Source organism: Variovorax paradoxus B4, assembly GCF_000463015.1.
GTDB lineage: Bacteria > Pseudomonadota > Gammaproteobacteria > Burkholderiales > Burkholderiaceae_C > Variovorax > Variovorax paradoxus_E.
In genome coordinates this window covers 1-56,624 of record NC_022234.1, presented here as the reverse complement: position 1 = coordinate 56,624, position 56,624 = coordinate 1, and the positions used below count along the sequence as shown (strand labels likewise).

51 protein-coding genes (1 of these 51 running past the window's edge) are annotated in these 56,624 nt (G+C 67.4%); 26 read left to right on the top strand and 25 right to left on the bottom strand.

Translation table 11 applies throughout. The features are described from left to right. Positions 1–2,104 carry the 3' portion of a YccS family putative transporter gene (gene yccS, locus VAPA_RS27330; protein ID WP_021003446.1) on the top strand. Its footprint begins 113 nt before the window's first position, so only the last 2,104 of its 2,217 coding nucleotides appear in the window; the start codon falls outside the window, past its left edge; its stop codon occupies positions 2,102–2,104. A gap of 12 nt (positions 2,105–2,116) precedes the next feature. Here the strand turns inward: yccS and VAPA_RS27325 are convergent, their stop codons facing one another. The 5 genes from VAPA_RS27325 to VAPA_RS27305 form a co-directional block, all read right to left on the bottom strand. Next, positions 2,117–2,794 (bottom strand): GntR family transcriptional regulator, encoded by a 678-nt coding sequence (locus VAPA_RS27325; protein ID WP_021003445.1) that lies wholly within the window; start codon positions 2,792–2,794, stop codon positions 2,117–2,119. A 61-nt stretch (positions 2,795–2,855) separates the two neighbouring features. Further along, complete coding sequence (locus VAPA_RS27320; RefSeq protein WP_021003444.1) at positions 2,856–3,827, bottom strand: Bug family tripartite tricarboxylate transporter substrate binding protein; 972 nt, start codon at positions 3,825–3,827, stop codon at positions 2,856–2,858. 40 nt (positions 3,828–3,867) lie between these two features. Continuing rightward, positions 3,868–4,857 (bottom strand): zinc-binding dehydrogenase, encoded by a 990-nt coding sequence (locus VAPA_RS27315; RefSeq protein ID WP_021003443.1) that lies wholly within the window; start codon positions 4,855–4,857, stop codon positions 3,868–3,870. Between the two features lie 19 nt (positions 4,858–4,876). After that, on the bottom strand, positions 4,877–5,695 hold the full coding sequence (locus VAPA_RS27310; RefSeq protein ID WP_021003442.1) for an enoyl-CoA hydratase: 819 nt from the start codon (positions 5,693–5,695) through the stop codon (positions 4,877–4,879). Beyond that, on the bottom strand, positions 5,695–6,885 hold the full coding sequence (locus tag VAPA_RS27305) for a CaiB/BaiF CoA transferase family protein (RefSeq protein WP_021003441.1): 1,191 nt from the start codon (positions 6,883–6,885) through the stop codon (positions 5,695–5,697). The genes VAPA_RS27310 and VAPA_RS27305 overlap by 1 nt, the downstream gene beginning before the upstream one ends. 133 nt (positions 6,886–7,018) lie before the next feature. On the opposite strand from VAPA_RS27305, the gene VAPA_RS27300 reads away from it, so the two are divergent. Genes VAPA_RS27300 through VAPA_RS27290 form a run of 3 tightly spaced genes read left to right on the top strand, consistent with a single transcriptional unit; the run spans position 7,019 to position 10,150 of the window. Beyond that, on the top strand, positions 7,019–7,708 hold the full coding sequence (locus tag VAPA_RS27300; RefSeq protein ID WP_021003440.1) for a GntR family transcriptional regulator: 690 nt from the start codon (positions 7,019–7,021) through the stop codon (positions 7,706–7,708). Positions 7,709–7,761: 53 nt separating this feature from the next. Next, the gene (locus VAPA_RS27295; RefSeq protein WP_021003439.1) at positions 7,762–8,733 is read left to right on the top strand and encodes a Bug family tripartite tricarboxylate transporter substrate binding protein; all 972 of its coding nucleotides are present in this window, start codon (positions 7,762–7,764) and stop codon (positions 8,731–8,733) included. A 46-nt stretch (positions 8,734–8,779) separates the two neighbouring features. Next, complete coding sequence (locus tag VAPA_RS27290; RefSeq protein WP_021003438.1) at positions 8,780–10,150, top strand: MmgE/PrpD family protein; 1,371 nt, start codon at positions 8,780–8,782, stop codon at positions 10,148–10,150. A gap of 59 nt (positions 10,151–10,209) precedes the next feature. Here VAPA_RS27290 and ltrA read toward each other — a convergent pair whose 3' ends face one another. After that, positions 10,210–11,718, bottom strand: a complete 1,509-nt coding sequence (gene ltrA / locus VAPA_RS27285) for a group II intron reverse transcriptase/maturase (RefSeq protein ID WP_051255411.1) — start codon at positions 11,716–11,718, stop codon at positions 10,210–10,212. Between the two features lie 402 nt (positions 11,719–12,120). On the opposite strand from ltrA, the gene VAPA_RS27280 reads away from it, so the two are divergent. Further along, complete coding sequence (locus VAPA_RS27280; RefSeq protein ID WP_021003437.1) at positions 12,121–12,960, top strand: ABC transporter substrate-binding protein; 840 nt, start codon at positions 12,121–12,123, stop codon at positions 12,958–12,960. A 9-nt stretch (positions 12,961–12,969) separates the two neighbouring features. Here VAPA_RS27280 and VAPA_RS27275 read toward each other — a convergent pair whose 3' ends face one another. Next, complete coding sequence (locus tag VAPA_RS27275; RefSeq protein WP_230559081.1) at positions 12,970–13,827, bottom strand: amidohydrolase family protein; 858 nt, start codon at positions 13,825–13,827, stop codon at positions 12,970–12,972. 265 nt (positions 13,828–14,092) lie between these two features. On the opposite strand from VAPA_RS27275, the gene VAPA_RS27270 reads away from it, so the two are divergent. The 7 genes from VAPA_RS27270 to VAPA_RS27240 all read left to right on the top strand — a co-directional run bounded on the left by VAPA_RS27270 (position 14,093) and on the right by VAPA_RS27240 (position 22,115). Continuing rightward, positions 14,093–14,743, top strand: a complete 651-nt coding sequence (locus VAPA_RS27270) for an aspartyl/asparaginyl beta-hydroxylase domain-containing protein (protein WP_021003435.1) — start codon at positions 14,093–14,095, stop codon at positions 14,741–14,743. A gap of 42 nt (positions 14,744–14,785) precedes the next feature. Further along, positions 14,786–16,534, top strand: coding sequence for a hypothetical protein (locus VAPA_RS27265; RefSeq protein ID WP_021003434.1), 1,749 nt, complete (start codon positions 14,786–14,788; stop codon positions 16,532–16,534). 62 nt (positions 16,535–16,596) lie between these two features. Continuing rightward, the gene (locus tag VAPA_RS27260; RefSeq protein WP_021003433.1) at positions 16,597–17,685 is read left to right on the top strand and encodes a putative peptidase, MA superfamily; all 1,089 of its coding nucleotides are present in this window, start codon (positions 16,597–16,599) and stop codon (positions 17,683–17,685) included. A 48-nt stretch (positions 17,686–17,733) separates the two neighbouring features. Continuing rightward, complete coding sequence (locus VAPA_RS27255; protein ID WP_021003432.1) at positions 17,734–18,105, top strand: HAD family hydrolase; 372 nt, start codon at positions 17,734–17,736, stop codon at positions 18,103–18,105. Continuing rightward, positions 18,102–19,661: a phosphotransferase gene (locus VAPA_RS27250; protein ID WP_021003431.1), complete on the top strand. Its 1,560-nt coding sequence runs from the start codon at positions 18,102–18,104 to the stop codon at positions 19,659–19,661. Before VAPA_RS27255 ends, VAPA_RS27250 begins: the two co-directional genes overlap by 4 nt. 3 nt (positions 19,662–19,664) lie before the next feature. After that, positions 19,665–20,381, top strand: coding sequence for a glycosyltransferase family 2 protein (locus VAPA_RS27245; protein ID WP_021003430.1), 717 nt, complete (start codon positions 19,665–19,667; stop codon positions 20,379–20,381). A gap of 33 nt (positions 20,382–20,414) precedes the next feature. After that, a complete protein-coding gene (locus VAPA_RS27240; protein ID WP_021003429.1) occupies positions 20,415–22,115 on the top strand; it encodes a hypothetical protein in 1,701 nt (566 codons plus the stop codon). 8 nt (positions 22,116–22,123) lie between these two features. Here VAPA_RS27240 and VAPA_RS27235 read toward each other — a convergent pair whose 3' ends face one another. From VAPA_RS27235 to VAPA_RS27195, 9 genes are all read right to left on the bottom strand, one after another. Next, complete coding sequence (locus VAPA_RS27235; RefSeq protein ID WP_021003428.1) at positions 22,124–23,698, bottom strand: amidase; 1,575 nt, start codon at positions 23,696–23,698, stop codon at positions 22,124–22,126. Between the two features lie 55 nt (positions 23,699–23,753). After that, entirely contained in the window at positions 23,754–24,446 is a 693-nt protein-coding gene (urtE, locus tag VAPA_RS27230; protein WP_021003427.1) for an urea ABC transporter ATP-binding subunit UrtE, read from the bottom strand. Then, positions 24,440–25,198, bottom strand: a complete 759-nt coding sequence (gene urtD / locus VAPA_RS27225; protein ID WP_021003426.1) for an urea ABC transporter ATP-binding protein UrtD — start codon at positions 25,196–25,198, stop codon at positions 24,440–24,442. The genes urtE and urtD overlap by 7 nt, the downstream gene beginning before the upstream one ends. Then, positions 25,195–26,319, bottom strand: a complete 1,125-nt coding sequence (gene urtC / locus VAPA_RS27220; RefSeq protein WP_021003425.1) for an urea ABC transporter permease subunit UrtC — start codon at positions 26,317–26,319, stop codon at positions 25,195–25,197. Before urtC ends, urtD begins: the two co-directional genes overlap by 4 nt. A gap of 3 nt (positions 26,320–26,322) precedes the next feature. Beyond that, entirely contained in the window at positions 26,323–27,216 is an 894-nt protein-coding gene (gene urtB, locus VAPA_RS27215; protein ID WP_021003424.1) for an urea ABC transporter permease subunit UrtB, read from the bottom strand. A gap of 71 nt (positions 27,217–27,287) precedes the next feature. Further along, the gene (locus VAPA_RS27210) at positions 27,288–28,535 is read right to left on the bottom strand and encodes a transporter substrate-binding domain-containing protein (RefSeq protein ID WP_021003423.1); all 1,248 of its coding nucleotides are present in this window, start codon (positions 28,533–28,535) and stop codon (positions 27,288–27,290) included. Between the two features lie 266 nt (positions 28,536–28,801). After that, positions 28,802–29,401, bottom strand: coding sequence for an ANTAR domain-containing response regulator (locus VAPA_RS27205; protein WP_021003422.1), 600 nt, complete (start codon positions 29,399–29,401; stop codon positions 28,802–28,804). Between the two features lie 11 nt (positions 29,402–29,412). Next, a complete protein-coding gene (locus tag VAPA_RS27200; protein ID WP_021003421.1) occupies positions 29,413–30,558 on the bottom strand; it encodes a transporter substrate-binding domain-containing protein in 1,146 nt (381 codons plus the stop codon). A 205-nt stretch (positions 30,559–30,763) separates the two neighbouring features. Continuing rightward, positions 30,764–31,717, bottom strand: coding sequence for a GlxA family transcriptional regulator (locus VAPA_RS27195; protein ID WP_021003420.1), 954 nt, complete (start codon positions 31,715–31,717; stop codon positions 30,764–30,766). Between the two features lie 108 nt (positions 31,718–31,825). Here VAPA_RS27195 and VAPA_RS27190 point away from each other — a divergent pair, with 108 nt between their 5' ends. Further along, positions 31,826–32,824 carry an SLAC1 anion channel family protein gene (locus tag VAPA_RS27190; RefSeq protein WP_021003419.1) on the top strand — a complete coding sequence of 333 codons (999 nt, stop codon included), beginning with the start codon at positions 31,826–31,828 and terminating at the stop codon, positions 32,822–32,824. A gap of 48 nt (positions 32,825–32,872) precedes the next feature. Here VAPA_RS27190 and VAPA_RS27185 read toward each other — a convergent pair whose 3' ends face one another. Together VAPA_RS27185 and VAPA_RS27180 are read right to left on the bottom strand one after the other, a co-directional pair. Then, on the bottom strand, positions 32,873–33,796 hold the full coding sequence (locus VAPA_RS27185) for a protein NO VEIN domain-containing protein (RefSeq protein ID WP_021003418.1): 924 nt from the start codon (positions 33,794–33,796) through the stop codon (positions 32,873–32,875). A gap of 74 nt (positions 33,797–33,870) precedes the next feature. Continuing rightward, entirely contained in the window at positions 33,871–34,797 is a 927-nt protein-coding gene (locus tag VAPA_RS27180; RefSeq protein WP_021003417.1) for a LysR family transcriptional regulator, read from the bottom strand. 110 nt (positions 34,798–34,907) lie between these two features. Here VAPA_RS27180 and VAPA_RS27175 point away from each other — a divergent pair, with 110 nt between their 5' ends. From VAPA_RS27175 to VAPA_RS27155, 5 genes are read left to right on the top strand one after another with little or no spacing between them, the layout of a single operon-like run. Next, on the top strand, positions 34,908–35,876 hold the full coding sequence (locus VAPA_RS27175) for a Bug family tripartite tricarboxylate transporter substrate binding protein (RefSeq protein ID WP_041946755.1): 969 nt from the start codon (positions 34,908–34,910) through the stop codon (positions 35,874–35,876). 7 nt (positions 35,877–35,883) lie between these two features. Beyond that, positions 35,884–38,010 (top strand): acetate--CoA ligase family protein, encoded by a 2,127-nt coding sequence (locus VAPA_RS27170; protein WP_021003415.1) that lies wholly within the window; start codon positions 35,884–35,886, stop codon positions 38,008–38,010. After that, positions 37,997–38,791, top strand: a complete 795-nt coding sequence (locus tag VAPA_RS27165; RefSeq protein ID WP_021003414.1) for an enoyl-CoA hydratase/isomerase family protein — start codon at positions 37,997–37,999, stop codon at positions 38,789–38,791. Before VAPA_RS27170 ends, VAPA_RS27165 begins: the two co-directional genes overlap by 14 nt. A gap of 5 nt (positions 38,792–38,796) precedes the next feature. After that, positions 38,797–40,236: an aldehyde dehydrogenase family protein gene (locus VAPA_RS27160; RefSeq protein ID WP_021003413.1), complete on the top strand. Its 1,440-nt coding sequence runs from the start codon at positions 38,797–38,799 to the stop codon at positions 40,234–40,236. Positions 40,237–40,246: 10 nt separating this feature from the next. Next, complete coding sequence (locus VAPA_RS27155; protein WP_021003412.1) at positions 40,247–41,059, top strand: enoyl-CoA hydratase; 813 nt, start codon at positions 40,247–40,249, stop codon at positions 41,057–41,059. A 38-nt stretch (positions 41,060–41,097) separates the two neighbouring features. Here the strand turns inward: VAPA_RS27155 and VAPA_RS27150 are convergent, their stop codons facing one another. The 3 genes from VAPA_RS27150 to VAPA_RS27140 form a co-directional block, all read right to left on the bottom strand. Continuing rightward, the gene (locus tag VAPA_RS27150; protein WP_230559080.1) at positions 41,098–41,313 is read right to left on the bottom strand and encodes a hypothetical protein; all 216 of its coding nucleotides are present in this window, start codon (positions 41,311–41,313) and stop codon (positions 41,098–41,100) included. Positions 41,314–41,676: 363 nt separating this feature from the next. Then, positions 41,677–42,381, bottom strand: coding sequence for a B3/B4 domain-containing protein (locus VAPA_RS27145; protein ID WP_021003410.1), 705 nt, complete (start codon positions 42,379–42,381; stop codon positions 41,677–41,679). Positions 42,382–42,420: 39 nt separating this feature from the next. After that, a complete protein-coding gene (locus tag VAPA_RS27140; protein ID WP_021003409.1) occupies positions 42,421–43,275 on the bottom strand; it encodes an AraC family transcriptional regulator in 855 nt (284 codons plus the stop codon). 223 nt (positions 43,276–43,498) lie between these two features. Here VAPA_RS27140 and VAPA_RS27135 point away from each other — a divergent pair, with 223 nt between their 5' ends. Together VAPA_RS27135 and VAPA_RS27130 are read left to right on the top strand one after the other, a co-directional pair. Further along, positions 43,499–43,702, top strand: coding sequence for a type II toxin-antitoxin system VapB family antitoxin (locus VAPA_RS27135; RefSeq protein ID WP_041946638.1), 204 nt, complete (start codon positions 43,499–43,501; stop codon positions 43,700–43,702). Continuing rightward, positions 43,699–44,079, top strand: coding sequence for a type II toxin-antitoxin system VapC family toxin (locus VAPA_RS27130; RefSeq protein ID WP_021003408.1), 381 nt, complete (start codon positions 43,699–43,701; stop codon positions 44,077–44,079). Before VAPA_RS27135 ends, VAPA_RS27130 begins: the two co-directional genes overlap by 4 nt. A gap of 157 nt (positions 44,080–44,236) precedes the next feature. Here the strand turns inward: VAPA_RS27130 and VAPA_RS27125 are convergent, their stop codons facing one another. Then, positions 44,237–47,839 carry an indolepyruvate ferredoxin oxidoreductase family protein gene (locus tag VAPA_RS27125; protein WP_021003407.1) on the bottom strand — a complete coding sequence of 1,201 codons (3,603 nt, stop codon included), beginning with the start codon at positions 47,837–47,839 and terminating at the stop codon, positions 44,237–44,239. Between the two features lie 92 nt (positions 47,840–47,931). Between VAPA_RS27125 and VAPA_RS27120 the strand changes: the two genes are divergently transcribed. The 5 genes from VAPA_RS27120 to VAPA_RS27105 all read left to right on the top strand — a co-directional run bounded on the left by VAPA_RS27120 (position 47,932) and on the right by VAPA_RS27105 (position 52,891). After that, positions 47,932–48,450 (top strand): Lrp/AsnC family transcriptional regulator, encoded by a 519-nt coding sequence (locus VAPA_RS27120; protein ID WP_021003406.1) that lies wholly within the window; start codon positions 47,932–47,934, stop codon positions 48,448–48,450. A 7-nt stretch (positions 48,451–48,457) separates the two neighbouring features. Further along, positions 48,458–48,646 (top strand): hypothetical protein, encoded by a 189-nt coding sequence (locus tag VAPA_RS34595; protein ID WP_155248127.1) that lies wholly within the window; start codon positions 48,458–48,460, stop codon positions 48,644–48,646. Positions 48,647–48,994: 348 nt separating this feature from the next. Then, positions 48,995–51,193 (top strand): aminodeoxychorismate synthase component I, encoded by a 2,199-nt coding sequence (gene pabB / locus VAPA_RS27115; protein ID WP_021003405.1) that lies wholly within the window; start codon positions 48,995–48,997, stop codon positions 51,191–51,193. Next, entirely contained in the window at positions 51,186–52,049 is an 864-nt protein-coding gene (locus VAPA_RS27110) for a DMT family transporter (RefSeq protein WP_021003404.1), read from the top strand. The genes pabB and VAPA_RS27110 overlap by 8 nt, the downstream gene beginning before the upstream one ends. Before the next feature lie 185 nt (positions 52,050–52,234). Continuing rightward, positions 52,235–52,891 carry an acyl-homoserine-lactone synthase gene (locus tag VAPA_RS27105; protein WP_021003403.1) on the top strand — a complete coding sequence of 219 codons (657 nt, stop codon included), beginning with the start codon at positions 52,235–52,237 and terminating at the stop codon, positions 52,889–52,891. Here VAPA_RS27105 and VAPA_RS27100 read toward each other — a convergent pair. Continuing rightward, positions 52,868–53,575 (bottom strand): autoinducer binding domain-containing protein, encoded by a 708-nt coding sequence (locus tag VAPA_RS27100; protein ID WP_021003402.1) that lies wholly within the window; start codon positions 53,573–53,575, stop codon positions 52,868–52,870. The genes VAPA_RS27105 and VAPA_RS27100 overlap by 24 nt on opposite strands. 309 nt (positions 53,576–53,884) lie before the next feature. Between VAPA_RS27100 and VAPA_RS27095 the strand changes: the two genes are divergently transcribed. Then, the gene (locus VAPA_RS27095; protein ID WP_021003401.1) at positions 53,885–54,856 is read left to right on the top strand and encodes a helix-turn-helix domain-containing protein; all 972 of its coding nucleotides are present in this window, start codon (positions 53,885–53,887) and stop codon (positions 54,854–54,856) included. A 54-nt stretch (positions 54,857–54,910) separates the two neighbouring features. Here the strand turns inward: VAPA_RS27095 and VAPA_RS27090 are convergent, their stop codons facing one another. Together VAPA_RS27090 and VAPA_RS27085 are read right to left on the bottom strand one after the other, a co-directional pair. Continuing rightward, positions 54,911–55,810 (bottom strand): ParB/RepB/Spo0J family partition protein, encoded by a 900-nt coding sequence (locus tag VAPA_RS27090; protein ID WP_021003400.1) that lies wholly within the window; start codon positions 55,808–55,810, stop codon positions 54,911–54,913. Further along, the gene (locus VAPA_RS27085) at positions 55,807–56,595 is read right to left on the bottom strand and encodes a ParA family protein (protein ID WP_021003399.1); all 789 of its coding nucleotides are present in this window, start codon (positions 56,593–56,595) and stop codon (positions 55,807–55,809) included. The genes VAPA_RS27090 and VAPA_RS27085 overlap by 4 nt, the downstream gene beginning before the upstream one ends. Between the last annotated feature and the right edge of the window lie 29 nt (positions 56,596–56,624).

Here is a 56,624-nt window from a genome sequence, read left to right as displayed (position 1 = left end):
CAGCGGGCACGCCGAAGCCATGACGCCGCTTTTCCTGGGTGCCATTGCAAGCGCCCTGGCCGAAACCGACGACAGCGGCCGGGGCCGGCTGCGCGCGCAGGCCGTCACGCTGCTGTGCTTCGCGGCGGCGGCCTTCGCGGTCGTGTCCTGGATCGACAACCCCGTGCTCTTCGTCCCGGGGCTGGCGCTGGCTGCGTTCTCGCTGACGATGCTGGGCGCGATCGAGCCCCGCTACAAGGCCGTCGGCTTCGCCACGCTCATTCTGGCGATCTACGCCATGCTGGGCATCGACGGCAGCGCGGCTGCCCCGGGCGGCGCTGGCCGGCTCCAGGAGGCCCTGCTGCTGCTGGCGGGCGCGGCATGGTATGGCGTGTTCTCGGTGGCATGGTGCACGCTCTTCCCCGCCCAGCCGGTGCAGGCGCAGCTGGCGGGGCTGTTCCGCGTGCTGGGCGACTATGTGTGTTTCAAGGCCTCGCTCTTCGAGCCGCTGCGCGGCATCGACATGGAGCGCAAGCGGCTGTCGCTCGCGCAGCTCAACACGCAAGTGGTGGCCGAGCTCAACGCCGCCAAGGAAGGCATCTTCCGGCGCATCGGCAGCACGCGCGCTCCCACGGGCCGCATCGTGCGCTACCGCGGCCTCTATCTGATTGCGCAGGACGTGCACGAGCGCGCCACCTCGTCGCACGACGACTACAACGCGCTGGCCGATGCCTTCTTCCACAGCGACCTGCTGTACCGCTGCCAGCGCGTGCTGACCCTGCAGGGCGAGGCCTGCAGGCGCCTTGCCCGATCCATCGAGCGGCGCGAACCCTTTGCCGCCGATCCGGCCAGCGGCCACGCGCTCGCGGAGCTGCAAAGCGCCATCGATCACGAGCGCGCGCAGCTGCGCGAACCGCGCCGGGCGGCACTGCTCGCGTCCGTCGAGGCCATGGCGTGGAACCTGGCGCAGCTCGAGCGGCAGCTCGCCGGCGCCACCGAACCGTCGGCCCGGGCCGGGCGCGCCGACATGGGGCTGTTCGACCGCTCGCCGCGCTCCGGGCGCGAGATGGTGGAACGCGTGCGGCACCAGTTCACGCCGCGTTCGGCGCTGTTCCGCCATGCGCTGCGGCTGGCGGTCGCGCTGGTGGCCGGCTACGGCGTGATGTTGCTGATCCATCCGGTGCGCGGCTACTGGATCCTGCTGACCACGCTGTTCGTCTGCCAGCAGGCCTGGGGCGACACGGTGTCGCGCGTCGGGCAGCGCATCGCCGGGACGGCGATCGGCGTGGTGGCGGGCTGGGCGCTGCTGGTGCTTTTTCCCCAGCCCTGGGCCCAATCGCTTTTGGCGGTGGCCGCGGGCGTGTTCTTCTTCGCCACGCGTGCGACGCGCTATCTGCTTGCGACCGCGGCCGTCACGGTGCTGGTGCTGATGTGCTTCAACCAGGTGGGCGACAGCGACGTGCTGATGGTGCCCCGGCTGATCGACACCGCCATCGGCAGCCTGATCGCCGCGCTGGCGATGGTCCTGGTGCTGCCCCACTGGCAGGCGCGGCGCTTCAGCGACCTGGCGGCAGCGGCGCTGCGCAACCACGCGCACTACCTGCGGCAGATCGCGAGCCAGTACCGCTCGGGCGCGCGCGACGACCTGGCCTACCGGCTCGCCAGGCGCAACGCCCACAACGCCGATGCGACGCTGTCCAGCGCCGTGTTCGAGATGTTCCGCGAACCCGGTTTCGTGCGGCCGCGCGCAGGCACGGCGCTGCGCTTCCTGATCCAGTCGCACACGCTGCTGAGCTACCTCTCGGCACTCGGCGCACACCGCGTGGCGCTGCATGCGCCACAGCAGCTGGATGCCCTGCGCATGGAAGCCGAGGGCACCGCGGCAGCGCTGGAGGCACTGGCGTCGTACATGGAGGGCGGCTTGCCGGAGGCTGGCGAAGCGAGCGCCGAACGCGTTGATCATGAGCCGCCGGAAGCAGCACCCCACAGGGGCGAGGCCGGCGATCACGCCGCGCGGCTTTTCCGCACCGAGCTTGCGCTGGTCCGTCAGCAGATCGAGGCGCTGCACGAACAGGCCGGCCGATGGCTGCAGCCGCAGCCGGACGGCGCGCCCCACTCGCCGTAGCCGAAGGCCGTGTCAGGCGCCCGGCTGCGGCTCCTCGAAATTCGACAGCAGCCGCGCCCGGCCGGCGAGCACGTGGCGCTCGGCCGCCGCGCGCGCACGCGAGCGGTTCGCCGCCGCAATTGCATCGAAGATGGCGCGATGCTCGATGTTCGAGCGGCGCATGTTGCCCGGCGCATTGAAGTACTTGCGCCGCACCAGGTGCAGCTCCTTCACGTAGTCGTCGTAGGCCTGGTAGGCGCGCCGGTTGTTCGAGAGTGTCAGGATCAGCGCATGGAACTGAAGGTTCAGCTCGTAGTAGAGCGTGCCGTCTTCGGCGTCGCAGGCCGCGTCCATGGCTGCGAGCAAAGCCTCGAACTGCTTCTTGTGCTCTTCGGTCAGATGCTCGCAGGCGCGCTCGGCCGCATAGCCGAACACCAGCGCGCGCATCTCGTAGATCTCGAGCATCTCGCGCAGCGAGAGCTGCCGCACGTACACGCCGCGGTTGGTCACGGCATTGACGATGCCCAGGCCCGCCAGCACCTTGATGGCCTCGCGGATCGGTCCGCGGCTGGTGCCCATGCGCAGCGCCAGGGCGGCCTCGTTGAGCCGCTCGCCCGGCTTGAACTCGCCGGTGTAGATCAGTTGCTTGAGCTCGTTGACGATGGCATCCGACAGGGCGGAACCTCGGGTGCTGGAAGATGGCGGGGGCATGGGGCAATCCTAACTTCAGACGGGCTCGGATCCCGCGCGCTCCGCGCTGCCCCGCCGGTCTCTAGTCGACCTTGACGTTCGCGCTCTTGACCAGCTTGACCCAGAACTTGCCGTCCTCCGCCAGGAAGCTGCTGAACTGCTCGGGCGATGCGGACACCGACACCTCGGTGCCGTCGCGCGCCAGCGAGGCCTTGACCGAGGGCTGCTGCATCGCGGCAATCGTTGCATCGTAGATCTTCTTCACGATGGGCGCCGGGGTGCCGGCCGGCACGAACATGCCGTACCAGAACTCGATGTGGTAGTCGGGCAGGCCTGCTTCCTTCATGCCGGGGAGGCCAGGCACCAGCGGCGAGCGCTCGCGCGTGCTCACGGCCAGCGCCAGCAGCTTGCCGCCGCTGGCCATGGGCAGCACCGAGGGCGAGGTACCGAAGGTCAGCTGCGTGTCGCCCGCCATCACCGACTGGATCGCCAGGCTGCCGCCGCGGTACGGGATGTGCGTCATCTCCGTGCCGGTCACCTGGCTGAACAGCGCGGCCCCGAGGTGCGGCGCCGAGCCGTTGCCCGAGGTCGAATAGTTGAGCTTGCCGGGGTTCTTCTTCGCCGCCGCGATGAGGTCGGCCACCGAGCGGATGCCGGTCGCGGGGTTGACCGCCAGCACCAGCGGCGAGGTGGTGATCCTGGTGACGGGCGCGAGGTCGCGCGCGGAGTACGACAGCCTGGAATTGAGCGCCGGGTTCACCGAGATGCTGCTCGGGCTCGCGATCAGCAGCGTGTAGCCGTCGGGCGGCGCCTTGGCCACGATGTCCGCGGCAATGCTCGATCCGTTGCCGGGCTTGTTGTCGATCACCACCGGCTGGCCGAGCGCCTTGGAAAAGGCATCGCCCATCGCGCGGGCCACGTAGTCGGCCGCGCCGCCCGGGGCGAAGCCGATCACGAGGCGGATCGGCTTGCTCGGATAGTCCGCGGGCTGCGCCCAAGCGGCGTGGCCGAACGCGCAGAGCCCCAATGCGAGGACGAGGTTCTTCGTTTGCATGCGCTTGTCTCCTTCTTTGTAGTTGTGGTGCGCCTTGCAGTCAGGCCGTTGCGGCCGGCATGCGCAGCGCGATCTTTCCGACATGGCCGGCGCTTTCCATCCGGTCCTTCGCTTCCTTCAGCTGCGCGAAGTCGAAAACCCGGTCGATGCGCGGCCTGACGCGGCCCGAGGCAATGTGCGGCAGCACGTCGGCCACGAAGCCCGGCACCGCGGCCGCGCGCTGCGCCTTGCTGCGCAGCTTGTTGGACACGCCGAACACGGTGAGCCGCTTCGCGTGCAGCGCCGCCAGGTCGAGCTCCGCCTTCACCACGCCGTCGACATAGCCCACGGTGGCGAGCCGGCCTTCGAAGGCCATGGCGCGGACGTTCTCGGCGAACACCGTGCCGCCGACGGTGTTGATGACAAGGTCGGCGCCGTGCTCCCGGGTCGCCTCCAGCACGGCGGCCGCGAAGTCGGGCGTGCGCGTGCGGATGGCGACGTCGAGCCCCAGGCTCTGCAGCAGCGCCAGCTTGTCGGCCGAGCCCGAGGTGCCGATCACCTTCGCGCCCAGCGCCTTGGCCAGCTGCAGCGAGGCCACGCCCACGCCCGAGGACACGCCGTTGATCAGCACCCACTCGCCGGCGCGCAGCCGCCCCTGCAGCACCAGCATGTCGTACGAGACCAGGAAAGTCAGCGCGACGCCAGCCGCTTCTTCCCACGACAGGTTGGACGGCATGGCCATTGCCTCGATCTCTTCCATCAGCGCGTATTCGGCGAAGGCGCCCGCGCAGCGGCCCATCACGCGGTCGCCCGGGCGAAAGCGCGTGACCTCGGCGCCGGTGGCCACCACCTCGCCGGCGCCCTCGCCGCCAATGGCTTTCCAGCTGCCGGCCGGGCCGTGCAGGCCGTGGCCCGAGACGAACTCGCCGCGGTTGAGCGCCGCCGCGTGCATGCGCACGAGCAACTGGTCCGCTCCCGGCTTCGGAACCTCCGCCTCGCGCATTTCGAGGAGGGTTGCCTCGCCGCTCATCTGCATCCAGTACGACTGCATGGTGTGTCTCCTGTTGTTCTCAGCGGCCCGTGAAGACCGGCTTGCGTTTCTGCATGAAGGCGGTGCGGCCTTCGGTGTAGTCGGCGCTCTCGAAGCAGCCGCGGATCAGCGAGGCGCACAGCGCCTGGTCGAGTTCCGGCGAGGGCTTGAGGATTTCGCGCGTGATCGCCTTGCCCGCCGCGATGGTGAGCGGCGCGTTATCGGCGATCGCGCCGGTGTATTCGGCCAGCAGCTGTTCCAGCGCGGCGGGCGCGCTCACGCGCGTCACCAGGCCGAGCGCCTTGGCCTCTGCGGCATCGATGCGCCGGGCGGTGAAGAACAGGTCCTTCGCGGCGCCGGGGCCGATCAGGTCGACCAGGTTCTTCATCGCGGAGTAGCGGTAGCCCAGGCCCAGGCGCGCTGCCGGAATGGAGAACACCGCATCCTCTGCGGCGATGCGGATGTCGCAGCTGATCGCCACGTTCACGCCGCCGCCGATGCAGTAGCCTCGGATGCAGGCGAGCGTGGGCTTGGGGAAGTCGTGGATGCTCATCAGCGCATCCTCGGCCATCGCCTCGTAGCGGGCGACGGCCTCGCGCGCGGCGCGCATGTCCTCGAACTGCGAGATGTCGGCGCCCGAGACGAAGGCCTTCTCGCCCGCACCCGAGAACACGGCCAGGCGCACGCGGTCGTCGTCCTGCGCCGTGCGAAGCAGCCGCGGCACCGCCTCCCACATGTCGACCGACAGCGCGTTGTGCCGCGCGGGGTTGTTGAAGCGGATGTGCAGCGTGCCGGCGTCGAGCCAGGCCTGCACGCGCTCGGTGCTGGATTCGTAGGTGGGTGGATTGGCCATGTTCATCAATAGACTCCGGTCGCTTTCATTCGGGCGAGGTCGTCCGGGCCGATGCCCAGTTCGCCAAGGACTTCCTCCGTGTGTTCTCCGCGCCGCGGCGCCGCGCGCGCGATGGTGCTGGGCGTGCGCTCGAGCTGCATCGGCTGGCCGACGAGCCGCTGCGGGCCGAGCCGCGGCGAGACCACGTGCTTGACCATGCCCAGGTGCTGGATCTGCGGCTCCTCGAACACTTCGCGCATGTCGCTGATCAGGCCGCAGGCCACGCCGCCTGCGTTGAACTGCTCGATCCAGTGGTTGCGGTCGTGGGCGGCCAGGCGCCGGTCGATCTCGGCGTTGAGCGCGTCGCGGTTGACCGAGCGCGAGGCCTTGTCGTGGTAGCGCGCGTCCTCGATCCATTCGGGCGCGCCGAGGATGTGGCAGAAGCGCTCCCAGATCTTGGAGCCGAAGACGGCAATATTGATGTAGCCGTCGCGCGCCTTGTAGACACCCGTCGGAATGCTGGTCGGATGGAAGTTGCCGGCCTGCGTGCCCACCTCGCCATCGATCAGGTAGCGCGAGGTCTGGAAATCCATCATGTAGACCATCGCCTCGAGCAGCGAGGTGTGCAGCCACTGGCCGCGGCCCGAGGCCTCGCGCTCCAGCAACGCGACCAGGATGCCCTGCGCCGCGAAGATGCCGGCGCACAGGTCGGCGATCGGAATGCCCACGCGCACGGGCCCGTCGCCCGGCAGGCCGGTGACCGACATCAGGCCACCCATGCCCTGCGCGATCTGGTCGAAGCCCGGGCGCCTGGCGAGCGGACCGCTCTGGCCAAAGCCCGAGATGCTGGCGTAGACCAGGCCGGGGTTGTCTTCAGCGAGCGTTTCGTAGTCGATGCCGAGGCGGAACTTGACGTCGGGCCGGAAGTTCTCGACCACCACGTCGGCATTCGCGATCAGGCGCTTGAGGGTGGCAACGCCCTCCTCCTCCTTCAGGTTGAGCGTGATCGAGCGCTTGTTGCGATGGGTGTACTGGTAGTCGGAACCGTCCTGCCCGCCCAGCGTGTCGTCGCCGCGCATGTGCTCGGGCATCTGCACCTGGATCACGTCGGCCCCCCAGTCGGCGAGCTGCCTGCAGGCGGTGGGGCCGGCGCGGACCTGGGTCAGGTCGACGACGCGAAATCTTTGCAGGGCGGAAGAGGCGGGCAAATGGGGCATGCGGACTCGATGAAAGGCCTTGAAGAGGCCTGATTGTTTTCATTGATCCAATAAGTGTCAACACTTTTATATAAACAGTGGACATTTACGGCTGCTGTCGTATACGATATTCCTGCAACCCAAAGGACCTTGCATGCTGCCCTGGCTCGCCGAACTCTCTGCCGACCACCTCTCGACCGTGCGCGACACGCCGCTCGCGAAGCTGGTGCGCGACGACATGCTGGCCATGATCCTGCGCGGCGAACTCAGGCCCGGCCAGCGCATCAACGAGCCCGACGTGGCCACCCGGCTCGGCGTTTCGCGGGTGCCGGTGCGCGAGGCCCTGCGCGAACTCGAAAGCACCGGCCTCGTGGTCGCGCGCAAGCACGCTGGCGTCTTCGTGCGCGAGCCCACCGGCGACGAGGTGCGCGAGCTCTACGAGATGCGCGGGCTGCTCGACGGCTTTGCCGGGCGCCGCGCGGCGCGGCTCGAGGCGCCGGCGCGCCTTGCGCTCGCCGACCGGCTCGATGCCTCCATCGACGCGATGAACGCCGCCTTTGCCGTGCACGACGTGCAGCGCTACTACCGCGAGAACCTGAACTTCCACTGGGCCATCGTCGAGGCGGCGGGCAACCACGCGCTGGCCGCGACCTACCGCACCGTGGTGCAGAAGCTGCACCTGTCGCGCCTGAAGAACCTGTCGCAGGACATGGGCATGCGGGCGTCGATCGCCGAGCACACGCGCATCGCGCGTGCGCTGCGCAAGGGCGACATCGCGCGCTGCGAAGACCTCATGGCGCGCCATGTGAGCGACGCCTACGACCGCCTGCAGAGCCGCCGCTGAAGGCGCGGCGCGACGCCCCTCGCTTAGACAAACCAACCAACCGGAGACAAGACATGCAACGCCGAACCTTCACCCTGGCGATTCCTTCCGCCCTGCTCGGGCTTCAAGGCCTCGCGCACGCGCAGGACTTTCCGAGCAAGCCGATCCGCTACATCGTGCCGGTGGCGGCCGGCGGCGGCAGCGACATGGTGGGCCGCACCGTCACCGAACGCTGGGGCAAGCTGCTCAACCAGACCTTCGTGGTCGACAACCAGGGCGGCGGCGGCGGCGTGATCGCATCGCAAAATACGGCGCGCGCGCCGGCCGACGGCTACACGCTGATGCAGGGCTACGTCGCCACGCACGGCACCAGCCCGGCCACGCGCCAGCTGCCCTACGACCCGGTGAAGGACTTCACGCCCATCGGCATGATCGGCGGCACGCCCAATGTGCTGGTCATCAACACCGACCTGCCGGCCAAGGACTTCAAGCAGTTCGTCGACTACGCGAAGAGCCAGGCGGGCAAGCTCAGCTACGGCTCGGCGGGCGCGGGCTCGCTCACGCACCTGACGATGGAACTGTTCAAGCAGCAGACCGACCTGCAGATGACCCACGTGCCCTACCGCGGCGTGGCACCGGCCTTCACCGACCTGATGGGCGGCCAGACCCAGGCCATGTTCCCCGGCCTGGCCGCGGCCATGCCGCACATCAAGTCGGGCCGCGCGCGGCCGCTGGCCGTCACCGGCAAGGCGCGCCATCCGCAGATCAAGGACGTGCCGACGCTCGAGGAGCTGGGCCTGAAGGGCTTCGACGCGATGCAGTGGTACGGCGTGGTCGGCCCGGCCGGCATGCCGGCGGCCGTGGTGAAGCTTCTGAACGACACCCTCAACACCGTGCTCAAGGCGCCCGACCTGAGCGAGAAGCTCGCGGTCGAGGCCGTCGAGCCCATGCCGATGAGCGCGCAGCAGTTCGGCGACTACATCAAGGCCGACCTCGCGCGCTGGACCCGGCTCGCGCGCGACCGCAAGATCGAACTCAACACCTGAAGCCCGTTTCCTTTTTTCTTAGCTACCCACCCGAGACTTCGCACACATGGCCCGCAACACCCAGGTCGCCGCCGACCACAACGCCCCTCCCATCACCCGCATCCTTGCCGAATACGTCGCAGGCCACGCCTCGCGCGGCTGGAGCGACGCGGTGGACCACGAGGCGCATCGCACCTTCCTCAACTGGCTGGGCTGCGCTGTCGGCGCCGCGCGGCACGAAGCCATGGAGGCTGCACTGGCCGCAGTGCAGGTGCTGCAGCCCGCACCGCAGGCCACGCTCCTCGGCCGCGCCGAGAAGGTCGACATCGCGAGCGCGGCGCTGCTCAACGGCATCACCTCGCACACCTTCGACTTCGACGACACCCACCTCAAGACCATCATCCATCCCGCCGGCCCGGTGGCCCCGGCCGTGCTCGCGCTGGCCGAGCACACCGGCGCGAGCGGCCGCGCCGTGCTCGATGCGCTGGTGCTGGGCATCGACGTGGCCTGCCGCCTGGGCAACACCGTCTACCCCGAGCACTACGACCGCGGCTGGCACATCACCGGCACCACGGGCATGTTCGGCGCGGCGGCGGGTTGCGCCCGGCTGCTCGGCCTCGATGCGGACCGCACGGCGATGGCGCTCGGCATTGCCGCGTCGCAGCCGGTCGGCCTGCGCGAGCAGTTCGGCACCATGACCAAGCCCTTCCATCCGGGCGGTGCGGCGCGTGCCGGCCTGATGGCCGCGCTGATGGCGCAGCACGGCTACACCGCGAGCCCGAGGGCGATCGAGGCGCCGCGCGGATGGGCGCAGGTGGTGTCCACCAAGTACGCCTGGAACGAAGTCACGGACGAGCTCGGCGAGCGCTTCGAGATCTCCTTCAACAGCTACAAGCCCTTTGCCTGCGGCATCGTCATTCACCCGAGCATCGACGCCTGCGTTCAACTGCGCGAGCGCGGCATCAGGCCGGAGCAGATCGAACGCATCGAACTCAAGGTGCATTCGCTGGTGCTCGAACTCACGGGCAAGAAGGAGCCGGCCGATGGCCTGCAAGGCAAGTTCAGCGTCTACCACGGGTGCGCGGCCGGCCTGCTGTTCGGCCGCGCGGCCGAGGAAGAATTCGCCGACGAGATCGTGAACCGGCCCGACGTGGTTGCGTTGCGCCGCAAGGTGATGGCCACGGTGGACGACGGCATCGACGAGGCCAGCGCCGACGTGACTGCCGTGCTGACCGACGGCCGCCGCGAGCATGTGTTCATCGAGCATGCCATCGGCTCGCTGCAGCGCCCCATGAGCGACGCCGACCTGGAGCGCAAGTTCCACGGGCTGTCCGACGGCATCCTGGGCGCGCAGCGCACCAGCGAGCTGCTGGCGGCCTGCTGGTCGCTCGGAACGGCCGCCGATGTTCGCGGCCTTGCGGCGCTGGCACGCCCCTGACAGTAGGAGTAGGAATGCCAGTCACCCAGCACCCCCTCCACAGATCCGTACGTGCGGAGCTACCGCATACGGCTCCTGCCTTGGGTCATGACGATCAGACGCTGGTTCGGGTACGGGTGGCAGATGTTCGCAACAGGCAGCCAATGCGCCATCAATCGATACATTCGACGCCACGTCAGGCCATGGCTCTGACTGCGGCGGCACAGCGTGCGATGCCACAGCCCGGCGACCTGGAAGCGGAATGTCCTCAGCCGCGCGCCGTTGCACGGCACGCCGAAGTAGCGCGCATGCCCGGCCACCACCGCCCGCAGGTACTGGCCCTGCTCCGGGATGGGTTGGTGCATGCGCCTTCTGAGTTCGAGCTTGACCACCTGCAGTTTGGCTCGCAGGCGTTTGGCACTGGTGAGCCGCAGGACCATGAAGTGGCCCTTCCTCGTCGTCCCGCAGCAATGCGTGAACCCCAGGAAGTCGAAGGTCTGCGGCTTGCCTTGTCCTCGGCGGCGTCGATTCTCCCGGGCGACGCGCCCGAACTCGATCAGCCGCGTCTTCTCGGGGTGCAGCTTCAGCCCGAATTGGCCCAGCCGCTCGGCCACCGCGCGCTGGAAGCGCTCGGCATCGTCGCGGAACTGGAACCCGGCTACCCAATCGTCGGCGTAACGCACGACGATCACGTCGCCTCGGGCATGGCGCCCCCTCCACTGCTTCACCCACAGGTCGAACGCATAGTGCAGGTAGATGTTGGCCAGCAGCGGACTGATGCTCCCACCCTGAACCGTACCCACCTCACTTTGCCTCAGCCTGCCTTCTTCCAGCACGCCCGCGTGCAGCCATTTCTTGATCAGCCGCACCACGCGCGTGTCCGCCACGCGGTGTTCGATGAACTTCACCAGCCAGTCCCTTTCGATTGTGTCGAAGAACTTGGCAATGTCCGCATCGAGAATCCAGCTCACTCGTCTGCTGTGCACACCTACCGCCACGGCATCCAGCGCGTTGTGCGCACTCTTGCCGGGCCTGAAGCCGTAGCTGAACCCGAGGAAGTCCTGCTCATAGATGGCGTTCAACACTTCGACCGTGGCGCGCTGGACGAGCTTGTCCTCCAGCGCCGGCACGCCCAGCGGGCGCTTGCTGCCGTCGGCCTTGTCGATGTACACCCGCTTCACAGGCTGGGGCCGGTAGCCCCCTCGGGCCAACCGTTCGGACAGATCCAGGAGGTTGCCCTCCAGGTCCTGCCCGTACGCCTGCCAGGTCTGGCCGTCCACCCCAGCGGCCGCGTCGCGCTTGAGCGCAAGGTAGGCCGCCTCAAGGCGTTCGACCGCGTAGATGTGGTGCAGCAGTCCAGTGAACCTCGCACCACGACGGCCCTTTGCCGTCTGTCGTATGCCATCGAGCGCGGTTCCCATGTCATAGACCCGCACCGATCTGCGGGACATGCGCGCCGCGATGGCATTTCCCTTGGCCTGCCGCCTTCCCTCCACCGCCTCCGCCGCCGCAGGAGCTTCCCCCGCAGCCTTGTTCGGCAGCTTCTTCGGTACTACGCAGCAGTCCGACTTCCCGCTCCTATCGCTCATCGTCGTACGCCCTTGGGCTTCACGATGCGCTCTGCACTCGACGCTTCCCAGCGCGTTGCAGAAGGACGCGGGATCTCCCGGTTTCCGTGCAAGGTGTTTCCGCGCGTGCGCGGGGTCTCTGACCGCGCGGGGTCCCATGCCACCTCGCCAAAGCGGCAGCATCGGTGTGGCCTTCGGCAATCTCCTACTGCCTCGGCACCCCGGACCACCCGCAGCTCTCGCCGCGGGGCATGTATTACGCGGCTCGATACCCGGCCCGCGCGTACCCCTGTCAACGCTTCGCCCACACCCTCACGAATGTGCACGCATGACTCGGGGCCGCCGTAGCTGGCTAAGCCTTCAACGTATGACTCTTTCATTCACAACACCTCGCCGGCTTTGACCGGCGCACAGGAGACGCCCATGACGCAGCCCGGCTTTCTGCGCGCAATGCACCACACCATCAACCGCCGCGCCGTCTGCGCTGCGGGCGGGCTCTTGCTGGCGGGCTGCGCCGGCACCACGGCCAGCTCGCAGGCTGCCGCCGCGGCGCAGCTCGGCGCCACCGGCAAGCTGCGCGCGGCCATCAACTTCGGCAATCCGATTCTTGCCAAACGCGGTGCGGGCGACGCGCCGCAGGGCGTCTCGGTGGACCTCGCGCGCGAGGCGGCACGCCGCCTCGGCCTGCCCATCGAACTGGTGCAGTTCAACTCCGCCGGCAACGTGGTGGAAGCCGTCAAGGCCCGGCAGGTCGACATGGCCTTCGTCGCGATCGACCCGGTGCGCGCCGCGGACATGGAATACACCGCGCCCTACGTGATCATCGAAGGCGCCTACCTGGTGCGCAGCGCCTCGCCGCTGCAGCGCAACGCCGACGTCGACCGCGCCGGCAACCGCGTGGTGGTGGGCCGCGGCAGCGCCTACGACCTGTACCTGACGCGCGAGCTGAAGGCCGCCACGCTGGTGCGCGCACCGACCTCGCCCGAGGTCACGAACCAGTTCCTCGCCCAGAACCTCGAGGTGGCCGCCGGGGTGAGGCAGCAGCTCGAAGCCGATGCCACGCGCGTGGGCGGCGTGCGCCTGCTGCCGGGGCGCTTCATGGTGATCGAGCAGGCCGTGGGCGTGCCCAAGGGACGCACTGCGGCGCAGGCCTGGCTCAGCGGTTTCATCGAGGAAATGAAGGCCTCGGGGTTCGTGGCCGATGCGCTGAGGCGCCACGGCGTCGAGGGCGCAGCCGTGGCGCCCCGCGGCTCCGGCGGCTGAGCGAACCGCTCAGCGCAGGTCGAACAGCGCGGCCGCGTTGCCCCAGGCAATGCGCCGCGCTACGTCGGGGGGCAGGTCGCCAAGCCAGGTGCGGTAGCCGCGCATGATCTCGTCATAGGCGCTCCAGCGCTGGTTCACCCAGGTGTCGGAGCCGATCATGAAACGCTCCGGGTACTTGAGGATCAACGCACGCCACTCGGGACAGAGCCTGCCGCCCTCGCAGGTCAGGCCCGGGCGGTACGAGAGTTCGCCCATCAGCAGCGGATAGCGTTCCAGCAGCGCCTGCACCCGCTCGATGGGCGCGCCGCCGATGCCGGTGTGGGCCCAGATCAGGCGAAGGTCCCGGCCCTTCGACGGCGCGTTGGCCATCAACAAATCGATCGCCACGTCGTCGACATGCGCGAGCACCGCGAGCTTCTGGCGCTCCGCCAGCGCGATCAGCTTCTTCGCCACCGGGCCGTTGGCATTGGCGCTGTCGTACAGGTGGAACTCGCCGAGCCCGCGGTAGGGCCCGCTCGCGGTACCGCGCGCCAGCTCGGCCTGCACCATCTCGTGGATGCTCTCGTCGCGGAACCAGTTGCTGTAGTCGTCGCGGTTGCGGTACAGACGCACGAAGGGCACCACCGTCACGCCCGCAGCGCGGGTCTCGCGCGCCGCGGCCAGCGTTTGCGTGCCGGCGTTGGGCCGCGAGTTGGCAATGATGGCCGTCACGTTGTTGCGCTGCATGCGCGCGAGCGCCTCAGCGGGCGGATAGGGTCCGGTGCTGCCGTCCCAGGCTTCCTGGTTGTAGTGCAGGTGCGTGTCGAATAGCGGGCCGGCATAAGGCGGCGGGCTCTGGGCGGCTTGGCCACGGGCCTGGGGCACCATGGCAAGGCAAGTGGACAGGACAAGGGCCGCAAGGGGCGCGATGGCTCTCATGTGTGTCGTGAGGGTGGAACCCCGCTTATTTTGAACCTGCCGAACCGAGCGGCGAGGGGAAGCAAACGGCCTGAACCCGGTTCACTTTTGCAACGCGGTTTCGTGATTTCCAGCACGCGAGCCCTTCGAGGCCGGTGCTAGTATGTGTATCAATTGTATAAATCAGCAAAGAAGATGGCTTTTTTGCTCGGGCATGGAAGGACGAGAAGACACCATGAAGCGCTCGAAAGACGTCATGTTCGCGAGATTGGCTGATTTCAAGGTCGATCCGGATAAGCTCCGCGCCCACTTCCTGGACCATGTCAAGCAGCAGCCGGCCGTGCCCTACCGGGACAACCGGGTCGACTACATCGGCTGGGCCGTCACCAGCCGCGACGGCACCTTGGCGGACGGCATCCGGCGCATCGCCACGGCGCAGGCCGCCGCTCCCAGCCGGGGAGTCACGCCCACCGAGGTGTGCACGGGCTACCTCGCCGAGGTCATGGAGAGCCTGCACCATCGCGGCATCGAGCACTTCCGGGCCCGCATCATGCAGCTCGAGAGCGAAGGCGAAGAGATGCCGCTGCACACCGATGCGCTCAGGGAAACATGGCGGCTGCACATCCCCATCATCACGAATTCCAATTGCTTCTTCGAGTGGCAGCGTGCCGATGGCAGTATCGAGAGCGTGCACCTGCCCGCCGACGGTTCTGCATGGCTGGTGCGGGTGGACCTGAACCATCGCGCGGTCAATCGCAGCAACGAGCCTTCCAATCGCGTCCATCTGTTGATGGGCCTGAGCCCGGGCCCCGACTTCTCGATGCTCGCCGAGCCCCGGCTGCCCGTGCTGCAGGAAGCGCCTGCCGCTGCAGAGCGGACCGCATGACCGGCGCCTCCGCCGGAACGCGCCGATCCGCCGAAGCGTGAAATGGACAGCTTCAACGAATGGCGCTGCGTCGCGGACATGGACGCGGAACTGCAAGCCTTCAGCAAGTCGGACCAGCTGGAACTGAGCCTGTATCGCTTGCGCCGTGCCCTGGACGCTGGGCATGACTTCGCGAAAGACATTCTTTCGAGATACCACGACGGCCTGATCCTCTCGGGCAACGCCAGCGCTGCGCTGGAATTGAGATCCAGCGGGCGATGGAAGGACGCATTCGAGAAGAGGGACTCCGAAGCGATCGACATCGCATCCACGCAACTGATCGTGGGGCAGATCGGTCACTTTGCGCGAAAGCTGGAGGAAACGATCGATGCATCTCCCCTCGGCTTCGCCACCTACCTGGCAGGCCTCAAACGGCACCATGGCGCAACCTACACGAGTGCCGCGGACGTTGCCAGACCGCTGATTGAAAACAAGGCCTTCAAGAACACGCGGGACAAGACCGCCCTGATGCTGGCGATCGAGGGGTTTCGAGCTTACGGGGAAGACATCGGCAAGGAAACGCTGGTCGATTTCCTCGAACGGTACAACCATGAAGTCCTGTGCAAATTCTTCCAGACCGTCCTTCCGAAAAATGTAGAGATCTTCAGAAGCTTCGTCCTGGAGATGCTGCAGGATGAAAAAGGAGTGCGTTGCCTGAACGAGGCGGCCATATGCCGCCTCCTGATCCTGGGCTATGCATTGCTGGACCACGCCGTCTATGACCGCGTGCTCAACCAGGTACACGATCTTTACCCGGCGCCCGCCCTCGGCCATGCCGGGCCGGCGCAGTCCAGCGCAAGAATCGCGCGCGCCTTTTGCGTCGACGCCAGGCGCCCGGTCACGGTTTCAAGAAAGCACCTGAATATTGCCGTTTGCGTTTCGGGCCAGTTGAGGGGATACGCCAAGGCTTTCGAGACCTGGAAAAACCTCCACCTACACGAGCATCGCGTCAAATATTTTGTGCACACCTGGGAGGACACCGGCTGGCGGCTTCCCGATCCGATCTCGGGCAACGGTGTCGACAGGATATTCAAGTACACGCCATTTGCCGCGGCCTACAAGCAGGCGGGATTCCTGTACGGCATGGAAGCCCTGAAGAAATCCTATCCAAACTTCTTCTCGCTGCTGGCCGTTTCCTCGACCGTGAGCGAATCGGACATCCGGGCGGTCTACGGGACCGACGCGAAGGTCGTGATCGAAAGCCATCAACGGCCTGAATTCGAGAACGACGCCAACAACCAGCGCAAGATGTTCTACAAGATCCGGGAGGCGCACCGCCTGATGGAAGAGGATGGGGAGGCCTATGACCTGGTGCTCAGGATCCGGCCGGACCGCGCCTTCCGGGGTGGAGAGCGCAAGCCCGACTGGATGAAGATGGCCGAGGAATGCCGCAAGCAGCGCCTGATCTACTTCAACAACCTGATGATCACGAAGACCCTCTATGCAGGGGATCAATTTGCCATCGGATCCGCCGACTCCATGCGCTGCTACGCCAATACCCTTGCGCTTCAGACACAGGCCGCCGAGGAAGGATGGTTCGGATTTCCAAGGCGCCTGCGGTCTCATTGCTCCCTGGCGCATGCCCTGCTCTTCCAGGGCGTCCGGCGCGAGCCGCTGCAAGACATCCACCCGACCGAAGCCATGCCGGCGGCATCGTACGGCCGGGCGGAACTCAAAAGAATGTTGAGTGCCGACTTGCCTTCAGGGCCCCTGAGCGAGATGGACAAGTTGCTCTGGAATTCCCTGAACTGAAGAGTTGTCCGTTGATCGAGCCTCGCCTGGCGAGCCATGCAGGATATGCAACAGGAGCAGCAATGCCGGCCAAGAAATCGCCATGGAAGCAACTGATCGCAGGCGGAGCGATCGCGTGTGTACTGAGCTCCACTTCCGCAGTTTTGGCGCAGGACCTGCAAGAGGCACCCGCATGCAGAGCCTCGAAGAATCCGCACAGGCTGAAACTGGAGCAGAAGTTCGAGTTCAACGGCATCCGGGTTTTCTACACGCAGTCAGGGCCGCACGCGCTGTACACCGACGTGGATCTGAATCGCAACGGCGTGCCCGACATCGTCGAGGACGCGGCATTGCACCTGGACACGGTCCGCCAGATATTCAACCGGAACGGCTTTCGCGACCCGCTGCGCAGCACCAGGTTTCGGCGCGCCGAATCCATCGACATCGACTTCCTGGACTTCGGCACCTACAGCGAGGAGAACGCGAAGAAAAGAGGGCTGTCTTTCTCCGGCGTGGTCCGCTATCCCGGCAGCCGCAACCGCGATGGCAGATGCTCGATCTCCATCGGCATCAATTCCACAATGCGCGGAAATCATGAGCGGGTGAAGGACTACCTCATCCCGCATGAGCTGTTCCACCTGTACCAGTACGGCTACACCATGTTCCGCGCGAGCTGGTTCCTCGAAGGCATGGCGAAATGGGCGGAATGGGTCACTCTGGCGGAGAACGAGCGCAATCGCGAAATGTGGAGCACCCCGCTTCCTTCCTCGCAGAAGGAGCTCAGCGAACGGGTTTTCCTCAACCCGAATCCCTATGACGTGAGGCATTTCTGGAACCGATTGGCCGAACTCGCCAAGAGCCAGGACGCGCCGATGATCATCCCCGCAGAATTGCGCAGCAGAAGGTTTGCCGATGGAACACCGGTGATCCGGGACGAGGTCTGGCGCGGACATTCCCTGATGCTGAAGATTCTTCAGGAACTCGATGAAGACGACGACAAGGTCACGCGGGAAAAGAACCGGCAGCCGAATCAATGGACCAATGAAGACCAGCGCTCCGTCGCGAACAACCCGATCCTGATGCGGGCCGTTCAGCGCGCCGTGGGCTCCTTCCGGATCTCCACGCCAGAGGTCGTTCGGTTTCTGGCCCTCGATCCTGCATCTCCGGGCTGAAGATGCCGTTGACCGCAAAGCCATATTCCGAGAACAGAGGCAAATGAATTGAAGCGATTGATCTTCGATCTGGACCATACCTTGTGCATCGCGGAGGCAAAGGACTACGCAAACGCCCGCCCGCGGCTGGAGATGATCGATCGGCTCCGCAACTATCAGGCGATGGGGTTTTCCATCGCGATATACACCAGCCGCAACGTCAACAGCTTTGCCGGCAACATCGGAAAGATCAATGCCCACACCTTGCCGATCATCATCGAGTGGCTGGGCCGCCATGACGTGCCCTACGACGAGATCCATGTGGGCAAACCCTGGTGCGGCGAAGAAGGGTTCTATGTGGATGACCGCGCCATCCGTCCTTCGGAGTTCCTGAAATACAGCCAGGAAGAAATCGCCCGATTGCTGGAGCATGAGAAGTGATCATCATCACTTCCGCCGCCTACGTCGATTCCGAACTGCAATCGGAATTCGGCCGCCTGCCGCCGGCCTTTCTGCCCGTTGGCAACCGCCGCCTGTTCCTGCGGCAGCTCTCGGTATTGCACACGCACTTTCCGGCCGAGAGCATCTATCTCTCATTGCCCGAGAGCTACACCATCGCGCACCGCGATGCGCGCGCGCTGGAGGCCCAGGCGATCCAGGTGCTGCGGGTGCCCGACGGCCTCACCCTGGCCGATTCGCTGCTTTTCTCGATCAACACCGTCGGCACCTACGACGAGGGGCTTCGCATCCTCCTTGGCGACACGCTGATCCTCGACCTTCCGGCCGCCTGGGACTGCCTTTGCGTGGCCGAGTCGGCCGACGACTACGACTGGCACGTCGACCAGGGTTCGGGCGCCGGTGCGCGGGTCTGGTGCGGCTACTTTGCGTTTCAATCGGTCAGCCGGCTGGCAAAGTGCCTGGTCGCCGCGCGCGGATCGTTCGAGAAGGCCGTGTCCGCCTATGACGAGGCCTGCTACCTGCAGCGTATCCACTCCGAGAAGTGGTCGGACTTCGGCCACGTCAACACCTTCTACCGCTCGCGGGCCCAGATCACCACGCAGCGCTCGTTCAACGACTTGATGATCGGAGACCGCCGCGTCCGCAAGACGGGCCGCCCCGCCGAAAAGATCAAGGCCGAGGCGCAGTGGTTCGACGCATTGCCTTCCCGCCTGCGCGTGTATGTGCCGCAATTGCTGAGCCACGGCCAGGTGGATTCGGACGGGTATGGCTACGAGCTCGAATACATGTGCATGGCGCCGCTCAACGAGCTGTATGTGCATGGCCGCAACTCCACGGCGTTCTGGTCCCGGGTGTTCAAGCACCTGGCCGACTGGCTCAGCGCCTGCCAGGCCGCCGTGCCCCTGACCGGGAGCGAGCGGCAATTGGTGGAGGAGGACAGCCGGGGAATGCTGGGGGAAAAGACCCGCGAGCGCATGCATGCCTATGCCGCGAGCAGCGGCTTGAGCCTTTCGGCCCCCACGCGCCTGAACGGGCGGCCGCTGCCGTCGTTGTCGGACATGCTGCAGCGCTGCGTCGAGGCCGCGGCGCGCGTGCCGCTGGTGCCAGGCGTGATGCACGGCGACCTGTGCTTCAGCAACATCCTGTTCGACACGCGCTCGGACTGCATCAAGGTGATCGACCCGCGCGGCCTCAACTTCCGAGGCGAACCCAGGCTGCTGGGCGACCTGCGCTACGACCTCGCGAAGATCGCGCATTCGGTGATCGGCCTGTACGACTACATCGTCGCGGATGCCTTCGATGTGGACGACGGCACGGGGCTGGATTTCAACCTGCGCATCCACGCCGACGAAGACGCCGCCGCGATCCAGAAGCTGTTTGCCGGCCTGCCCCTGCTGAACGGCATGACGGCGCGCCATGTGGCGCCGGTCACCGTGATGCTGTTCCTGTCCATGCTGCCGCTGCACCAGGACAACCCGCGCCGCCAGCGCGCCATGCTTGCCAATGCATTGCGCCTGTTCGAGCAAATGGAGCACTGAAAGATGTTTGTCATTCCCATGATGGGCAAGAGCCGCCGCTTCACGGAGGCCGGCTATGCGTTGCCCAAATACCGCCTGCCGCTGCACGGCCATACGGTTTTCTTTCACGTCGTGAAGTCGTTCGAGCACTACTTCCAGGACGACCTTTTTCTTTTCGTGGTGCGGCGCGATCACGAGATTGCGGAGTACCTGAGGCAGGAGCTGAAGAACCTGGGCGTCAAGGAATTTCGCATCGTCGAATTGGAAGGAGACACCCTCGGCCAGGCCGACTCCGTCTACCGCGGGCTGCAGCAGCTTCGGTCCGACGAGCCCGTGTACATCTTCAACATCGACACCATCAGGCCGGGGTTCAGAAAATCCGAGCTGGCCGCCGATGCGCTCGGTTACCTGGAGGTATTCGAAGGCGACGGCGATCACTGGTCGTTCGTGGAGCCCGGCCCCGGCCATGCGGTGCTCCGGACGACCGAGAAGGAGCGCATCTCCAACCTGTGCAGCGACGGCCTCTATCACTTTGCCGATGCTCGCATCTTCAACGAAGCCTATGAGCACCAGCTGGCCAACAAGCTCGTGAATCGCGGCGAATATTACGTCGCACCCTGCTACAACCTGCTGATCCAGAACGGCGGACGCGTTGCCTACGAACTGATCGACCGAAGCGAGATCGTCTTTTGCGGAACCCCGCAGGAATATGAAGAAGCTGCCGCCAAGAAATGGCCATGAAGCCGCCGTTCGAAACGGCGAAAGGAACGCGCCATGACCCTGGGTGAACTGCTGGCCTCGGCCAAGCCGGCGCTTGCCGCCACATGGGCCGAGTGCATGGAGGCTTCCGCTGCGGGCGTTCTTTTCATGTCGGTGTGCCACGGAAAAGAGCGCGCCCACGTCGTGACGGTCCGCGGCAAGAACTTCGACGAGGTGTGGCGCCGCGGCGCGCAGCTGCTGCAGGCGTGGCTGCGCAAGCAGGACAGCGCCCCCATCTGGCTGCGCGTGGACGTGGTGCATACCGTGCACGCCATGACCTGGCAGGCGCTGAAGCAGGCGTTCGCGACGACCAAGCGCAATTACTTTCGCCATGGCATCGCATTCGACGCCGAGCTGTCGGTGGCCATGCTCGAGGAAGAGATCGGCGCGCATGCCGTGCTCTACGACGGCAATTTTTCCGAAGCGACGCCCAACGCCGTCAACCTCGCGCTGTATGGCAAGCACCGCCACGGGCGCGAACTCCATTGGCCCACCGAGGCGCAGCAGCCGGTCTGGATCTTCGACACGCGGGCCGTGTTCATCGACGGCAAGGGCCTTCACGCCATCGAACACCAGGGGCGCAACCGCGGCTACCGGCACCTGCCGGCGTGGGATGCCGCCCGGGTACGCGACATCGCCGCAACCAGCACCGCCTACCTGGCGCGCCAGGTGAAGACGTCAGGCGCGTATCACTACGGCTGGTTTCCCTGCTTCGACCGCGCCATTCCCACCTACAACGCGCTGCGCCACGCGAGCTCGACCTATGCGCTGCTCGAAGGCTGGGAGCTCACGCGCCAGCCCGAACACAAGGCCGCCATCGAGCGGGCCCTGGCGCACCTGACCGGCAAGCTGATCCAGCGCATCACCCTGCCGGGCGGCGAGCAAGCGGCCTTCCTCGTCGACATCGACGACGAGATCAAGCTGGGCGGCAATGCCGTGTGCCTGCTGGCCATGGTCAAGTACACCGAGCTCACCGGCGACACGCAGTACCTGCCGCTGCTGGAGCAGCTGGCGCTGGGCATCGTTCACATGCAGGACCCGGCAACGGGCCGCTTCGTCCACGTGCTCAACCATCCCGGCCTCGGCGTCAAGGAAGAGAACCGCATCATCTACTACGATGGCGAAGCCGCCTTCGGCCTGATGCGCCTGTACGGACTGACCCGCGACCCGCGCTGGCTGCGAGCGGTCGAGAAGGCGTTCGAGTATTTCATCGCGGCCCGGCATTGGGAAGCCCATGACCACTGGCTGAGCTACTGCGTCAACGAGCTCACGCTCTACCGGCCCGAGGAGCGCTACCTGCGCTTCGGCCTGGACAACGTGCGCGGCCACCTCGACTTCGTGCTCGACCGCATCACCACCTTTCCGACGCTGCTCGAGCTGATGATGGCGGCGCAGAAGATGATCGTTCGCCTGCAGGCCGATGCCGCACATGCGCACCTGCTGGAAGGCTTCGACATCGAGAAGTTCTACCGTGCACTGGAGCAGCGTGCGCGCTACCTGCTGACGGGGCACTTCTGGCCGGAGCTCGCGATGTTCTTCAGGAACCCCTCACGCATCGTGGGCAGTTCGTTCATCCGCCACCACAGCTTCCGCGTGCGCATCGACGACGTGGAGCATTACCTGTCGGGCTATGTGGCGTACTGGAAGTACCTGGAAGGCGGCGGCCGGCCGGCCGAGCTGCAGGCCATGCGGGAAGACGCTGTGCCGGCAAAGTGATGCGGAGCCTACGCCCGCAGGCTCGGTGAGCGGCGATGCTGCGTGCCGGTTTCGTAGCTGTGCGCAAGGGCGAGGAGTTCGGCTTCGCTCCAGAGCTTTCCCACGAAGATCAGGCCGAACGGTGAACCGGAGCCGTAGTAGCCCGCAGGTACGGTGACACCCGGCACGCCGGCGATGTTGATTTCGCCGACCGTCGTTTCCTGGATGGTGTGCCCCCGCCCGGCCAGCGGCAACTCCTCGCGCATCTGCGGGAAGACCAGCGCGTCGAGCTGGTGCCGCTCGAAAACTTCTTCGATGATCCGAAGGTACGCTTCCTTCAGCGCAATGAACTCGGAGAGATCCGGCGGGACCGTGGGTGATTGCAGCGAGGCGACGAACTGCGGCAGCGTATGCATGAAGTCGAGCACACCGCCCCGGTCGAAGGCCGACTGTTTCGCCGTGGCAGCGGCAAATTCACTGAAACTCTTCAGCGCCGCATCGGGCCCCAGGCGCTGGAGGTACTTGTGCAGGTCGTACGGAACCGACTCCATGCCGCGCGCATCGAAATTCGGCAGCGGCGCGGTCGGCTTGCGCAGCGCTGCAAAGCCGGAACCGTGGAATGGATCGTTCACCAGGACCGCACCCAGCTCCGTCAATTCCCTCTGCGCGCGTTCGTAGAGTCTTTCGGTTTCCGGCGCGAGCGGCTGGTCGCGCCAGCCCTTGCCGAAGAGGCCGAGGCGCGCCCCCTTGAGCGCGTGGGCGCTCAGCTTCGACGTGTAGCCGAGCCGGGGCTTCTTTCCCACCCCGGCGAGCGTCTTCGGATCCTCGGCCGTGTAGCCCGCCAATACGTCGAGACACAGCGCGGCATCGCGAACGCATCGCGCGATCGGGCCCACGACATCGCGATTGCCGGACAAAGGCATCACCCCTGCATTCGGCACCAGCCCGATCGTCGGCTTGATGCCGACCAGGTCCTGCGCCGAGGCCGGATTCTGGATCGAACCGCCCGTTTCCTCGGCCAGGCCCAACACCGCCATGCCTGCGCTGACTGCGGCGGCGGTTCCGGCGCTGCTGCCGCCGGGCACCCGGTCCGGCACCACGACGTTCAACGTGGGGCCCGCCCAGCTGTCGTCGGCATGCGTCCCCGTATGACTCAGCACGGGCACATTTGTCTTGCCCAGGATGACCGCACCCGCGGCTCGCATGCGTGCGACCACGGGCGAATCGGTCGCCGGCATGAGATCGACGCCCCCCGTCTTGCTGTAGAGCAGCGACCACCCCGCCGTGGTCGGGAACCCCACCATGTCCATGGGATCCTTGACGACGACCGGCACACCCGCAAGAGGTCCCAGCAGTTCGCCAGCCAGGCGCCGCCGGTCGATGGCGCGCGCATCCTCGATGGCCTCTTCGTTGATGAAGATGATCGCGTTGTAGCGCGTGTTGAACGCCTCGATCTGCTTCATGCAGTCTGCGGCGAGGCTTTCCGCGGTGAACGCGCCGGTTCGAAAACCGTCCTGGACCTGCGCCACGGTCAAGGCGCCGAGGTCCAGCGCCGCCGCAACTTCCGCGGCCGTGGTCTTGATACCCGATTCGAGATTGCTCATTCTTGAACTCCTGGTGAAATGAAGTGTTGAAGCGCTGCCCCTGCGAGGGAGCAGTTCAGAAGGTCATGTGCCTGTCCACGACTTCGTTCGTCAGCCGGTCGATCGGACCGCTCTCGACGATCGATCCCTTCTCGAACATGGCGAAATGGCTCGCCACGCGGCGGGCGAAATCGATGTTCTGCTCCACCAGCACCATGGTCATGCCGAATTCGCGGTTCAGGCGGATGATGGCGGATTCGATCTCTTCGACCACGGAAGGCTGGATGCCCTCGTTCGGTTCGTCGAGCAGCATGACCTTGGGATGGGCTGCGAGCGCCCGCGCCAGCGCGAGCTGCTGCTGCTGGCCGCCCGACAACACGCCGCCGGGCCGATGCAGGTTGGCCGCGAGGTACGGGAACAGCTTCAGCGCCAGCGGCGGGATCGCGCGTGGCCCGCGGCCTGCGAACGCGCCCATCAGGATGTTCTGCCGCACGCTGAAATCCGCAATGATCTCGCGTCCCTGCGGCACATAGGCAATGCCGCTGCGGGCGCGCAGGTGGGTCGGCAGGCCGTCGATGCGCACGCCCTCGAGTTCGATCGCACCTGTGGAGCGGACCATGCTGCCCATCAGGGTGCGAAGCAAGGTGGTCTTGCCCATTCCGTTGCGCCCGAGGATCGCCGTGACCTTGCCTGCCGGTATGGTCAGATCCACATCCTGCAGGGCGTGGCTGCGCCCGTAGAAGCCGTTGACGTTCGATAGTTTCAGCATGGCGAAGCAATTCCGTGAGAGCCGAGGTAGGCCTGCCGCACACGGGGGTCGCGCTCGATCTCCGCGACACTGCCTTCGGCCAGCACGCGGCCGAGATGAAGCACCGTGATGCGCTCTGCGATGTCCCGCACGAATGCCATGTCGTGCTCGACCACCAGGATGGTGTGGCGGCCGCGCAGCGCCTTCAGGATCTGTGCCGTCTTGCGCGTTTCCGCCTGCGTCATGCCGGCCGTCGGCTCGTCGAGCAGGATCACCTTGGGGCGCTGCGCGATCAGCAATCCCAGTTCCAGCCACTGCGTGTGGCCATGGCTCAGGTCCGCCGCCTGCCGCTGCTGCACGCTCTCGAGACCGGTCAGCGCGAGGATCTCGTCGACCCGGGTCTCGTCCTGCCTGTCGAAGCCCCAGCGCAGGTTGCGAACGATCGATGGCTCCCTGGTTGCCGCGACGCACAAGTTCTGCCGCACGCTCAGTTCCCTGAAAACGCTGGGTATCTGGAACTTGCGCCCGATCCCGGCGCGCGCCACGCGGTATTCAGGCCAGTTGGTCACGTCGGCGCCGTACAGCTCGACGCGCCCTTCGGAGCTTCGCGTCTTTCCCGAAACGAGGTCCATCAGGGTGGTCTTGCCCGCGCCGTTGGCACCGAGCAGCACACGCAGCTCGCCTTCGGCGACCTGCAGCGACACGCCGTCCACCGCCTTGAAGCCGCCGAAGTTGACGCCCAGCGATCTCAGTTCAAGTGCCATCGCGCTCATCGGGCATTCCCGAGTTCGCGTGGCGCGGGCCGGCTGCTCCAGCGCGCGAGCATGTCGTGCACCCAGCCACCGATTCCCTTCGGCAGATAGAGCACCACCAGCACGAAGGTCAGCCCCACGATCACGCGCCAGGCTTCCACCAGCGACTGCGTTTCGCTGGCCGTTGCCTCGAGCATGTTGATCAGGATGGCGCCCACGCACGCGCCGAGCAGCGACGCGCGCCCGCCGACCGCGGCCCACACCACCATGGTGATCGAGAACGCCAGGTCCATGAAGGTCGGCGACGCAAACTCGGCCACCACCACGTAGAGCATGCCGGCCAGTGCCGCGATGCCCGCCGACAGCGCGAAGAAGAAAGTCTGGTAGTGCGCCACGTCGAAACCGAGGTAGCGCGCGCGCTGCGGATCGCCCGACGTCGCCCTCAGGATCAACCCCGCGCGCGTGGCCAGCAGCAGCCGCGCACCGACCAGCACCACCGCCAGCACGCCGGCGATCAAGTAGTAGGTCGACGTGCCGTAGGGATCGAACTCCAGCGCGCCGGCGCGCAGCCAGGCCAGGTCGGACAATCCGTTGAAGCCGTTGGTCAGCGGCTGGGCATCCACCAGCAGCAGCCGCACCAGCAACACCAGCGCGAGCGTGATGATCGACACGAACACACCCGCGATGCGCTTGCGGAAAACCACCGCGCCCAGCACGAACGCGACCAACACCGGCAGCACCACGCCCATCAGGATGCCGAACCACTGGTAGCGGAACGGCAGCCAGAGAAACGAGCCCTGGTTGATGCAGCACAGGTCGACGACCGCTCCCGGTTCGGCATTCGACAGCATGAAGTCGGGCACAGGTCCCTGGCCGCCATGCTGAAGACTCGACGGACTCGCCATCTTCAGCGACATGGCCAGCATGTAGGCCCCCAGGCCGAAGAACAGGCCCTGCCCCAGGTTGAGAATGCCGGCGTAGCCCCAGCACATCGCAACGGCGATGCCGAGCATGCCGTACACCAGGTACTTCGCGAGCCGGTTGAGCCAGAACCCGTCGAGCACCAGCGGCGCGGCGGCCACCAGGACGAGAAAGATCGCATAGGCGGCGAAGGTCGCACGCCGGTCCAGTTGGGAAACCATGTCTTACCGTCCCTTGAACGAGAACAGGCCCTGCGGGCGGACGACGATCAGAAGGATCACGAGACCGAACACCGCCGCGCGCGCCACGATGTCGTTGGTGACGGCGGCGACGACGCCGTTGACCTCGCCCAGGCCGATGGCGGTCACGACGGCGCCGAGCAGGCTGCCCACGCCGCCCGCCACCACCACGAGAAAGCTGTCGACGACCAACGCCGTCCCCATGTCGGGCGACACGGTCTTGAAGCCCGCGACCAGCACGCCCGTGATGCCCGCCAGCCCGGCGCCGAAGGCGAAGGTCAGGGCGTTCACGCGTTCGACGTCGATGCCGCACGCCGCGGCCATGCGCGGATTGCGGATGATCGCGCGAACCTGCATGCCGATGCGGGTGCGGTAGAGCAACAGCCAGGTGGCCAGCGTCAGCACGATCGTGCTCGCGACGATGAATGCGCGGTAGGCATTGATCGATGTGCCGGCGATCTGGAATGCACCCTGCAGTTCCGTGGGAACGGGCATGTTCTGGAGTCCCGGCCCGAGGCCTTCGATGTGGATGCCGAAGAACGCCAGTCCGCCTTCGAGCCGCACGAACTGCTGCACCAGGATGGCCACGCCCCACGTCGCGAGCAGGGTGTCGCCCAGCCGTCCGTAGAGGCGGCGCACCACGCAGCGCTCGATCAGGAACCCCAGCAGCGCCGTGAGCACGAAGGCGATGGGAATGGCCGCGTACAGGCCCCATCCGAGCCAGATCTGCGTCATGACCGCGGCGTAGGCGCCCACCATGATCATCTCGCCATGGGCCATGTTCACGACCCCCATGGCGCCGTAGATGATGACGAGGCCGAGCGCGGCCAGCAGAAGGATCGAGCCCACGCTCAGGCCGATCAGAAGTACATCCAGCATGTCGGAAATTCCTTGCACGGCGCGGCCCCCGGCGCACGCCGGTGCGCGCGACGAGATGGGCCGCAGGGGCTTCAGATCTTGGCGGTGACTGCGCCCTTGCGCGTGCAGATCAGGTTGCTGTCGGTCTCGCCGTACGCCGAGTAGGGCAGCGGTCGCAGCGGCTGCGGGTTCGCGTCGACCACCTTGCTCTGGCCGTCGGCCTGCCACTGCCCGATGCGCGGGGTGACCCATGCGTGCAGGCTGTCGGGATCGATGCGCACCCTGCCGCCGGGCGCATCGAAGGTCTGCCCGCCGATGTTGGCGCGAATCGCATCGGCCGTCGTGGCCTTGCCGGCCTCGACGGCTTGCTTCCACAGGAACACCTGGAAGTAGGCGGCCTCGAGCGAGTGGTACGTGACGGCCTTGGGATCGTTCACGAACTTGCGGTAGCGCTCGATGAAGGACTTGTTGGCGGGCGTGTCGATCGACATGAAGTACGGCACCGAGGTGTAGCTGCCCGCCGCATATTCGGCGCCCATGGCGGCGATCTCGATCTCGCTGGTCACGGTGGCGCAGATCGGCACCGCGGCCTGCGACATGCCCTGGTTCTTGTACTCGCGGTAGAAGGCCACCAGCGAATCACCGACGACGTTCGACAGGACCACGTCGGCACCGGACTCCTTGATCTTGCGCACCATCGTCGCCCATTCGGAATGCCCGAGTTCGAGGTATTCGTCGGCCACCCACTTCGCGCCCGACTCCTCGATCAGCTTCTTGCTGACCTTGGCCATTTCGCGCGGGTAGACGTAGTTGGAACCGACGATGAAGAACTTCTTCTTGCCGAGCTTCTGAGCGATCCAGGGAATGTAGTTTCCAAGCTGCTGGTTGGCGACGGCGCCGCTGTAGACGACGTTCTTCGAGCATTCGTAGCCCTCGTAGTGCGTCTGGTAGAAAAGCATCGCATTGCGCCGCTCGAAGACCGGCAGCACGGCCTTGCGGCTGGCCGAGGTATGGCAGCCGAACACCGTCTCGATGCGGTCGCGCGTCACCAGCTTCGACGCCTTCTCGTTGAAGGTCTTGGGGTCGGAGGCCCCGTCCTCCAGCACGACTTCCACCGTGCGGCCCATCACGCCGCCCGCGGCATTGATCTCCGCCACCGCCATGCGCACCGCGTTGGCGAGCATCTTCTCCACGATGGAGAGCCCACCGGTCTGGGAGTACAGGGCACCGACCTTGATGGTGTCGGCAGCGAAAGCGGATCGCATCCACGCGGGAGATGCGAGCGCGGCGGCCGATGCGGCCGAGGAAACCAGGAGGCGGCGACGTGAAGTAGTCAGCATGGCGGAACCTTAAGACGTGGGGCAGCACTGCATGGCTGCCGAATGGTTGATGAACCGTGTCAAAGCGATACCAGCCGACGGCACTGTCGGGTGCGGGCAAAAAAAAACCCACTCCGCAGCGATGGACTGCGGTGTGGGCTTCATTGCCAGCATCCAGAAGAACACACATGGTTCCCTGGAAGAACCGCACCAGCGCCTGATGATCAAGGGTGGTGCAGCCACTGCGCCAACGGATTCCGCCGACACAGTGCATTCATCGTATCCGGTTAATTTGCGGCTTGCAACAGTGTTTCCATGTTGATGATCGAACTCGCGATCTGCTCCATCGAGAGCCGCTTCGACATCGCTTGCGCACGGATGGCCTGGTAGGCCTCGACCTCGCTGATGCCCTTCGACGCCATGAGGATCGTCTTGGCGCGGCTCATCGCCTGGTCGCTCGTGATCTTTCTGCGCAGCTTGCGGTTCTCCTTCAACAGCGCCTGGCGCTCCATCCAGTTGCTTCGCGCCGCGACCAGGTTGGCGAGCAAGCCGAACGGCTTGATGGGTTTCTGCACGACGGCAAAGGCACCGCTTTCGAGAACGAGTTGAAGCGTCGTCGGGTCCTCGTAGTTCAAGATCGCAATGACCGTCGGCTCGGGCTTGGGCAAGGACCTGAGCAGTGCCTCGATCGCATGCCGGGCCTCGCCCTCGATGAGCAGAAACAGGACATCGGCATTCGACACCAGACTCACCGGCACCGGCCAGACGACACTGACCATGCACCCGACCCGGCGCAGATGGCTGACCAGGGCATCCCCCTCTTCATCGGGCGGATGCACAACGACGACCTTCAGTTCAGGCAGTTCGCGCAGCAGGGATATCGCCATGGGGCCTCCGGTCAGGCCGAGCGGCCCGCAAGCGGATCGAACCGGCTCTCATACATGTAGGGGTCGGGCTTGACCCGGATGCCTGGATCGTCCACCACCTGGAACGTGCCGCTGGCATCGACCCTGGCGACGCGCGGCCAGAGATAGGTGTGATGGTTCTCCTGATCGATCCTCACCCTGCCCTGCGGCGCATCGAACTCGTGTTCGTGCAGGTGAGGCAGCATCATGTCCAGCCGGTCGTCGCCTGCGCGTTCCAGCGTCTGCGCATAGAGCTTCACCTGGAAGTAGGCGGCCTCGGCGCAGGCCGTGATCGGCAGGTCGGGGCCGAACCGCTTGCGGTAGGCCGCCACGAACCTCAGGTTCGCGGGACTCTGCAGCGTCGAGAAGTACGGTGCCGCCGTGATGCTGCCCTCCGCCACGCCTTCGGCCATCTGGGCGATCTCCGCTTCCTGTGTGGACTGGCTCGCAATGGGATGGGTGCGCTGGTCGAAACCGGCTTCGCGGTACGCACCGTAGAAGTGGGCGATGCCATCGCCCACGACGGTTGAATAGACCACATCGGGCTTGGCCGCCTTGATCCGCCGGATCACCTTTGCCATGTCGATGTCCGCCACGCGCAGCGGCACGTACATCTCGTCGAGCACCTCGCCGCCCGCCTGGCGGAACAGGTCCGCGATGATCCGGTTCGACTCGTAGGGGTAGACGTAGTCCGATCCGACCAGGAAGAGCCGCTTGCCGAAATGCTGCGTCAGATAGCGCACCAGTTGCACCGAGTTCTGATTGGGCGCCGCGCCGGTGTAGACGCAGTTCGGCGAATACTCGAAGCCTTCATAGAGCGTCGGGTAGAACAGCAGCGCGCGATGGGCCTCGACCACCGGGAGCACCGCCTTGCGCGTGCTGGACATGTAGCCCCCGAAGATGACCGCCACGCCGTCCTTGTCACACAACTGCTTTGCCAGTTCGCGGTACCGCTTGGGACGGGACGCCGGGTCGTAGATCACCGGTTCGATCGGCCGTCCGAGCACGCCACCGCTCTCGTTGATCTCCTCGATCGCCAGCAGGGTGGCCGCCTGCTGCGTCCGCTCCACCGCCGCGGTGACCCCCGTGGTGGAGAACAGGACGCCGACTCGCCAGGTTCGCGCTGTGAATGTGCTCACGATGGGTCTTTCAAAAGAAAAAAAGCTCCCAACGGTCACGCGTGGACCGTTGGGAGCTTCACTGCTCCGAGTTTCATTGGACGATGCGCCGCATCGCCGATGCGACGCACTTTACCAGTACTGCGCGAAGAACGACCGCGGCCCGTCTCGCGTTGCCTCGGCCTGATCGCATCCGCGGCAAGCACGGCGGCACCGCACTCAGCCTTCATTTCGCGAACCGCCTCCGATACTCCACGAGGCTCACGCCGAGACGCCGGCCGAATGCGCGCCTGAAGCCGTCCACGTTGGCATAGCCCACCTCGCCCGCCAGGCGCTTGGCCGGCAGCTGCGACTCCTCGGCCAGGCGGCGGGCAGCATCGATGCGGGCGTTCTCGACGAACTCGGCCGGCGTGGTGCCGGTCTCGCTTCGAAAGAGCCGCGCGAAGCTGCGCTCGCTCATGCCCGCGCGCGCGGCCAGCGCCGGCACGGACAGGTCGTCCTTCAGGTGCGAAAGCACATGGTCCTGCACCTGCCGCATGCCCGAGCGCTCGGAAGTCTGGGCCGCCAGGTGGGCGCTGAACTGGCTCTGGCCGCCCGGGCGCTTGAGGAACATCACCAGCTCGCGCGCGACGCGCAGCGCGAGTTCGCGACCGTGGTCCTCCTCCACCATGGCGAGCGCCAGGTCCATGCCCGCGGTCACCCCGGCCGAGGTGAAGAGCTTGCCGTCCTTCACGTAGATCGCGTCCGGTTCGACACATGCCAGCGGGTAGGCCGTGGCCAGGCGCGCAGTGGAGTTCCAGTGGGTCGCCACGCGCTTGCCGTCCAGCAGCCCGGCGGACGCGAGCACGAAGGCGCCGCTGCACACCGAGCCGTAGCGGCGCACCGTGCGCGATTGGCGCCTGAGCCAGTTGTGCAGCACCGCATCGCCGACCATGTCATCCATGCCGGGGCTGCCGGCCACGAGCAAGGTGTCGATCGGCCCGCGATGCGTGCCCACCGTGGCATCGACCGCCAACCGCACCCCGCTGCTGCTCTTGAGCAACCCTGTCTCGGTACCGATCACCTGCACCTGGTAGGCGCGCGGCTGCCCGAGCTGGCGGGCCGCCTCGGCGAACACGTCGGCAGGGCCGGCGACGTCGAGCAGCTGGACACGGGGAAACGCAAGGATCGCGACACGCATGGCGGTGAAGGCTCGATGATTGGCGGAAAACGTCGTGCCGCGGCGCCCACGGCGCAGGCAGTTTGGCAGAAACTATCCATACCAGCAAATTCAGCCGACAAGGCCATCATGCAGAACGAGTCATTGAATCCGCCCTTTCCGGTGTTCCACCCCTCCAGCGAGGCTTCGCTGCGCAACCTGCCCGTCAACCTGTTTGGTTCCGTCATGGGGCTTTCGGGGCTCGCCCTGGCCTGGCGGCTGGCACATGGCAGCCTGGGCGCGCCGGCCGTCATTGGCGAGGTCATCGGCGCCTTTGCGCTCGGCGTCTTCGCGCTGCTGGCGCTGGGCTATGCGACGAAGCTGGCCAGGCATCCGCAAGCTGTGCATGCGGAATTCCATCACCCGGTGACCGGCAACTTCTTCGGCACCATCGTCATCTCGATGCTGCTGCTGTCGGCCGTGATCGCGCCCTACAGCGCATCCGCCGCGCACGCGCTGTGGACCCTGGGCGCGATCGCGACCTTCGTGCTCGGCTTCGTGGTGGTCTCGCGCCTGCTCAGAGGGCAGGTGGATGCGTCGCATGCAGTGCCGGCCTGGCTGATTCCTGGCGTCGCCACGCTGGACATCGCAGTGACCGCCGGGCACGACCCGTCCATGGCCTGGGCCGCGGAGCTCAACTTGCTGGCGATGGCCGTGGGCGCGGTGCTCGCACTGGTGCTGTTCGTGCTCATCGTCGGCCGGCTGGTGCACCAGGCGCCGCTCGCGCCGGCGATGACGCCCTCGCTGATGATCCTCGTGGGGCCCTTCGCGGTCGGGTTCCTCGCCTACACGAACATCACGGGCAGCATCGACCGCTTTGCCGCGCTGCTCTTCTACTTCGCGCTCTTCATGTTCGCGGTGCTTGCGCCGAAGGTGTTCCGGCCCGGCGTGAAGTTCTCCCCGGCGTGGTGGGCGATCGGCTTTCCGATGGCCGCACTGGCCAATGCGGCGCTGAAGTACGCGCAACTGCGCGGGAGCGCGCCGCTCTGGGTCGTCGCAGTCCTGCTGCTCGGGATGCTGACCGTGGCGCTGGGGGTGCTCACCGTGCGTACCCTGCGCATCGCGTTCAACGGAAAGCTGTTCACATGAGCCGGGGCTTTCCTGGCGCACAGCCGCGACGAAGGCAGCGGCCGCCCGCTAATCCAGCGGCTCGAACCCCGGCGCCTGTTCCATTTCGGAAGGCTTGTAGATCTTGTGCTGCGCCGCGGTGCCGATTGCATCGGCGACCACCAGCAGCCGCCAGAGCGGCTCGCGTGCCGAGCATGCGCGTTCTTCGCCCGTGAGCCGGAAACTGGGCACCCCCGTGGATGTGCCCTTCACCACCACCCTGAGAAGCTTGGCCCCCTTCGCGTTCGACACTTCGAGGTCGTAGCCGAGTTTCTGGCTGCTGACGTCCTCGGCGTTGTAGCCGTAGCCCTTGAAGTGGCGCATCACGTAGTCCATGGCCGCGGCCTGGACCTCTTCCCGCGAGGCCGACCGCTCGGCAGCCGCCACGCCCGGATCGCCGGCAGCGTCCGGCACGCTGCCTCGCGCCTTGGCCGCCTGTATTTCCGCTTCGCCCGGCACCCAGCCGCGCGGACCGCGGACCAGGACCGCGAGTTGCTGATCGGAATCCCAGGTTGCGACATGCCATTCGGCATCGTCACGCACCCGGGTGGAGACCTTCGCGCTCTTGTTGCTCTCCAGCTCGGCAATGGCCACCCGGTTGGTCTGCAGCACGGCACGAAAGCCCTGGCCTGCATCGACGGTGCGCTTGAGCAGCGCACGGCGGTCCTTGGCGCGCTGGATCTGCTGGGGGCTCCGCACGCCGCCGCCGACACGGTGCTGCGTGTCCAGCGACTCGAGGCAGAACCAGCGCCCGTCGGCGCCGATGTTCACGAATTCGGCCCAGATGGTGGCAATGACGTTGTCGCCCGTCGCGAGCCAGGCGTGATCGAACGGCTTTTCCCGCGCATCGAAGACACCCATCTTCGCGACGATCTCGACCGGCGTGAGCCGTGGTCCTGAAAGCCGCATCTCATCGATGACGGCGAGCACTTTGGGGTCGACTTCCTTGTCCATTCAGCGGGGTCTCTGGCGAGTTGGGGGGTGGGAGTATGCCGCATCGGATCCGGACCGGTGCCGCGCCGGGGAACTCAGGCCACCGGCAGTTGCAAATCCTCGGAGCTTTTGAGCAATTGCACCGCCAGATGCCGAACCATTGTCGCCACGAGCCGGGCACCCTGGGACAGGGGACGGTGCCTGACAAGACTCAATGCAATGGTGCGCCTCATGCCGGGCTTCACGACCCGCACCGCCGCCAGCGTGCCTGCGAGAAGCTCCTCTCGGATGGCAGTGACGGGCAAGAGGGTGAATGCATGGCCGCTCATGGCCACGTCCTTCATGGCCGTCAATGTATCCACCTCCATCAGCACATCGATGGCAATGCCGCGCTTGCGTGCGAGCATGTCCACGGTCGTGCGCAGGCCGTTGGGCGTGGAAGGCAGAACGAAGGGAATGCCTGCCAGGTCGCCGAAGGCGACCGTCTCGCCTTGAAGCCGGAGACTGCCGGGCCTGCCGACAAGAAAGGTCTCGACCTTGCCGAGCACGTCCTCCCCACGCAGCGCCAGCGAGCCATAGCGGTTGACCACGATCATGTCCAGGCGGCCGGAGGCAAGCTGCTCGTCGAGGCTGCCGCTGAAACCTTCCGTCGCGTGCAGACGCAGCGCCGGCGCCTTCTCGCGCACTTCGGCCAGCAGCATCGGCAGCAGCTGGCGCGACAGCGACGGCAGCACGCCGACATGCACCGTGCCGGTTAGCACGCCGGCCGCCTCGCTCGCCGCAGCGTCGAGCTGGCGCATCTGTTCGACGATCTGCTTGACCTCGGGGTACATCCGGCGCCCGAAGTCCGACAGCGTCATGCCGCGCCCCGTACGGTCGAACAGCCGTCGCCCCCACTGCGCTTCGAGCATGGCGATCTGCCGGCTCACGAGCGACTGGGCCGTGTCCGACGCAATGGCCGCCCGCGAGAGCGACTGCATGTCGGCCACCAGCAGGAAGGTGGAGAGCTGCTTTAACTTCATGGATTCACTTTAATGGAAACCTGATATCGACATATTCCTCTTTCTTGAAATCACACAGAAGCCTAACCTCGCATGGCACCTCACAAGAAAAGGAGACAACCTTGAAGTTCATGCATTCGCTCGCCGCCGCGCTCGCTTCCTGCCTGCTGGTCGCCCCCCTGGTTCACGCGCAGGCACCCGCCTACCCCAGGCAGCCCGTCACGCTCGTCGTCCCCTTCCCCGCCGGCGGACCGACCGACGCGATGGCGCGCGTGCTGGCACAGAAGCTGGGCGACCGGCTCGGCCAGCAGGTGATCATCGACAACCGCGGTGGCGCCGGCGGCGGCATCGCCGCGGAACTGGTGGCACGCGCCCCCGCCGACGGGCACACGCTCTTCTTCGGCACCACCGGCACGATGGCGATCAACCCTAGCCTCTACACCAAGCTGCGCTATGACCCGGTGAAGGACTTCGCACCGGTCAGCCTGATGGCCACCACGATGAACGTGCTGGTCGTCAGCCCACAGATTCCAGCGAAGAACCTGGCCGATCTGGTGGCGCTCGCCAAGGCCAAGCCCGGCGAACTGACCTATGGCTCCGCCGGCAACGGCAGCTCGAACCATCTCTCGGGCGAGCTGTTCCGCACCTCGGCGGCCATCCAGATCAATCACATTCCCTACAAGGGCTCCGCGCCCGCGTTGGTCGATCTGCTGGGCGGTCGCCTGTCGATGATGTTCGACACCATCGCCCAGCAGACCCAGAACATCGCTGCAAACAAAGTGCAGGCGCTGGCTGTGACCGGTCCGAAGCGCTCGCCGCTGCTGCCCAACGTACCGACCGCGCAGGAAGCCGGCCTCAAGGGCTTTGACGTGACGATCTGGTACGGGGTGCTGGCGCCAAGGGGTACGCCCGCGCCGGTGGTCGAGCGGCTGCAGCGCGAGATGGCCGCCGTGATGGCCACCGACGAGATGAAGAAACGCATGGAAGCCGACGGCGCCGAAGCCCGCACTACCACCCCCGCCGAATTCGCCGCGCTCATCAAGAGCGACACCGCCAAGTGGGCACCGGTGGTGAAGAACTCCGGCGCCAGCCTCGACTGAAAAACCCATGGCCTCTCTTCTCGATCCCCGCCTGCAGCGCGCTTTTGCGCCGCAACGCATCGCCGTCGTCGGCGCCACCGAAGACCGCAACAAGGTCGGCGGCCGGCCGCTGCACTACCTGCAGCGCTTCGGCTTCCAGGGCGCGGTGTACCCGATCAATCCCAAGCGCGCGACTGTCCAGGGCCTGGCGGCCTACCCTTCATTGGACGCGGTGCCCGAAACGCCCGACGTTGCGATCGTCGCGGTCGGACAGGACGCGGTGGCCGGTGTCATCGACCAGTGCGCCGCGCGCGGTGTCGGCAGCGCCATCGTCATGAGCTCGGGCTTCGGCGAAACCGGCAGTGACGGCGTCGCACGGCAGCAAGCGCTGGTGGCGCAGGCACGGCGCCTGGGCATCCGATTGATCGGGCCGAACGCGCAGGGCGTCGCCAACTTCAGCACCGGTGCGGTGATGAACTTCAGCACCATGTTCATGGAAGTCGCACCCCAGGACGGGCCGGTCGCCATCGTCAGCCAGAGCGGCGCCGCCAGCGTCATGCCCTACGCCATGTTGCGCGAACGCGGCGTGGGCGTGCGCTATCTCGTGGCCTCGGGCAACGACGCCGACGCTACGGTGTGCGAACTGGCCCTGGCCGCGGCAGCCGACCCGGCGATCCGCGTTGTCCTGATGTACATCGAATCGCTGAACGACCCCGCCATGCTGGCCGAGGTGGCGCGCCTCGCCGCGGCGCGCGGCGCGGCGGTGGTGGCGCTCAAGTCGGGCCGCAGCGCGCACGGCGCGAAGGCCGCCGCGTCGCACACCGGCGCCATCGTGAACGACGACGTGGTGGTGGATGCCTTCTTCGAGCGCCATGGCATCTGGCGTGCACAGGATGTGCACGGCCTGATCAATGCCGTCGAACTCTACCTCGCGTCCCCGCCTCGGCCGGCCGAGCGCCTGGTCGTGATGAGCCACAGCGGCGCCGTCGGCGTGCTGTGCGCAGATGCAGCCGAATCGCTCGGCCTGCCGCTGGCGGAACTGGGCGAACCGGTCGTGAAGGCGTTGGCCGGCATCATGCCGAGCTTCGCGACGGCGCAGAACCCCGTCGATCTCACCGCATCGCTCATGACGCGGGGAGGGATGTACGCCGACACGCTGGGCGCACTCGCGGCCGACCCGCAGGCCGACATGTTCCTCGTCGGCGTGCCGGTGGCCGGCGAAGGCTACGACCTGCCCGGCATGGCGCGCGACACGGCGCGCTTTGCTGCCACGCGCGGCAAACCGACGGCGGTGTCTGCACCGCAGGCCTCGGTGCGGCAGTCCTTTCGCGACGCCGGCGTGCCGGTGTTCGTCCACGAGACGGACGCGGTCGATGCGCTGCACCAGTGGAGCCGGCACGGCACGTTGCAGCAGCAGGCCGCGGCGCGCACGGCCGCAGCATCGGCCGTATCGCGCATGCCAGCGCTACCGGCCGGCGATGCGCCGCTGCTGAGCGAAGCCGACAGCCTTGCGCTGCTGGCCGGCGCTGGCATTCCGACCGCGCCGTACCGCCTGTGCCGCAACCTCGACGAGGCCGTGGCCGCGTGGCAGGCGCTCGGACCGCACGTGGTGGTCAAGGCCTGTTCGGCGCAGATTCCGCACAAGTCGGAACATGGCTTGGTGTTCCTCGACGTGCAGACCGCGCAACAGGCCGCCGAAGCCTGGACCGCATGCGCAGAGCGCGTTGCCGCGATGGGCGTTCCGCTCGACGGCGTGATCGTGGCGCAGCGGGTGCGCGGCCGCCGCGAGTTCGCACTCGGTGTGCGGCAAGACCCGCTCTTCGGCACTGTCGTGATGGTGAGCGACGGAGGCAAGTACGTCGAGGCGCTGCGCGACTTCGTCGTGCTGCTCCATCCGTTCTCGGAAGCCGACGTGATCGCCAAGCTGCGGACACTGCGCATCGCACCGATCCTCGCCGGCGTGCGCGGCGAGGCGCCGGTCGACCTCGACGTGGTGGCGCGCACCGCCGTGGCGCTGGGCGCCCTGGCGGCCGCGCATCCGCAGGCCATTGCATCGATCGACCTCAACCCGTTGATCGTCGGCGACGCCGGCCAGGGTGGCTGGGCCGTCGACGCGGTGATCGAGCGCCAGGAAAGCACCCATGCCAACCCATGACCCGGTGCTGATCGATCGGCTGGATGACATCGCCGTGGTCCGGCTCGACCGGCCCGCCGCGATGAACGCGGTGGACGCTGCGCTGCGCGCGGCCCTCACGGCGCAGCTCGGCGCACTCGACGCCGATCCGGCGGTGCACGCCATCGTGCTCACCGGCAGCGGCGAACGCGCCTTCTGCGGCGGCCAGGATCTGGACGAATCGGCCACCATCGACACCAGCACACTGGCCGGCTGGCTCCATCGGCAGCATGCGATGTACCAGGCGGTGCGCGACGTGACCAAGCCGCTCGTTGCAGCGCTCAACGGCACGGCCGTCGGCGCCGGCTTCCAGATGGCGCTGATGTGCGACCTGCGGGTCGCGCATCCCACGCTGCGCATGGGCCAGCCGGAAGTCAAGGCCGGGCTCGCAAGCATCGTCGGCTCCTACCTGATGTCGCTGCAGATCGGCCATTCGCTGAACCAGCAGCTGTCGCTGACCGGCGAGCTCATCACCGGCGAGCGTGCGCACGCGCTCGGGCTGGTCAATGACCTGGTCGCGGCCGACCAGGTCTTGCCGCGCGCGCTGGAGCGCGCGCGTGCCCTGGCCGCCCTGCCCGGCGCCGCGCTGCGCACCACCAAGCAGCGCTTCCGCGAACGCACGCAGGCAGGTTTCGAGGAAGCCTGCAGTGCAGGCATCCGCTACCAGCTCGAGTGCTATGCCACCGGCGAGCCGCAACGCGCGATGCGCGAATTCCTCGCCCGGCGCAGCACACCCGACACGTCGAACACATCCAAGGACTGATCCGCATGGCCAAACACACCCAGCTTTTCATCGACGGCGCGATGGTGCCTGCCGGCGGCGCCCACGACCTGCCCGTGACCGACAGCTTCACCGAAGAAACCTTCGCCACCTACCGCACCGCGTCGGCACTCGACGTCGACACCGCCGTGGCGGCCGCCCGCCGCGCCTTCCAGGGCTGGGCAGCCACTCCACCCCCGGTGCGCATCGCGGCCGTGCGCCGCATCGCCGCAGCCCTGCGCGACCAGGCCGAGGCGCTGGCCGACGCCATCTCGCGCGAGGTGGGCATGCCGCGCAAGCTGGCCGCCCGCATCCAGGTGGGCGCGCCCATTGCCGCCTGGGACATGTACGCGGACCTGGCCACCGACTTCGGATGGGAGTCGCGCATTGGCCATTCGCTGGTGCAACAGGTGCCCAGCGGCATCGTTGCCTGCATCACGCCATGGAACTACCCGCTGCACCAGATCACCGGCAAGGTCGCGCCCGCGCTGCTGGCCGGCTGCACGGTGGTGCTCAAGCCCTCCGAGCTGGCACCGACCAGCGCCTTCCTGCTGGCCGATGCCGTCCGGCAGGCCGGGCTTCCGTCAGGCGTATTCAACCTCGTTCACGGCAACGGGGCCGAGGTCGGCGAGGCGCTGGTGCGGCACCCCGACGTGGACATGGTGTCCTTCACGGGCTCGACGCGCGCGGGGCGCCACATCGCGGCCGTCGCCGGCGGCGACATCAAGCGCATGGCGCTCGAGCTCGGGGGCAAATCGGCGTCGCTCGTGCTGCCCGGGGCGGACCTCGCCGCGGCCGTCAAGGCCACGTTGGCCGGCTGCATGCTGAACTCGGGCCAGACCTGTTCGGCGACGACACGCCTGCTGGTGCCTCGCGCCTCGCTCGAAGCCGCCGAGGGCATCGCACAGGCACTGCTCGCCGGCTACCGCATGGGCGACCCCTCCGATGGCGCGACGCGGCTTGGCCCGCTGATCTCGAAGGCGCAGCAGCAGAAGGTGCAGGGCCTGATCGACGGCGCGATTGCAGCCGGCGCACGGCGCGTCGGCGTCGCGGCCGACCTGCCCGCGCATGGCTTTTTCGTGCCGCCCACCGTCCTCGCTGGCGTGACGCCCGACATGGCGGTGGCGCAAGAGGAAGTCTTCGGCCCCGTGCTGGTGCTGTTGGCCTACGACGGCCTCGAAGACGGCATTGCGCTGGCCAACGGCACCGACTACGGCCTGGCCGGCGCCGTATGGGGCCCGCCCACACCGCATACCCTGGCCGCCGCACGCCGCCTGCGTGCCGGCCAGGTCGATATCAACGGCGCGCCCTTCAACCCGGCCGCGCCCTTCGGCGGCTTCAAGAAATCGGGCATCGGCCGCGAGAACGGACGCTTCGGCATCGAGGAGTTCCTCGAACCGGTGTCGATCCAGCTGCCCGCCGCCTTCCTCGAAACCACCGCTCACTGATTCGCACCCCATGACCTACGAACAACTGCTCTATACCGTCGACGGCCCCCTGGCGACGATCACCCTGAACCGGCCCGAGCGCATGAACGCCCTCACCAAGGTGCTCGAGGCCGAACTGCGCACTGCCATCGAACAGGCCGGCCGCGATGTCGAGGTGCGCGCCATCGTGCTGACCGGTGCGGGCCGCGCATTCTGCGCCGGCATGGACATGGAAGAACTCGAAGTCCTGCCTCCGGAAGACATCCAGGCCGAACAATGGATGCGCCCGTACGACATGAACCGGCGCGCCGACTACCAGACGCGCTACTCCTACTTCCCCGCTGCATCCAAGCCCATCATCAGCGCCATCAACGGTGCAGCAGCAGGACTCGGCCTCGTGATGGCGCTCTACAGCGACTTCCGCATCGCATCGGAGAAGGCCGTTGTCGCCACCGCCTTCGCCAAGCGCGGCCTGATCGCCGAGCACGGCATCGCCTGGATGCTGCCGCGCATCGTCGGCCATACGCATGCCACCGACCTCCTGCTGACTTCTCGCAAGATCGATGCGCAGGAAGCACTGGGAATGGGACTGGTCAACCGCGTGGTACCGGCCGACGAACTCATGGCAACAGTGCAGGCATTGGCGCACAGCCTGTCGACCGAGGTGTCGCCGCGCTCGGTCGGCGTGATGAAGCGCCAACTCTGGGAAGCGCCTTACCAGTCGCTCGGCGAGGCGATCACGCTGGCCAACGCCGAGATGGTCGAAAGCCTGCGCAGCGAGGACTTCGCCGAGGGCGTGGCGCACTTCGTCGAAAGACGGCCAGCGCAGTTCTCAGGTCGCTGACTTGTGGGCCGCGTGGATGCCTTGGCGGCCATTCGGCGCTAGCTTCTCGCCGGCCTCTTCTTCACGCCCTTGCGTACCGGCCGTTGCCGCAAGTTCGAGCTCGAGCCCCGCAACGGCCGGGCCGGGCCCACGTCGTGCTGGCTCGACCGCAACTTGAAATCGCAGGTCTTCACGGCCAGCTCGACGTTGCGTGCCAGCGCGGGACCGGAATTGTCGCTCCGATAGACCGCGCTGTAGACCAGCGGTGGCGGCATGGGGTCGCTCTTGACGATATTCGCCTCGCCGCCCGCCAACGAGAGCACGTCGCAAGCGCGCGCGGCGCTTGAGCACATCGAGCACGGCACGCGCCAACTGCAGCGAGGCCCCCGCCTGGCTTCGCGCGTCGAACGCTGCACCCACCTTCGCCATCCGCTGCATCCCGCGGATTCACCAACTCGCACATCAGCTGCCGCTGGCAGCGCTCGAACGGCCGTATGGAGGGCAGACCTGCTTCGACGCTGCCGGTGCGCCAGACATCCGGTGCCGCAGCGGATGGGCGATTCGAGCGTCGGATCACGGGCGGAAGGGGCAGTCGGCGATCCCTGAATCCGGGCGTTCGACACCGAGGCGCGGCCGCTTCAGAACGCCAGGCGAGGCGCGTCTTTCCGCAACAGCGCGCACGCGGCCGGCGGCGCCCAGGTCTCGGCCAGTGCCCGGGACATCGCATCCAGCAGCTGCTGGACATCGTTGGCGGCGTCCGCATGCAAGGCCTCCACCACGATGAGGACACGGGAGGTTTCATCGCGCACGGCGGAACGCGCGCTCTGGCGATGGGTCCAGCGCCGGGCGTGCGCGCAGCCTGCTGCATCCGCAAAGACGACTTCGCCGCGGTCGGGCGTTTCCGTTTCGCCCGAGAACGCGAGGTAGCTTTCGGTGCCCTCCGCGCACCGCACTTGCAGCCCCTCGGCAACCTGCGACAGGTCGAACACCGCGATCGGAATCGCAAAGGCCAGCGACAGCGCGTTGCAAAGATCGACCAGCGGATGGATCGGCGGCAGCGCGCCTTCTTTCCTGAACCGGCGCAGCAGCGATTCGGAGGCGCACCGGTACTGCGTGGGCTTGAGGCCCATGCGCGCGAAAGTGCGGCGCCAGGCCTGGATCTCCGGAAGATCGGCTTCCGAGCCGACGGTTTCGAGTCGTGCGCGCGCCACGCCGTGGTAGTGCGCCACCTGCGCCTGCACGGAGGCGTTCCCGTGGATGCCCTGGGCCAGAAGGACGCCGGGCACCAGCTCGGGATGGCGCTGCCAGATTTCCGGTGAATGAGAGAAGAAAAAAGAGTGCATGGCCCAGTGTGTCGCGGGCGCGGCGGCGTGTCTTGAACGCTATTGCAGCCGTGCGGGCTGCGCCCAGGCGCGCTGCCATGCGCCGGGCGTGAAGCCGAAGTGCAGTGCGAACGCCCGCGTCATGTGGCTCTGGTCCGCAAAGCCGACCGCCATGGCCGCGTCCGCCAGTGCTGCGCCGCGCCGGATGAGGCCGCGCGCCACTTCCGCGCGCTGCTGGAGCAGCCACGCGAACGGCGTGACGCCATGGACCGCCTTGAAGCGCCGCAGCAGCTGGTATTTGCTCAGCCCCGAAGACGCCGCGAGCTGGGCCAGGCTGGGCGGCTGCGCAAGGCAATCCGCGAGCATGTCGCGCGCCCGCGAGACGTCGGCCGATGCCGCATGCATGGGCAGTCCTTGTGCACCGTGGTGCGATGCGAGCACGGTGCAGGTCTGCACGAGCAGTTCCTCGCATCGCAGTGCATCCGCCAGTGCCCGCTGCGGTACGGCAGAACGCGCCTCCAGCAGCCGCAAGAGTTCGCCGAGCAGGCGCCGCAGCCGGTCGTCCTTGATGACGGGGCGGATCAGGGCCATGTCGTTCGCCGCGCCCGTTGCAGCCGCATCCACGGCCCATCGAAGCACAGCGGGTTCGAGATACAGCATGCGCCAGCGCCGATACGGCCCGCCGAGCGGCCGCCCGTCATGCACCTCGCCCGGATTCGTCGCGATGAGGTGGCCGGCATGGGCGTCGACCTCGCCGCACCCGCTGGCCGAGCGCTGGGCGCCTTCGTCGATGACGCCGATGCCGAAGGTGGCATGCCAATGCCTGCCGTAGCGGCGTTGGCTCGAGATGCGGGTGCCATGCACGCCCTCCCAGGGAGAGCCGAAGACGCGGCAGTCGTGGTGCGGGTTCTTCATCGCGCGGAGTATGCATGGGCATGATGTCCGTCGCTCCTTCTCCTCTTCTGCAAGCCGCATTGCGTACTCTGCCGCCAGTCGCCGCTCACACTCGAGGTTCGACCGTGGCGATTGCATGCTCGTCACAAGGTTGGCCTTGTCCCAAGCGCGAGCCGCGGCATGCGCCTTGGGAGACATCCATTTTGATGCTAGAATGCATCGCTTCTGATGACGGGAATTTGCCATGAGAACTACTGTCACCATTGAAGACGCTCTCTACGAGGAAGCGCTCGCAGTTGCGGACCCCAGCATGGACAAAGCGGACCTCTTCAGGGAAGCGATCAAAACCTTCGTGAGGGTGCAAGCGGCCAAGCGACTTGCAGCCCTCGGGGGGCGTGCGCCCAAGATGCCCGATGTGCCCCGCCGCCGCGGAGGCACGAGTTCGTGAACCCTGTCCTGGTCGACACCTCGGTCTGGGTTGACCACTTTCGCGCCCGCAATGCCGCCTTGGAGCAATTGCTCGAACTGGATAAGGTATTGATGCATCCGATGGTTCTGGGGGAACTTGCGTGCGGCACTCCGCCTTCGCGCACGCAGACGCTTGGCTATCTCCAGCACCTGCGGCAGATGCAGCAGGCGAACTTGCGGGAGGTGCTCGTCCTGATTGAGACGGAACGCCTGTTTGGAGTGGGGTGCGGGCTCGTCGACCTGACTCTGCTGGCATCCACGCTCATGACACCAGGGGCCGAGTTGTGGACCTTGGACAGGTGCCTGGGCGACTTGGCACAGCGATTTGCAGTGGCCCACCGCCCGGTCGGGCCTTGAGCCTACGCTCGCACATGTCGCCTTTTACCATCCGCAGCAAGATGCGCCGAACGTTGGCACAGCCGCGTGCCGGCAGGGTCTCGCCGCTGCCGACAAACCGCCCTTGCTGTCCAGCACAACCAAACCAGCCGCGGCGCGCCCTGCGCTCGACCCGCGATCACTGCGACACGACCGCAATCCCCTTGAACTGGCCCGCCTGCGCATTCTTCTCCGGTCGGGGATAACGCTGCGGCGCGAAGCGGTGCAGCAGCTCCGCCTCGCGCTCGGTGGCGAGCGCAAGGTTGGCCAGCTTCACATGACCGAAGCCGCGAACCGAGAGCGGCAGCGCCGCGATCTGCGCGGCGAGTTGCTGGTTCGCCGGTGAAAGCTCGGCGACCAGCTCACCGAGCCGATGGTCGAACTGGATGATCATCGCGCGCTCCGTCCGGCGCTCCTGCGTGTAGCCGAACAGGTCGAACTTCGTGCCGCGCAGCCGCTTGCCGTGGGCCAGCCACTTCATCACTGGCAACATCCATGCGCCCAGGCGGATCTTGGCGGGCGTGCGACCGTGCCCGGCGCGCGAGAGCAGCGGCGGGGCCATGTGGAACTCGAGCTGGAGGTCGCCTTCGAACTGGTCCTTGAGCTTCTGCAGGAATGCGCCGTCGGTGTAGAGGCGCGCGACCTCGTACTCGTCCTTGTAGCTCATGAGCTTCAGGAGGCTGCGCGCCGCGTTGCGCGTGAAGGGCAGGCGCGTGTCGCCGCCCGGCAGCGCGGACTCGGCCGCCTGCAGCATGCGCACCCGCTTTTCGAAGCGCTGCGCCCACGCGGCGTTCTGATAGCCGGTGAGATGCCGGCGCGCATCGGCGAGCAGCGCATCCAGCGGGCGCTCTTCGGCTTGCTGCGCCTGCACTTGCATCGGCGCAGCACGCAGTTGCTCCAGTGCCGCGGGATCGCCCGCCGCAAGCCGGCCCAGCGAGAACGCCGACTGGTTGGCCGCCACGGCCACGCCGTTGAGCTCGATCGCATGCATCAGCGCCTCCAGGCTCAGCGGCACCAGGCCGCGCTGCCACGCATAGCCGGTCGCGACGATGTTCGCGGCCAGCGTGTCGCCGAGGAACTCCTCGGCCAGGCTCTGCGCGTCGAAGGTCTCGACCTGTGCCTCCCCCGCGACGAAGCGCATCTTCTCGAGCAGCAGGTCCACGTGCAGCTCGGCATCAGGGTTGCGCAGCGACTCGGCCACCGGAATCTCGTGGATGTTCGCGAGCACCCGCGTGCGCCCGTGCCGCACGGTCTGCAGCGCGTCGGCCGAGGCGCCCACCACCACGTCGCACGCCAGGATGGCGTCGGCCTGCTGCGTGTCGATGCGCACCTGGTTCAGCCGCTCGGGTGCATCGGCCAGCCGCACGAAGCTCAGCACCGAGCCGCCCTTCTGCGCGAAGCCCATGAAATCGAGCACGCTGGCCGACTTGCCTTCGAGGTGCGCGGCCATCGCGATGACCGCGCCGACCGTCACCACGCCGGTGCCGCCCACGCCGGTCACCAGCAGGTCGTAGGGACCGGTCCACGCGTGCGGCGCGGGATGCGCCAGCGCGGCCACGCGGTGCAGGAAGGCGTCGCGCCCCGCGGCCAGCGCCCCGCTCTTGCGGCGCAGCTTGCCGCCCGTCACGCCCACGAAGCTGGGGCAGAAGCCCTTGGCGCAGGAATAGTCCTTGTTGCAGCTGGTCTGGTCGATCTTGCGCTTGCGGCCCATCGGCGTCTCGTGCGGGAGCACGGCCACGCAGTTGCTCTGCACGGTGCAGTCGCCGCAGCCTTCGCACACGGCCTCGTTGATGTAGAGGCGCCGGGGCGGATCGGCCAGTTCGCCCTTCTTGCGTCGGCGGCGCTTCTCGGCAGCGCAGGTCTGCTCGTAGATGAGCACGGTCACGCCGGGCAGTTCGCGCAGGCGCCGCTGAACGTCGTCGAGCGCGGCGCGGTCGTGGAATTCGGTGCCTTTCGGAAAGCGGTCCTTTATGTCGTCGTACTTGCTGATTTCGTCGCTGACGACGACAACCTGGCGCACCCCTTCCGATTCGACCTGCCGCGCGATGGCATCCACGCTGATGACGCCATCGACCGGCTGGCCGCCGGTCATCGCGACCGCGTCGTTGAACAGGATCTTGTAGGTGAGCGTGGCCTTGGCCGCGACGGCCTGGCGGATCGCGAGGTAGCCCGAGTGGTAGTAGGTGCCGTCGCCCAGGTTCTGGAACACGTGCGGCGTCTTGGTGAACATCGCGTGCGAGATCCAGTCGACGCCCTCGCCGCCCATCTGGATGAGGCCCGCGGTGCTGCGGTCCATCCAGTTGGCCATGAAATGGCAGCCAATGCCCGCGCGCGCCGTCGAGCCTTCGGGCACCTTGGTGCTGGTGTTGTGCGGGCAGCCGGCGCAGAAGTACGGCAGGCGCTTGACGGCGTCGCTCGCGTTGCCCAGCAGCTCGGGCGGGGTGAAGTCGCGCACATGCTGCAGGTGGTCGCCCAGGTCATGGTTGTCGGGAAAGTGCACGGCCAGCCAGTGCGCGACCAGCTCGATGAGGCGCGAGGGGCGCAGCTCGCCGAGCGCGGACACCAGCGGCTGGCCTTCGCGGTCGTGCTTGCCCACGAGCACGGGGCGCGCGTCGGCGGGTGCGTTGTAGAAGATGTCGCGCAGTTGCGTCTCGACCACCGCGCCCTTCTCTTCCACGACGAGGATCTCGTCGAGCCCCTGCGCGAAGGCCTTCAGGCGCGTCTGCTCGACCGGAAAGCTCAGCCCCACCTTGTAGAGCCGCACACCGGCGCGCGCGAGCTGCGCGGGCGTGAGCTCGAGGCGCCGCAGCACCTCCATCAGGTCGTGGTGCGCCTTGCCGCAGGTGACGATGCCCACCTTGGCGTGCGGGCTCACAATGACGTGGCGGTCGATGCTGTTGCGCCGCGTGAACGCGGCCACGGCCGCGAGCTTGTCCTCCAGCCGCGACTCGATGCGCAGCGACGGCAGGTCGGGCCAGCGGTAGTGCAGGCCGTCCGCCGGCGGGCGGTGGCCGGTGGCGGCGCGCACGGCATCGGCGTCTTCCCAGGCGGCCACGCGCACGTTCACCGCGTCGAGATCCACCGTGCCGGCACTCTCGACGATTTCGGACAGCGCCGCCATGCCGACCCATGCGCCCGAATAGCGCGACAGCTCGTAGCCGTACAGGCCGAACTCCAGGTACTCGGCCACGCTGGCGGGCTGCATCACGGGCATGCGCCAGGCCATGAAGGCGTGGTCGCTCTGGTGCGGCATCGACGACGACACGCAGCCGTGGTCGTCGCCCGCCACCACCAGCACGCCGCCGTGGGGCGACGAGCCGTACGCATTGCCGTGCTTGAGCGCGTCACCCGCGCGGTCCACGCCCGGCCCCTTGCCGTACCACATGGCATACACGCCGTCGACGGTGCGCTCGGGGTCGGACTCCACACGCTGCGTGCCGAGCACCTGCGTGGCCGCGAGCTCCTCGTTCACCGCGGGCACGAAGCGGATGCCCGTTTCCTTGAAACGTTCGCCGGCCTTCCAGATGGCCTGGTCGACCATGCCCAGCGGCGAGCCGCGGTAGCCGCTGACGAAGCCCTGCGTGTGCAGGCCGCGGGCCGCGTCGCGCTGCTTCTGCATCGCCAGGATGCGGATCAGCGCCTGCGTGCCGGTGATGAAGACGGCGCCGGCATCGGCCCAGAGGTTGTCGGAAAGCTGGTAGCCGGGCCGCTGGAGTGCGGTCGTCTTGTGGGGGGCGTTCATGCCCGGAATTGTTCTGCCGCACCCCGAGTAAGTGTTTCTTCAATACACTCGCGCAGACCCTTGTTTGAAGAAGAATCCTCTCGGGAACCGCGATGAACGTTGATCCTATTTCTCTTGACGAGCATTGCCTCAAGATCCTTTCTGCGCTCCAGCACGACGGACGGCAAACCGTGCAGCAGATTTCCGAGGCCGTCGGGCTCTCGCCCACGCCCTGCTGGAAGCGCATCAAGGAGATGGAGGCCGCCGGCGTGATCCGCGGCTACACCACGCGGGTCGACCCCGAACTGGTGGGCCTGCACGTCTCGGCCGTGGCCGAGGTGAACCTCGACCGCCACAGCGAGGCGATGGTGCAGCGCTTCGAGGAGGTGGTGGCCGCGAGCCCGCAGATCATCCGCTGCGTGTCGGCCACCGGGCCCGCGGACTACATCCTCCACGTGACCGTGCCGGACATGAAGCACTACGAGCGCTTCCTGCACGAGGTGCTGTTCAGCCTGCCCGGCGTGACGCATGTGCGCTCGAGCATCGTGCTGCGCGAGATCAAGTCGGAGGTGGCGCTGCCGCTGGGCCACCTGCTCGGCGCGAAGACGGGCGCGGCGGCTTCGCGGCGCTAGACGGCGTGTGCGCCCGACAGCCCGCCGGGGCCGCCATGCACCACCGGCGGTCGACGCAAGCATCCTGTCGCGCGTCGGCGCCCACGTGGTGCTGGAGAAGGCCCCGGCGGCCGCGTCGACGCCCGTCCCGCGGCGGCTGGTCTTGCGCAAGGATGCCGTGGTCCTCTGGATGACCCCGGGTTCTCCCGCGCGCTAGACCGGCGCCGTGCGGCCGGCGAGCGCAGAGTCCGCTGCGCATCGCCCCCCGTGGGCTTTGGCGGCGGACCATCGGAACTCGCGCTTGCACGGGATCGCGGGTCCTCACGCCGAGTCGCGCCTTCCGACGGCGCCGCCCCAGCGGCAGGCCCTCGCCGCTCGCCTTCCCTTCCAAGAGCCCGGGGCACGGACCGGAACACCGCGGAAATGCGAGCGACCGGACATGCGGGCGGTGAGCGCGCTGCATGCACAGGCGCTGCCGGCCTGCGCAACTAGCACATTGCGCAGTGGCGACATCCGCCTGATTCTTCAACGATGCACAGCCCCGCTTTCCGCCGAGGAGCCTCCCATGCACACGCTGTTGATCGACAACTACGACTCGTTCACCTACAACCTCTACCAGTACCTGGCGGCCTGCAACGGCGAGCCCCCGATCGTGCTGCGCAACAACGAGATGCACTGGGACGAGGTCGAGCGCATGCACTTCGACAACATCGTGATCTCGCCGGGCCCCGGACGTCCGCAGCGGCGCGCCGACCTCGGCATCTCGGCGGACGCGCTGCAGCGTTCCCGCAAGCCCGTGCTCGGCGTCTGCCTGGGCCACCAGGCCATCGCCCACCACTGCGGCGCCCGTGTCGACCTGGCGGTGCGACCGATGCACGGACGCCTGGACCGTGTCTCGCACGCGCAGCGCGATCTCTTCGCCGGCATCCCGGACCGCTTCGAGGCGGTGCGCTACCACTCGCTCGCAGTCACGCAGCTGCCCTCAACCCTGGAGCCGCTCGCCTGGACGTCCGACGGCACATTGATGGGACTGCGCCACGTCTCCCTGCCCTGGTGGGGGGTGCAGTTCCATCCGGAGTCGATCTGCACCGAATTCGGCGCACGGCTGCTGCGCAACTTCAGGGACCTGACGCTGGAGTGGCTCGCACAGGCGCCCCGGCGCGAGGCACGGGATCGCTTCGGCCCCCCGCTGCGCTTCGAAGGCCCGCAGGCGTTGTCGCTGCATGCGGAGTGCATCGACACCACAGCCGATGCCGAGGCCGTGTTCATGGGAACGTTCGCGCAGCGCGACTGCGTTTTCTGGCTGGACAGCAGCCTCGCCGAGCCCGGGCGGGCGCGCTTCTCCTTCATGGGCGACGCGAGCGGCCCGCGCGCCCAGGTGCTGAACTACCGCACCGCCCCGCGCGAACTGATGGTGCGCCGGGGCGACGTCGTCCAGGTGCGCGACGAGAGCATCTTCGACTACCTGCGCGACCACCTGCCGGGCCAGCCGCCTGCAGGTCCCCCGCTTCCCTTCGACTTCGCCTGTGGCTTCGTGGGCTACTTCGGCTATGAACTCAAGCGGGAGCTGGACGGCACGCATGCCCACGACGCGGACACCCCGGACGCGATGTGGATCCTCGCCGACCGCTTCCTCGCCTTCGACCACGCCGAGCAGCAGGTCTGGATCGTCTGCCTGGATGAGGCCGTGCCGTCCAATGAGAATCGTCGCTGGATGCAGACCATGCGCGCGCGGCTGGCAGGCGCACAGGCGACCGCGCCGGACGACAGCGCGGCCGCGGCCCGCGATCTGCAGCCACTGGCCTGGCGGATCGACCTGGCGATCTACCGGGAGCTGATCCTGCGCTGCCAGCACGAGATCCTGCAGGGCGAGACCTACGAGGTCTGCCTCACGAACCAACTGGTCGGCGAAGGACGCATCCGTCCGCTGGAGATCTACCGGATCCTGCGCAGGCACAACCCTGCCCCCTATGCGGCCTACCTGCGCTTCGGCGGCTATGCCGTGCTGTGCGCCTCGCCCGAACTCTTCCTGCGCATCTCCAGCGCCGGCGATGTGGAATCGAAGCCCATCAAGGGCACCGCGGCGCGCGGCGCGACGCCGGCCGAAGACGAGGCGATCGCGGACGCCATGGTCGCCGACGAGAAGACCCGCGCGGAGAACCTGATGATCGTCGACCTGCTGCGCAACGACCTCAACCGGGTCTGCGAGATCGACAGCGTTCACGTGCCGAGCCTGTTCGCGGTCGAGACCTATGCCACCGTGCACCAGCTGGTCAGCACGATCCGGGGGCGGCTGCGCGCGGACCTCGGAGCGGTCGATTGCATCCGCGCCGCGTTCCCCGGCGGCTCCATGACGGGTGCGCCCAAGGTGCGCACGATGAAGATCCTGGACGAACTCGAGGCGGCGGCCCGCGGCATCTACTCGGGCAGCATCGGCTATCTGTCGCTCAACGGCGCGGCGCAGCTCAACATCGTGATCCGCACCCTGGTGTCGGCCAACGGTCGCGTCTCCATCGGCGCCGGTGGCGCCATCGTCGCCATGTCCGATCCGGACGCCGAGGTCGAGGAGATCGTTCTGAAGGCGCAGGCGCTGTGGGACGTCCTCAGGCGTTGCGGCGCACCGCTCGGTCCGCGGCCGGGGACGGCGCCGGATGCCGGCGCCGCGGGCGATCCCGGCGTTCCGCCGCTCCCCGAGCCGCCGTCGGCGCCCGCGATCCCGCAGGCCACCCCCGCGCCGTCCCCGCCCGCGTCCGGCAATGGCTAGCGCACAGGCCAACCGCCGCGGAATCCTGCTCATGCTGGTGGCCATGGGCTGCTACGTGCTCAACGATGTTTTCGTGAAGCTGGCAGCGCAGAGCCTCCCGCCCGGGCAGGTCCTGGCCGTGCGCGGCGCCTTCGCCACCCTCTTTGTCCTGGCCCTCGCCCGCGGGACACGCGCCGGCTGGCGCACGGCACTGCGGCCGATCGTCGGCGTGCGATGCGGGCTCGAGATCACGACCGCCCTCAGTTCCGTCGTCGCCCTGTCGCTCGCGCCGCTCGCCACGGTCAGCACGCTCATGATGACCGCGCCGCTGATGATTGCCGCCACTGCGATGGCGCTGCGATGGGAGCCTTGGCATGGGGGCCGACTGCTCGCCACCGCGGCGGGATTCGCCGGCGTCCTGCTGGTGATCCAGCCGTCCGCGCGGTCCGAGGTCCCTGCAGCCGGCCTCGCCTGCGCGTTGTTGTGTGCCGCCTCGCTCGCCGCGCGCGACCTGGTGACGCGGCGCATTCCCGCCACGGTCCCGTCGTCGATCATCGCCGTGGCGACCACGCTCGCCGTATGCCTGGCAGGCCTGCTGCTGGATCTCGTGGAACGCTGGGCGCCGCCCACGCGCCACGAGCTCGGCATGCTCGCTGCGGCGGCGGGTTGCGCGGCACTGGGCAACTACGCGCTCATCGTGGCCTGCCGCGGTGTCGATCTCTCGGTCGTCACGCCCTTTCGCTACAGCCTGATCGTCTGGGCGCTGCTGTTGGGATACGCGATCTGGGGCGACATGCCGCGCCCCGAAGCCGCCGCCGGCGTGGTCCTGATTGTCGCGGCCGGTGCCTTCACCATCTGGGCGGCGCGCCGTCCGTGAGCGAACCGCCGGGTCCCCCGCCTGCGGCGGGACGGCCCCGACAACCGATCTGCCCCACGACAGCAGTCTGCGAGGGCGACCGCCCCAAAAACGAAGGCCTCGAACCGCCAGCCCTATCAACTCTGACAGTGTCCCTGGTGTGCGTCATCAGGCTGTAATGCGGCCTCATTCAGCGAGGTGACCTCATGGAGATCATTGCGGGAACGATCGATTCTTTCTCGGCGGACGTGCTGTTCGACATGGCACGCTACCGGCACGAGGTTTTCGTCGAGAAGCTGGGCTGGAAACTCCATACGCGCGGCCGGCTGGAACTCGACGAATTCGACCGGAAGGACACCATCTATCTGATCGCACGCAATCCGGACGGCGAGATCGTCGGCACGAGCCGCCTGTTGCCCACGCACCGGCCCTATCTTCTGGCCAGCGTCTTCCCGCAGCTGCTCGGCGACACGCCGGCGCCGTGCTCGCCCGACATCTGGGAACTGTCGCGATTCGCCGCCGGCGACGGCACGCGGCTGGGCGGGGATCCGCATGGATGGTCGCTCGCGCTGGACATGCTGAGCGCCGCGATGCGGACCGTCGCCAAGGAGGGCGGACGACGGCTCATCAGCGCCTCGCCTCTGGGCATCGAGCGCATCCTGCGTCGCACGGGCCTGTCCGCGCACCGTGCAGCACCGCCAGTGCGGGTCGACGGCCAGCTTCTGTTCGCCTGCCTCATCGACGTGGACAAGAACTGGTGTCCGCACCGGGACCGCCACGCCGACGGGATCGGCCGAGTCGCCCGCCGGCCTGCGGGCGAAGGGGCCGCTGCCATCCGTTCAGTTCAGGAGCCCGAGGCGTGAAGCGAACGCTGCGGCCGAGCTCTTGGTGGCGGCACCGAATCTCGCCATTGCATTCCTCAGATGGAAATCGACCGTGGGCTTCGAGATGCAGAGGATGGCCGCGATTTCGTCGCTCGTCTTGCCGTCGCCCGTCCAGCGCAGCACCTCCACCTGCCGCTTCGTCAGCGGTTCAATCCCCGCGAGCGGGCCGCCCAGGAGGCGGCAGAACGCGCGGTGGGCGTTATTCACCAGCCACTGGAGCGAGCGGTCCTTGGCGCGCATCTCCGCAGCCGTCAGCGGTTCGCCCGAGCGGGCAAGCGACAGCATGCCGACCCGCGCGTCGGGCTCGAAGACCGATTGCGCCCAGCCGACGCGCAGGCCGAAAGAGCGCGCCTCGTCCCACATCTGCGGCGCGTCCCGGAAGACTTCGTTGCTCCAGACCACGGGCGCCCCGCTGTGCACGCCGTGGGCGACGGTGGGATCCACCTGGAGATATCCCGCACTGATGTACCGGCGGCTCCATCGCTCATCGTAGGTGCTGAAAATCAAAGTTTTCGGCCGGGTGAAGGGCACGAGGGTGCGCAGCCCGTAGGCGCAGTGCTCGAAGCCGAGGCGCCTGGCGGCCACGCTGACCTGCGCGAGCACCTGGGATGGTTCGCTGGCCTCGTTCAACCGACCGAGAACATCTTGGGTCCACTCGTTCATAGGTGCACTTCCTGCGTCGTCGGCACCCCCACCTTTTTCGCGGGCGCGGTCCACGCTCCCGCGGCGCAGCCCGGCAGGCGGCCCAGCCGCCTGAACCGACCCGCGCTGCGCCGGCCTGCGGCGTGCGCGTAGCGGTCGTTCAGCGCGTGATGGAGGCAAGGGTGCGACAGTTTAGGAGCGCCTTGCGGAGTCCGGAGGCAAAATTCACCACCATTTCTGCCAATTTCGCGAGCCTGCCTTCGCGCACTGGCGCGGTGCGGCCCAGGGTCGAGAGATTGCGGATCGATCCCCCTACGTTGGCTTCTCACGATGCACAAGGTTTGGCTCCTGCTGCTTCCCGGCTTCCTTCTTCTCGACGTCATCCGCATGCTCGCGGTCTTCAAGGCCGCCAATGCCTCCTTTCGCCGGACGCGCAACAAGCTCGCCGGCTACGATGTGCGGCTGGCCTCCGCCGCGGGCGGCCAAACCCTGAGTTCAAGCGGTGTGGCACTGTCGACGGGTGCATTGCCGCACCGGCTCGTCGGGCGGGCGAGCACGCTCTTCATCAGCGGCGAACCCGTTCCGGGCGCGGCCGAGGCGGCAGGCGTGCAGCGCCTGCGCGAATGGCTCTCCAGGAACCGACGGCGTCTGAACCGCTGCGCCGTGCTGGGCGCGCAGGCATTGCTGCCGCCTGCGCCGGAGACCCGCGTCGTGCGACGACAGGGGCGTGCCGCGCCGCCGGCGCTGCGCTCTGGCGGGCAGGGACCGGACCTGTTCGCGGCCGGCATGAGAACGCGCAGCTGGCGCGTCATCGAACCGGGCCAGGGCGCCGATCTGGCGCTGTCCTGGATCGAGGAGGACCGGGGCGCCGCGTTTGTCGAGACACTTGCTTCCCGCCTGCCCGGACCGCGCAGCCGTCGCTGCGGCATGCTGCGCCGTCGCCGCTTGCCGCCCGCGTCCGACGCGCGGATCGGCGTGCTGCACCAGTGGATCGCGGCACATCTGCAAGAGAAGCTGAGCGTCGCCCGATTGGCACAGGAGGTCCACATGTCCACGCGCTCCTTCGCGCGCTTCTACGAACGCGCGACGGGTCTCTCGCCCGGGCGTGGCGTTCAGCAGATCCGCCTCGACGCCGCCCGTCGCCTGCTCGAGACGAGCACGCGCCCCCTCAAGGCCATCGCCGCGCAGTGCGGCTACGGATCACAGGAGGTGATGCGAAGAGCCTTCGTTCGCGACCTGCAGATGACGCCGCGCGAATACCGGCGCCGCCACACGGCGATGAAAGCTGCCGGCGCGGCCTAGCAGGACCCTGTCCCGCCACCGGGTGTCGAGTCGCGCCGGCCAACGCCGGCATTGCTATTCCTCCGTGGCCCAGCACACCAGCCGCAAGTCCGCCAACGGCAGCATGGCGCGCGTGCCATCGCCGAAGCGGACTTCGCCGACGTTGCCGTCCTTCGCCTTGATGCGCAAGGACCCGCGCCGTCCTCCATGCTCGACCACCAGCACCGTACGGCCGCCGCTGATGATCCTCGGGATCCCGTTTCCGGGCGGCGGCGCCGCCGAGCCGCCGACGGGCTCGGGCGATTGCGGGCGGCTCCTGGTCTGGACACGTCCGATCGGGCCGCCCCGCGCGATCAGTTCCTGGAGTTCCTGCGGGCGATCTCGCGCGACGGCCACCAACTGGTAGAGCACCCGCACATCCGCGCCGAGCCGCCCTTCCTCCACCGCTTGCCGCAACTGCCGCGGTGCGTCGCTGAGCCGCGCGGCCTCGGTGATGAAGGAGCGCGGTTTGCCCAACCTGCGCGCGATCTCGGCGCGCGAATGGCCTTCCCCTTCCCGCTCGGCGATGAAGGCCGCCAGATCGAACGGCGACATGTCGTCACGGTGCAGGTTCTCCGCCGCCTGCGCGAAGGGATCGACCCGCGGGTCCACGAACGCCGGAACGCAGGACAGGCCGGCCCGGCGCGCCGCGCGCACCCTGCGCTCGCCGCGGTTGACGATGTACCGGTGCGCGTGCTCTGGATGGCAGCGCAGGGACACCGGCTCCAGCACGCCATGCTCGCGGATCGATTCGGCGAGTTCCTCGATGCGTTCGCCCCGCATGCGACGGCGCGGCTGGCCGGGGTCGAAGTCGATGCGTTCGAGCGCCACCTGCGCCGGTGCGCCTGGGCCCGCAGGGGCGGCTTCGACCGTGAGCAGATCGGCCGCCCTGAACTGCGACAGCGCACTCAGGTCCAGGCCGTCGGGCGCCCTCATGCCTGCGTATCCGCCGGCATCGACGCCTTCGAGCCGTCGATGCGTTGCTGCAGCAACTCGAACACCCGCATCACCTCGAGGCTCGCCTCGCGTGCCGCGCTCTTGGGCAGCCGCCACACGGGCACCCCCGCGGCCAGCGCCTCGGGAATGGCCGAACGGGTCGATATCCGCGCCGGTATCACGAACTCCCGAAAGTTCAAGGCCAGCTCCTGCATCGCGGCCTTCTGCCGCAGCGAATGCGGATTGAACCGGTTCAGCACGATGGCCGCCATCCGCAGTTGCGGGTTGTAGCGCCGCCTGACCCCGAAGACGGTCCGGAGCATGTCGGCGACGCCGTCGATGCTGTACTCCTCCAGCTCGATCGGACAGGCCACCGCATGGCCGGCAATCAGCGCCGCGCTCATACGCAAGCCCAGCGCCGGGGGCGTGTCGATCACGACCGCGTCGAAATCCTGCGCCAGGCGCCTCACATTCCCGCGGAACAAGGGAATCACGAGGTCCGCCCTCGCGAGTTCGACGTCGGCCAGCTTTCTGCTGCCCGCCGCCAGCGCAATGGTCTGCTCGCGCGGCGGGGCGATCAGGCCCAGATCCGGACCGAACAGTTCCACCGCTTCGGTGATCACCGAGGACCGGTTCAGCGATTTCGAGCTGTTCGCCTGCGCGTCCAGATCGATCACGCAGACCGACCGGCGTCGCACATCGGCCAGCCAGCATGCGTACAGCACCGCCAGCGTGGACTTGCCGACGCCGCCCTTCTGGTTGCCGAAGATGACCACGTTGCCCATGACTTGCTCCTCAGGCCTCGGCGCGGGAC

Coding starts and splice junctions, on each gene's coding strand:
- VAPA_RS27155 (WP_021003412.1), top strand. CDS start 40,247: ATGACCTACGAACAACTGCTCTATACCGTCGACGGCCCCCTGGCGACG.
- VAPA_RS27205 (WP_021003422.1), bottom strand. CDS start 29,401: ATGGCGATATCCCTGCTGCGCGAACTGCCTGAACTGAAGGTCGTCGTT.
- VAPA_RS27125 (WP_021003407.1), bottom strand. CDS start 47,839: ATGAACGCCCCCCACAAGACGACCGCACTCCAGCGGCCCGGCTACCAG.
- VAPA_RS27095 (WP_021003401.1), top strand. CDS start 53,885: ATGCACAAGGTTTGGCTCCTGCTGCTTCCCGGCTTCCTTCTTCTCGAC.
- VAPA_RS27280 (WP_021003437.1), top strand. CDS start 12,121: ATGACGCAGCCCGGCTTTCTGCGCGCAATGCACCACACCATCAACCGC.
- VAPA_RS27245 (WP_021003430.1), top strand. CDS start 19,665: ATGTTTGTCATTCCCATGATGGGCAAGAGCCGCCGCTTCACGGAGGCC.
- VAPA_RS27110 (WP_021003404.1), top strand. CDS start 51,186: ATGGCTAGCGCACAGGCCAACCGCCGCGGAATCCTGCTCATGCTGGTG.
- VAPA_RS27140 (WP_021003409.1), bottom strand. CDS start 43,275: ATGAAGAACCCGCACCACGACTGCCGCGTCTTCGGCTCTCCCTGGGAG.
- VAPA_RS27325 (WP_021003445.1), bottom strand. CDS start 2,794: ATGCCCCCGCCATCTTCCAGCACCCGAGGTTCCGCCCTGTCGGATGCC.
- VAPA_RS27165 (WP_021003414.1), top strand. CDS start 37,997: ATGCCAACCCATGACCCGGTGCTGATCGATCGGCTGGATGACATCGCC.
- VAPA_RS27195 (WP_021003420.1), bottom strand. CDS start 31,717: ATGCGTGTCGCGATCCTTGCGTTTCCCCGTGTCCAGCTGCTCGACGTC.
- VAPA_RS27260 (WP_021003433.1), top strand. CDS start 16,597: ATGCCGGCCAAGAAATCGCCATGGAAGCAACTGATCGCAGGCGGAGCG.
- VAPA_RS27175 (WP_041946755.1), top strand. CDS start 34,908: ATGCATTCGCTCGCCGCCGCGCTCGCTTCCTGCCTGCTGGTCGCCCCC.
- VAPA_RS27105 (WP_021003403.1), top strand. CDS start 52,235: ATGGAGATCATTGCGGGAACGATCGATTCTTTCTCGGCGGACGTGCTG.
- VAPA_RS27315 (WP_021003443.1), bottom strand. CDS start 4,857: ATGCAGTCGTACTGGATGCAGATGAGCGGCGAGGCAACCCTCCTCGAA.
- VAPA_RS27160 (WP_021003413.1), top strand. CDS start 38,797: ATGGCCAAACACACCCAGCTTTTCATCGACGGCGCGATGGTGCCTGCC.
- VAPA_RS27100 (WP_021003402.1), bottom strand. CDS start 53,575: ATGAACGAGTGGACCCAAGATGTTCTCGGTCGGTTGAACGAGGCCAGC.
- VAPA_RS27320 (WP_021003444.1), bottom strand. CDS start 3,827: ATGCAAACGAAGAACCTCGTCCTCGCATTGGGGCTCTGCGCGTTCGGC.
- VAPA_RS27150 (WP_230559080.1), bottom strand. CDS start 41,313: ATGCCGCCACCGCTGGTCTACAGCGCGGTCTATCGGAGCGACAATTCC.
- ltrA (WP_051255411.1), bottom strand. CDS start 11,718: ATGAGCGATAGGAGCGGGAAGTCGGACTGCTGCGTAGTACCGAAGAAG.
- VAPA_RS27170 (WP_021003415.1), top strand. CDS start 35,884: ATGGCCTCTCTTCTCGATCCCCGCCTGCAGCGCGCTTTTGCGCCGCAA.
- urtC (WP_021003425.1), bottom strand. CDS start 26,319: ATGGTTTCCCAACTGGACCGGCGTGCGACCTTCGCCGCCTATGCGATC.
- VAPA_RS27275 (WP_230559081.1), bottom strand. CDS start 13,827: ATGGTGCCCCAGGCCCGTGGCCAAGCCGCCCAGAGCCCGCCGCCTTAT.
- urtB (WP_021003424.1), bottom strand. CDS start 27,216: ATGCTGGATGTACTTCTGATCGGCCTGAGCGTGGGCTCGATCCTTCTG.
- VAPA_RS27290 (WP_021003438.1), top strand. CDS start 8,780: ATGGCCCGCAACACCCAGGTCGCCGCCGACCACAACGCCCCTCCCATC.
- VAPA_RS27145 (WP_021003410.1), bottom strand. CDS start 42,381: ATGCACTCTTTTTTCTTCTCTCATTCACCGGAAATCTGGCAGCGCCAT.
- VAPA_RS27180 (WP_021003417.1), bottom strand. CDS start 34,797: ATGAAGTTAAAGCAGCTCTCCACCTTCCTGCTGGTGGCCGACATGCAG.
- VAPA_RS27310 (WP_021003442.1), bottom strand. CDS start 5,695: ATGAACATGGCCAATCCACCCACCTACGAATCCAGCACCGAGCGCGTG.
- urtE (WP_021003427.1), bottom strand. CDS start 24,446: ATGCTGAAACTATCGAACGTCAACGGCTTCTACGGGCGCAGCCACGCC.
- VAPA_RS27305 (WP_021003441.1), bottom strand. CDS start 6,885: ATGCCCCATTTGCCCGCCTCTTCCGCCCTGCAAAGATTTCGCGTCGTC.
- VAPA_RS27185 (WP_021003418.1), bottom strand. CDS start 33,796: ATGGACAAGGAAGTCGACCCCAAAGTGCTCGCCGTCATCGATGAGATG.
- VAPA_RS27270 (WP_021003435.1), top strand. CDS start 14,093: ATGAAGCGCTCGAAAGACGTCATGTTCGCGAGATTGGCTGATTTCAAG.
- VAPA_RS27090 (WP_021003400.1), bottom strand. CDS start 55,810: ATGAGGGCGCCCGACGGCCTGGACCTGAGTGCGCTGTCGCAGTTCAGG.
- VAPA_RS27295 (WP_021003439.1), top strand. CDS start 7,762: ATGCAACGCCGAACCTTCACCCTGGCGATTCCTTCCGCCCTGCTCGGG.
- VAPA_RS27135 (WP_041946638.1), top strand. CDS start 43,499: ATGAGAACTACTGTCACCATTGAAGACGCTCTCTACGAGGAAGCGCTC.
- pabB (WP_021003405.1), top strand. CDS start 48,995: ATGCACACGCTGTTGATCGACAACTACGACTCGTTCACCTACAACCTC.
- VAPA_RS27085 (WP_021003399.1), bottom strand. CDS start 56,595: ATGGGCAACGTGGTCATCTTCGGCAACCAGAAGGGCGGCGTCGGCAAG.
- VAPA_RS27300 (WP_021003440.1), top strand. CDS start 7,019: ATGCTGCCCTGGCTCGCCGAACTCTCTGCCGACCACCTCTCGACCGTG.
- VAPA_RS27190 (WP_021003419.1), top strand. CDS start 31,826: ATGCAGAACGAGTCATTGAATCCGCCCTTTCCGGTGTTCCACCCCTCC.
- VAPA_RS27210 (WP_021003423.1), bottom strand. CDS start 28,535: ATGCTGACTACTTCACGTCGCCGCCTCCTGGTTTCCTCGGCCGCATCG.
- VAPA_RS27240 (WP_021003429.1), top strand. CDS start 20,415: ATGACCCTGGGTGAACTGCTGGCCTCGGCCAAGCCGGCGCTTGCCGCC.
- VAPA_RS27120 (WP_021003406.1), top strand. CDS start 47,932: ATGAACGTTGATCCTATTTCTCTTGACGAGCATTGCCTCAAGATCCTT.
- VAPA_RS27235 (WP_021003428.1), bottom strand. CDS start 23,698: ATGAGCAATCTCGAATCGGGTATCAAGACCACGGCCGCGGAAGTTGCG.
- VAPA_RS27265 (WP_021003434.1), top strand. CDS start 14,786: ATGGACAGCTTCAACGAATGGCGCTGCGTCGCGGACATGGACGCGGAA.
- urtD (WP_021003426.1), bottom strand. CDS start 25,198: ATGAGCGCGATGGCACTTGAACTGAGATCGCTGGGCGTCAACTTCGGC.